47 protein-coding genes (1 of these 47 cut by a window edge) are annotated in these 57,671 nt (G+C 55.6%); 18 read left to right on the top strand and 29 right to left on the bottom strand.

All coding sequences use genetic code 11. From position 1 onward, the window contains the following. The 3 genes in view from mukE to cmoM are tightly spaced (each overlapping or abutting the next) and all read right to left on the bottom strand, a layout consistent with a single transcriptional unit that may run on beyond the window. Positions 1-359: the start of a chromosome partition protein MukE gene (mukE, locus tag SERAS12_RS08530; RefSeq protein WP_013812306.1), read on the bottom strand. 370 nt of this gene lie to the left of the window's left edge; 359 of the gene's 729 nt are visible here — the first part of the coding sequence; the start codon lies at positions 357-359; its stop codon lies beyond the left edge, outside the window. Next, a complete protein-coding gene (mukF, locus tag SERAS12_RS08525; RefSeq protein ID WP_013812305.1) occupies positions 340-1,662 on the bottom strand; it encodes a chromosome partition protein MukF in 1,323 nt (440 codons plus the stop codon). The genes mukE and mukF overlap by 20 nt, the downstream gene beginning before the upstream one ends. Continuing rightward, positions 1,659-2,444, bottom strand: a complete 786-nt coding sequence (cmoM, locus tag SERAS12_RS08520) for a tRNA uridine 5-oxyacetic acid(34) methyltransferase CmoM (RefSeq protein ID WP_013812304.1) — start codon at positions 2,442-2,444, stop codon at positions 1,659-1,661. The genes mukF and cmoM overlap by 4 nt, the downstream gene beginning before the upstream one ends. A gap of 151 nt (positions 2,445-2,595) precedes the next feature. Between cmoM and elyC the strand changes: the two genes are divergently transcribed. Next, entirely contained in the window at positions 2,596-3,369 is a 774-nt protein-coding gene (gene elyC, locus SERAS12_RS08515; RefSeq protein ID WP_013812303.1) for an envelope biogenesis factor ElyC, read from the top strand. Here the strand turns inward: elyC and SERAS12_RS08510 are convergent. From SERAS12_RS08510 to SERAS12_RS08485, 6 genes are all read right to left on the bottom strand, one after another. Next, the gene (locus SERAS12_RS08510) at positions 3,366-4,262 is read right to left on the bottom strand and encodes a YcbJ family phosphotransferase (protein WP_013812302.1); all 897 of its coding nucleotides are present in this window, start codon (positions 4,260-4,262) and stop codon (positions 3,366-3,368) included. The genes elyC and SERAS12_RS08510 overlap by 4 nt on opposite strands. 149 nt (positions 4,263-4,411) lie before the next feature. Continuing rightward, positions 4,412-5,161 (bottom strand): 3-deoxy-manno-octulosonate cytidylyltransferase, encoded by a 750-nt coding sequence (kdsB, locus tag SERAS12_RS08505; protein WP_013812301.1) that lies wholly within the window; start codon positions 5,159-5,161, stop codon positions 4,412-4,414. Then, complete coding sequence (locus SERAS12_RS08500) at positions 5,158-5,340, bottom strand: Trm112 family protein (protein ID WP_006320791.1); 183 nt, start codon at positions 5,338-5,340, stop codon at positions 5,158-5,160. Before SERAS12_RS08500 ends, kdsB begins: the two co-directional genes overlap by 4 nt. A gap of 286 nt (positions 5,341-5,626) precedes the next feature. Then, positions 5,627-6,853: a winged helix-turn-helix domain-containing protein gene (locus SERAS12_RS08495; protein WP_013812300.1), complete on the bottom strand. Its 1,227-nt coding sequence runs from the start codon at positions 6,851-6,853 to the stop codon at positions 5,627-5,629. 110 nt (positions 6,854-6,963) lie between these two features. Continuing rightward, complete coding sequence (locus SERAS12_RS08490; RefSeq protein WP_006320799.1) at positions 6,964-7,185, bottom strand: cold-shock protein; 222 nt, start codon at positions 7,183-7,185, stop codon at positions 6,964-6,966. Between the two features lie 220 nt (positions 7,186-7,405). Then, positions 7,406-7,615 (bottom strand): cold-shock protein, encoded by a 210-nt coding sequence (locus SERAS12_RS08485; protein ID WP_004942663.1) that lies wholly within the window; start codon positions 7,613-7,615, stop codon positions 7,406-7,408. A 527-nt stretch (positions 7,616-8,142) separates the two neighbouring features. Between SERAS12_RS08485 and SERAS12_RS08480 the strand changes: the two genes are divergently transcribed. Next, the gene (locus SERAS12_RS08480) at positions 8,143-9,549 is read left to right on the top strand and encodes a VOC family protein (RefSeq protein WP_013812299.1); all 1,407 of its coding nucleotides are present in this window, start codon (positions 8,143-8,145) and stop codon (positions 9,547-9,549) included. 1 nt (position 9,550) lies between these two features. On the opposite strand, the gene lpxK is transcribed toward SERAS12_RS08480, so the two are convergent. The 9 genes from lpxK to ansB all read right to left on the bottom strand — a co-directional run bounded on the left by lpxK (position 9,551) and on the right by ansB (position 22,039). Beyond that, on the bottom strand, positions 9,551-10,531 hold the full coding sequence (gene lpxK / locus SERAS12_RS08475; protein WP_013812298.1) for a tetraacyldisaccharide 4'-kinase: 981 nt from the start codon (positions 10,529-10,531) through the stop codon (positions 9,551-9,553). After that, positions 10,531-12,279 (bottom strand): lipid A ABC transporter ATP-binding protein/permease MsbA, encoded by a 1,749-nt coding sequence (msbA, locus tag SERAS12_RS08470; RefSeq protein ID WP_013812297.1) that lies wholly within the window; start codon positions 12,277-12,279, stop codon positions 10,531-10,533. The genes lpxK and msbA overlap by 1 nt, the downstream gene beginning before the upstream one ends. A 35-nt stretch (positions 12,280-12,314) precedes the next feature. After that, positions 12,315-14,636, bottom strand: coding sequence for a ComEC family protein (locus SERAS12_RS08465; protein ID WP_013812296.1), 2,322 nt, complete (start codon positions 14,634-14,636; stop codon positions 12,315-12,317). A gap of 253 nt (positions 14,637-14,889) precedes the next feature. Next, positions 14,890-15,174 carry an integration host factor subunit beta gene (gene ihfB / locus SERAS12_RS08460; RefSeq protein WP_004942652.1) on the bottom strand — a complete coding sequence of 95 codons (285 nt, stop codon included), beginning with the start codon at positions 15,172-15,174 and terminating at the stop codon, positions 14,890-14,892. Between the two features lie 62 nt (positions 15,175-15,236). Beyond that, the gene (rpsA, locus tag SERAS12_RS08455; protein ID WP_004942650.1) at positions 15,237-16,910 is read right to left on the bottom strand and encodes a 30S ribosomal protein S1; all 1,674 of its coding nucleotides are present in this window, start codon (positions 16,908-16,910) and stop codon (positions 15,237-15,239) included. A gap of 181 nt (positions 16,911-17,091) precedes the next feature. Continuing rightward, the gene (gene cmk / locus SERAS12_RS08450; protein WP_013812295.1) at positions 17,092-17,781 is read right to left on the bottom strand and encodes a (d)CMP kinase; all 690 of its coding nucleotides are present in this window, start codon (positions 17,779-17,781) and stop codon (positions 17,092-17,094) included. Between the two features lie 275 nt (positions 17,782-18,056). Next, positions 18,057-19,343: a 3-phosphoshikimate 1-carboxyvinyltransferase gene (aroA, locus tag SERAS12_RS08445; protein ID WP_013812294.1), complete on the bottom strand. Its 1,287-nt coding sequence runs from the start codon at positions 19,341-19,343 to the stop codon at positions 18,057-18,059. Positions 19,344-19,457: 114 nt separating this feature from the next. After that, the gene (gene serC, locus SERAS12_RS08440; protein ID WP_013812293.1) at positions 19,458-20,543 is read right to left on the bottom strand and encodes a 3-phosphoserine/phosphohydroxythreonine transaminase; all 1,086 of its coding nucleotides are present in this window, start codon (positions 20,541-20,543) and stop codon (positions 19,458-19,460) included. Positions 20,544-20,992: 449 nt separating this feature from the next. Continuing rightward, entirely contained in the window at positions 20,993-22,039 is a 1,047-nt protein-coding gene (ansB, locus tag SERAS12_RS08435) for an L-asparaginase 2 (protein ID WP_013812292.1), read from the bottom strand. Between the two features lie 148 nt (positions 22,040-22,187). Between ansB and ycaO the strand changes: the two genes are divergently transcribed. The 4 genes from ycaO (at position 22,188) to pflA (ending at position 28,686) form a co-directional block, all read left to right on the top strand. Beyond that, complete coding sequence (ycaO, locus tag SERAS12_RS08430; RefSeq protein ID WP_013812291.1) at positions 22,188-23,951, top strand: 30S ribosomal protein S12 methylthiotransferase accessory factor YcaO; 1,764 nt, start codon at positions 22,188-22,190, stop codon at positions 23,949-23,951. A 492-nt stretch (positions 23,952-24,443) separates the two neighbouring features. Further along, positions 24,444-25,304, top strand: a complete 861-nt coding sequence (gene focA / locus SERAS12_RS08425; protein WP_004942626.1) for a formate transporter FocA — start codon at positions 24,444-24,446, stop codon at positions 25,302-25,304. A 54-nt stretch (positions 25,305-25,358) separates the two neighbouring features. Continuing rightward, positions 25,359-27,641 (top strand): formate C-acetyltransferase, encoded by a 2,283-nt coding sequence (gene pflB / locus SERAS12_RS08420; protein ID WP_013812290.1) that lies wholly within the window; start codon positions 25,359-25,361, stop codon positions 27,639-27,641. A 304-nt stretch (positions 27,642-27,945) separates the two neighbouring features. Next, a complete protein-coding gene (gene pflA, locus SERAS12_RS08415) occupies positions 27,946-28,686 on the top strand; it encodes a pyruvate formate lyase 1-activating protein (protein ID WP_013812289.1) in 741 nt (246 codons plus the stop codon). 48 nt (positions 28,687-28,734) lie between these two features. On the opposite strand, the gene SERAS12_RS08410 is transcribed toward pflA, so the two are convergent. Then, positions 28,735-29,880 carry an MFS transporter gene (locus SERAS12_RS08410; RefSeq protein WP_013812288.1) on the bottom strand — a complete coding sequence of 382 codons (1,146 nt, stop codon included), beginning with the start codon at positions 29,878-29,880 and terminating at the stop codon, positions 28,735-28,737. A gap of 177 nt (positions 29,881-30,057) precedes the next feature. On the opposite strand from SERAS12_RS08410, the gene SERAS12_RS08405 reads away from it, so the two are divergent. From SERAS12_RS08405 to SERAS12_RS08395, 3 genes are all read left to right on the top strand, one after another. Continuing rightward, positions 30,058-30,426: a DUF1801 domain-containing protein gene (locus SERAS12_RS08405; RefSeq protein ID WP_013812287.1), complete on the top strand. Its 369-nt coding sequence runs from the start codon at positions 30,058-30,060 to the stop codon at positions 30,424-30,426. Positions 30,427-30,465: 39 nt separating this feature from the next. Then, positions 30,466-31,257, top strand: coding sequence for an AraC family transcriptional regulator (locus SERAS12_RS08400; RefSeq protein WP_013812286.1), 792 nt, complete (start codon positions 30,466-30,468; stop codon positions 31,255-31,257). 98 nt (positions 31,258-31,355) lie between these two features. Continuing rightward, positions 31,356-31,967, top strand: coding sequence for a LysE family translocator (locus SERAS12_RS08395; RefSeq protein WP_013812285.1), 612 nt, complete (start codon positions 31,356-31,358; stop codon positions 31,965-31,967). Positions 31,968-32,026: 59 nt separating this feature from the next. Here the strand turns inward: SERAS12_RS08395 and serS are convergent, their stop codons facing one another. The 5 genes from serS to lrp all read right to left on the bottom strand — a co-directional run bounded on the left by serS (position 32,027) and on the right by lrp (position 39,778). After that, on the bottom strand, positions 32,027-33,319 hold the full coding sequence (gene serS, locus SERAS12_RS08390; RefSeq protein ID WP_013812284.1) for a serine--tRNA ligase: 1,293 nt from the start codon (positions 33,317-33,319) through the stop codon (positions 32,027-32,029). 109 nt (positions 33,320-33,428) lie between these two features. Beyond that, the gene (locus SERAS12_RS08385; protein WP_013812283.1) at positions 33,429-34,772 is read right to left on the bottom strand and encodes a replication-associated recombination protein A; all 1,344 of its coding nucleotides are present in this window, start codon (positions 34,770-34,772) and stop codon (positions 33,429-33,431) included. Between the two features lie 7 nt (positions 34,773-34,779). After that, complete coding sequence (gene lolA / locus SERAS12_RS08380; RefSeq protein WP_013812282.1) at positions 34,780-35,391, bottom strand: outer membrane lipoprotein chaperone LolA; 612 nt, start codon at positions 35,389-35,391, stop codon at positions 34,780-34,782. Positions 35,392-35,590: 199 nt separating this feature from the next. After that, positions 35,591-39,163 carry a DNA translocase FtsK gene (locus tag SERAS12_RS08375; protein ID WP_013812281.1) on the bottom strand — a complete coding sequence of 1,191 codons (3,573 nt, stop codon included), beginning with the start codon at positions 39,161-39,163 and terminating at the stop codon, positions 35,591-35,593. Positions 39,164-39,283: 120 nt separating this feature from the next. Further along, positions 39,284-39,778, bottom strand: coding sequence for a leucine-responsive transcriptional regulator Lrp (gene lrp, locus SERAS12_RS08370; RefSeq protein WP_004928318.1), 495 nt, complete (start codon positions 39,776-39,778; stop codon positions 39,284-39,286). A gap of 670 nt (positions 39,779-40,448) precedes the next feature. On the opposite strand from lrp, the gene trxB reads away from it, so the two are divergent. The 7 genes from trxB (at position 40,449) to infA (ending at position 47,864) form a co-directional block, all read left to right on the top strand. After that, complete coding sequence (trxB, locus tag SERAS12_RS08365) at positions 40,449-41,420, top strand: thioredoxin-disulfide reductase (RefSeq protein WP_006324539.1); 972 nt, start codon at positions 40,449-40,451, stop codon at positions 41,418-41,420. A gap of 78 nt (positions 41,421-41,498) precedes the next feature. Further along, on the top strand, positions 41,499-42,386 hold the full coding sequence (locus SERAS12_RS08360; protein WP_013812280.1) for a LysR family transcriptional regulator: 888 nt from the start codon (positions 41,499-41,501) through the stop codon (positions 42,384-42,386). Between the two features lie 96 nt (positions 42,387-42,482). Then, positions 42,483-43,100, top strand: coding sequence for a glutathione transferase GstA (gene gstA, locus SERAS12_RS08355; protein WP_013812279.1), 618 nt, complete (start codon positions 42,483-42,485; stop codon positions 43,098-43,100). A 177-nt stretch (positions 43,101-43,277) separates the two neighbouring features. Beyond that, positions 43,278-45,044 carry a cysteine/glutathione ABC transporter permease/ATP-binding protein CydD gene (gene cydD / locus SERAS12_RS08350; RefSeq protein WP_013812278.1) on the top strand — a complete coding sequence of 589 codons (1,767 nt, stop codon included), beginning with the start codon at positions 43,278-43,280 and terminating at the stop codon, positions 45,042-45,044. A 2-nt stretch (positions 45,045-45,046) separates the two neighbouring features. Further along, positions 45,047-46,795, top strand: coding sequence for a cysteine/glutathione ABC transporter ATP-binding protein/permease CydC (gene cydC, locus SERAS12_RS08345; protein ID WP_013812277.1), 1,749 nt, complete (start codon positions 45,047-45,049; stop codon positions 46,793-46,795). An 18-nt stretch (positions 46,796-46,813) separates the two neighbouring features. Further along, positions 46,814-47,539 (top strand): leucyl/phenylalanyl-tRNA--protein transferase, encoded by a 726-nt coding sequence (gene aat / locus SERAS12_RS08340; protein WP_013812276.1) that lies wholly within the window; start codon positions 46,814-46,816, stop codon positions 47,537-47,539. Between the two features lie 106 nt (positions 47,540-47,645). Then, a complete protein-coding gene (gene infA, locus SERAS12_RS08335; RefSeq protein WP_002211347.1) occupies positions 47,646-47,864 on the top strand; it encodes a translation initiation factor IF-1 in 219 nt (72 codons plus the stop codon). Positions 47,865-48,079: 215 nt separating this feature from the next. On the opposite strand, the gene clpA is transcribed toward infA, so the two are convergent. Both clpA and clpS read right to left on the bottom strand, forming a co-directional pair. After that, complete coding sequence (clpA, locus tag SERAS12_RS08330; protein WP_013812275.1) at positions 48,080-50,359, bottom strand: ATP-dependent Clp protease ATP-binding subunit ClpA; 2,280 nt, start codon at positions 50,357-50,359, stop codon at positions 48,080-48,082. A gap of 27 nt (positions 50,360-50,386) precedes the next feature. Continuing rightward, positions 50,387-50,707: an ATP-dependent Clp protease adapter ClpS gene (clpS, locus tag SERAS12_RS08325; protein WP_004928347.1), complete on the bottom strand. Its 321-nt coding sequence runs from the start codon at positions 50,705-50,707 to the stop codon at positions 50,387-50,389. Between the two features lie 357 nt (positions 50,708-51,064). Between clpS and cspD the strand changes: the two genes are divergently transcribed. Then, entirely contained in the window at positions 51,065-51,286 is a 222-nt protein-coding gene (gene cspD / locus SERAS12_RS08320) for a cold shock-like protein CspD (RefSeq protein ID WP_004942590.1), read from the top strand. Positions 51,287-51,422: 136 nt separating this feature from the next. Here the strand turns inward: cspD and macB are convergent, their stop codons facing one another. Both macB and macA read right to left on the bottom strand, forming a co-directional pair. Beyond that, positions 51,423-53,369 (bottom strand): macrolide ABC transporter ATP-binding protein/permease MacB, encoded by a 1,947-nt coding sequence (macB, locus tag SERAS12_RS08315; RefSeq protein WP_013812274.1) that lies wholly within the window; start codon positions 53,367-53,369, stop codon positions 51,423-51,425. Then, complete coding sequence (gene macA / locus SERAS12_RS08310; protein WP_013812273.1) at positions 53,369-54,481, bottom strand: macrolide transporter subunit MacA; 1,113 nt, start codon at positions 54,479-54,481, stop codon at positions 53,369-53,371. The genes macB and macA overlap by 1 nt, the downstream gene beginning before the upstream one ends. A gap of 485 nt (positions 54,482-54,966) precedes the next feature. On the opposite strand from macA, the gene SERAS12_RS08305 reads away from it, so the two are divergent. Continuing rightward, the gene (locus tag SERAS12_RS08305; protein ID WP_013812272.1) at positions 54,967-55,917 is read left to right on the top strand and encodes a VirK/YbjX family protein; all 951 of its coding nucleotides are present in this window, start codon (positions 54,967-54,969) and stop codon (positions 55,915-55,917) included. Between the two features lie 13 nt (positions 55,918-55,930). Here SERAS12_RS08305 and SERAS12_RS08300 read toward each other — a convergent pair whose 3' ends face one another. Then, on the bottom strand, positions 55,931-57,595 hold the full coding sequence (locus SERAS12_RS08300) for an ATP-dependent endonuclease (RefSeq protein WP_013812271.1): 1,665 nt from the start codon (positions 57,593-57,595) through the stop codon (positions 55,931-55,933). Between the last annotated feature and the right edge of the window lie 76 nt (positions 57,596-57,671).

Genomic DNA, 57,671 nt, shown 5'->3' with positions numbered 1-57,671 from the left:
AGTTCCTGATGGCTGAAAATCCCCTCATGCGCCAGACGCTCGGGGCTGAGATAGAGATAACACAGGATTTTCCCTACCATCATGTCCAGCTCGGACAATACCGAACGCGGGATCAGGGTAGTGGAGCGCGGGCGCAGGTAGAAAAACCCTTCCGGCGCACGGATCAGTTCCACGCTGTAGCGGGTGTAAAACTCTTCCAGTTCATCCTGGAAATCCATTAAGAAGGCATGGTTGTCCAGCTCATCGATACCGATGTGACGACCCGCACGCAGTTGGCTGTCGAGCGCCGGGAACAGCGCGTTAGACAATGCCTTGGCCAGCTTGACTGGCATTATTTGTTCAATATTTGTCGATGACATGGGCCTGGACCTTGGCTCCGTAATCATTGATTGCCTGCCATTGCGCCGGCAACCCTGAAAAATCTGCTTCAGCCACACCAAGGCGCACAGCCTGGTCGACCACTAAACGTGCTACGTCGAAATGACGCGCACGCGGATATTGCGCCAGATAATCGCGCATTACCGCCCCTAAATTGAGCGGCATCTGTTGTTCCTGATAAATCTTCAGCGCCTGTTCGATCATTGCCGCCAGTTGTTCGCGGATCTCGCTGAACTCTTCGAACTCCAGATCCGGCGGCAGTTCCCCAGTCACTTCCTCGCTGCGCAGCGCCAGTTCTTCGTCGCGCATATCCAGCAGACGGTCGGCGTTGGCGTGGGTCAGCGTCCATGGGTTGTCGAAATAGTTTTGCACCGATTGGCGCAAACGCTGGGCGAACACGCGGTTCTTATCCATGTCGATCGCGGTACGGATAAATTTATGCACGTGGCGGTCGTAACCGATCCACAGGTCAATCGCCTGCTGGCCCCAACTGATAATGCGGTCAAGCTTGCTTTGCAGATCGAACACCAGTTTATCGACGAAACCCAGTTCCATCCCACCCAGCGTCGCATCCTGAATGCGCAACAGGTTGGCCTGCAACTTGTCACCCGCCGCCTCCAGCGTATCTTGCAGCTCGCGCAGCGTGCCGGAAGTCTCGGACAACAGCATCTCACAGCTCGAGATCGCCGCGCGCCAATCCTGATTCAGCAGCGCGGCGATATCTTCCTTCACGCCCTGCTGTTGCTCATCCATCAGCCGTTGGGTCATGTCGATACTGTCGAAGATTTCCGCCACCGAATATTTCAGCGGTGCAAACACGTTGCGGTGCCAATGGAAATCATCTCCGCCCTCTTCGGCGGCATCGGCGGCGCGCTTTAGCTCCTCCGCCACGATCGACAGCTGCATAGACAGGCGCAGCGTAGAGAATTCGCGCTGACGGATATAGTAATCGGTGATACCGATGCCCAACGGGGTCAGGCGGTAAATCGCATTGCCGTCTGCCAGCTCGCTGGTAAAGCGGTTTAACAGGCGCTGGCGCACCATGTCGTTAATCGCATTGTTGGCGCGGACCGCCACCGTTTCATGCGTCTGTTCGAAACCCTTGCTGACATGGCGAAATGCATCAACCAGCTCACCTTCGCTCATCTCGCCGTCCAGTCGTTCGCCGTTAAGGGTGGCGATAGCGAGCAAAAACGCGAGACGCTCCGTAGGGAGCGAAATAGAGAAATCATTTTTCCGTGCCCAGGCGACCAGTTCGGGTACTGTCTGGGAAAATTCACTCATAGTTCGTCCTTCAGGTTTGGTTTATGCGCCATGACGTGAATATAGCGCCCCAAACTCACGTACGGCTCCTGCCGGCAATAGTGCTGTTCAAGCGCCAGTAACTCTTCAAATTTTTGCGTCTGTAGCTGCCTGCTCTGCAGATAATCGTGAAACACCCGCACGCCGGTTTTCCCGCTGATGCGCATGCCCATTTGCTCCAGCCAGCCATAAACCTGCGGCGGGTTGTGCGGATATTGCGGCGACAAAGAGCGCTTTCTGCGCCTTCTGACCTCTGGATTCACCAGTTGGAAATTACCCAACACCACGTTGCGCATCAAGAGGCCGTTGGCATTAAAGAACATCAATGACAGCGCGCCACCGGGTAGCAGGCAGTTGAACAACGCCTGCAACGCCACCTCAGGTTCAGCAATCCATTCAAGCACCGCATGGAACAATATCAGATCAACCGGCTGTTCCAAGTGTTGACCAATATCCTGCGCTGAACTTTGTATGAATTGCATGTTCTGGCTCACACCTTTTTGTTCAGCCAACTGCGCAGCGCGTTGGATCATCTCACCAGAGAGATCGCACAACAACACCTGATGTCCTAATTCTGCCAGTTGGCAGGCCATGTGGCCTTCGCCGCCGCCGGCATCCAGAATGCGCAGCGGCCGCTGAGGCAACTGGGCCAGCAGCGTGGTCAGGTCCTGCCAGACTACCGCCTGACGGATCTTCCCTTTGGTGGTGCCGTAAATATTACGCGCAAACTTTTCAGCAATATCGTCAAAATTGCGATCCTGCATGGACAACGGCTCCGCTGATCTTATCCTGATGGGGGCAAAGCGCCAGCCCATTCAAACCTGCTATTTTGGCACAGACTGGCTTAGAATGAATCTTCTTGCGGCCTGATTGTGCCCGGATGTCGTTTTTTCGCCCAAAAGGACCTGATTTTTGATGCTGTTCAACCTGAAAAAGTTCATTGGCGCCATTTTAATGCCATTACCTGCGCTGCTGCTGTTGATGGGGCTGGCGCTGTTGCTGCTGTGGTTCACCCGCTGGCAAAAAAGCGGCAGAGTCATTTTATCACTGAGCTGGCTGTTTTTACTGCTTTTCAGCCTGCAGCCGGTGGCCGACCGGCTGTTGCGACCGATAGAATCTGAATATGTAACCTATCGTGGCAATGACCAGGTGAATTATATCGTGGTACTGGGTGGCGGTTATACCTTTAACCCGGATTGGGCTCCCAGCTCCAACCTGATAGGTAACAGCCTGCCACGAGTGACGGAGGGCGTGCGTTTATATCTCGCGCATCCGGGGACCAAGATGGTGTTCACCGGTGCCGGCGGCGCCAATACCTTGAGCAACGCGGCAACTGCGGCGCGAGTAGCGGAAAGCCTGGGGGTGCCTCGTAGCGATATGGTGCTGTTGGATCGCCCGATGGATACCGAGCAAGAGGCGTTACAGGTGTCGAAGCTGGTCGGCCGGCAACCGTTTATTCTGGTGACCTCGGCCAACCATTTGCCGCGAGCGATGCGCTTTTTTGAAGCCAAAGGGTTGCACCCTATCCCGGCGCCGGCCAATCAGTTGGCTATCAGCTCCAGGTTAAATATTTGGGATCGCGTGGTACCTTCGGCCATGTTCCTTGGCCACAGCGAACGTGCCTGGTATGAAACGCTGGGCAGCCTGTGGCAATCGCTCAAAGGGGCAGGTGAAGCCTCTGCCGACTAGCCGGCAAGCCAGGGCAGCAGCTGTTTAGACGCATGGTCAAACAGCTGCCGATCCAGCTTGCCGGTGTGAATTAACCGCCCTGCCGCTTCCCACACGCCATACAGCCAACGCCGAACCAGGAACGACTCCGACACCGGTGCCCGCTGCAAATAATAAAACATCAGTTGGCTGGGCATCCCGGCCTCGCACAACCTGAACAGCTCATATTCACGCGGTGCCCACAGCATCATCCCAGGGTTGAGCATCGCCAGCAGTTGGTCGCTTTTGGCATCTTTCAGCATGCTACGCAATGACAGGTTGCCGTGCACCAGCACACAAGGATCGTCGAAACCGACAAAAAAATGGGTCAGCGCCTCCCGCGTACGGTACAACAAGCGGCGATCGGCCATCGTCAGCTGCGGCGAGTTGAGGTTCCCGAGCGTCGACCACAGCACCTCGACCCGCTGCTGATACCAGCAAAACCAGTCGTTTTCCTGCGTGCTGTCAACCGTGCCGACGCAGCCGTGGCTGTCGATGCGGTGCCAAGCCAATACGCCATCAACGATCTGTTCCATCAGCATATTCCAGCGGTCCGGCGTGCGCGTCGGCGCCTCCACCGACACCCCCCGCAGACGCTCGATCAACAGGATCTCTTTATAGGGTGCCTGATGGGTATAGACCACGCCATACACCGTCGGCAAGCGGATATCCCCTTCACGCGCCAGCATCGACAGCTTATAGGCTTCCTGCTGGGCGATACCCTGACAGACAAAGCTTTTTGCCATCAGCGGGATCGCGTGACCCTGTTGATCATACAACGAGTACATGTGTGCATAAGGCTGTTCGCTGACGCGTTCCAGTCGGCTGATGGATTCGCCCAGCACAATACTCAGTTCGCCGCGTAACTGCTCCATAAGGAAATAACCTCAAGAGAAAAAGAGGAGACGCTGACATCATCGAACGATGAGCAAAAAAAATCCTCAACGCAGATCAACAAAATGGGGATAAAGAATACGGGAAATTGTACCGCCGACACGCCAGGCGACGTGCCGGCTTTTAATGCTTAGCCCTTGATGCTGTCGCGCACGCGCTGCAGATCTTCCGGCGTATCGACACCCACGGTTGGAATGGCTTTAGCGACCCCCACATGGATTTTTTCACCGTACCACAGCACCCGCAGCTGCTCCAGCAGCTCAATTTGCTCCAGTTGGCTTGGCGCCCAGCTGACATAACGGCGTACAAACCCGGCACGATAGGCGTAAATGCCGATGTGGCGCAGCAAGCTGTCGCCGATACTTTCTTTGGATTGAGCAAAACGTTCCCGATCCCAGGGAATCGTCGCGCGTGAAAAATAGAGCGCATAACCCTGTGCATCCATCACTACTTTGACGGCATTGGGGTTAAAGGCTTCTTCCGCGCTGTCGATCGGTACCGCAAGAGTGGCCATGCCGGCCTGACTGGCTGCCAGGTTTTCTGCCACCTGACGTACGATCACCGACGGGATCATCGGTTCGTCACCCTGCACATTGACGATGATTTCGTCATCGGCAAAACCATAGTGCTCGATCACTTCCGCCAGGCGTTCGGTGCCGGAATGGTGATGCGGACTGGTCATGCACACTTCGCCACCGGCGGCTTTGACCGCTTCGGCCACCTCGGGGTGATCGGTCGCTACGATAACGCGGCTGGCGCCGGACTCACGTGCACGTTCCATTACGTGCACCACCATTGGCTTACCGTGAATATCGGCCAAGGGTTTGCCCGGCAAACGGGTTGATGCGTAACGGGCTGGAATAATCGCGATAAAACTCATGCGTGTTTCTCATCCAATGACAGCGCACGCGCTTCGTTTTCCAGCAGTACGGGAATGCCATCACGCAGCGGATAGGCGAGGCCGTCCACTTTGCAGACCAGTTCTTGGTTTTCTTTATTGAAATAGAGCTTACCGTTGCAAACCGGGCAGGCAACGATTTCGAGTAAACGGTGGTCCATGCTTCCTCCTGAGTGGAGATCTAAAGTGCGTGAGAATAGCATAACGCTATGTGCCAGGTTAATCACCGCTGTTTTACCGCTGCTTTTTAATCTGGCGCGGGGGATTGAATTGACTGCGAGGCTGGCGTAGAATTTTGTGATACAAGTCACAGAAAAGACATTTTCCATGATCAAACGTATTCACAAAATCATCGCCCTGTTTGCCAATTTCAGCAACTAAGGCATCAATCTGATTGTAACGGGCGGCGCTGAAAATTCGTTTTACCCACGCTGACGACGCCGTTCGTTATTCCACTTCCCAGCCCTCACCCCATTCTACGGCCAGTTGCGCCGGAATATCCCCCAGCGTCACCTGTTTGGCTCCGTGCCATTTTGCACTGCGGGTAATCGCCTGCCGAAGATCCTGCGCACGCTGCTTACCAAAACGAACTTTGGCCTGCGGATGGAAACTGATAACTTCAAAAATGCCCTGTCGTCGATGCATTTTTGCATCGATTCGGCCAATCAACTCGCCCCGTTGCAACACCGGCAGGGTAAAATAACCGTACTGTCGCTTCTCCTTCGGCGTATAGCACTCCAACCGGTAATCGAAATCGAACAGTTCCAGCGCACGTCGGCGATCCCAAACCACGGGGTCAAACGGAGAAAGCAAGGTGGTCACACTGGATTTTAGCACCCCCTGCTCTGCCAACTGCAGTTCTTGCGCCAGCGAATGATGCACGTAAAAATCACCGTCCAGCCCATCAACGACCACCGGCATTATTTCGCCCTGTTGCTGTAGCGATGCCAGCAGCACTTTCGGCGCAACCCGCTTCAAACGGTAATAATCCGCCAACCATTCAGCCCTGAAAATCCCCAGGTAACGACAAGTTCGGCTGAGCATTTCCTGCTGCGCATGGTCCGCAGGTAAGGCATGACGCTCATCATCCCAGTGTGGCAGTAGCCTTTCAGTCAGATCGTAGACACGATGAAAATTACGCCGTTCAGACACCATCAGTTTACCGGCGGTGAACAAGATTTCGAGATGGCGCTTTTCCGGCTTCCAATCCCACCAACCGCTATTTCCTTTCTTCTCAGCGCTGAAATCCGCCGAGCGCACCGGCCCGCTGGCTTCGATATGCAACAGCAGATCGTCCATTGCCGTTTGATGTTTTTGCACCCACTCTTCAGAATATTTCCAGCCCATACCCTGCGGTTGCAGCATGCGATGGCGCAACAGACCAAAATCTTCAATGGGTAAAAAACAGGCTTCGTGCGCCCAATATTCGAATAGCTGACGGCTGGCCAGCGCCTGTTCCAGCCATTCCGGCTGATAGTCGCCCAGGCGGCTGAACAGCACCAGATAGGGGCTGCGTGCAACAACGCTGATGGTATCGATTTGCAGTAACCCCATACGTTGAATGGCGGTAACCACATCGTCAGGTTTGGCTTTGCGTTTAATCGGGGATAACAGCCCTTGTGCGGCAAGATGAAGCGCGCGGGCGGAGGCAAGAGAAATAACCGGGGTAAGCATCCTGACATCCAAAGTCGTTAAGCGATTGCTCGATAATAGTGGATATCAGAAGATTTTTCTTCGCCAGTGCTTGGGGGTGGCGGCACCGGCACTGGCGAGGAAGGGGTGGGTCAGAACGCGATAACGTCTGCCGCTGACAGCCCGTGGGAGCTGCGATAGATCGAGAACTCAACGTTCTGACCTTCGTTTAACGATTTATTTTTAGTATTGGCGATAGAACGACGGCTAACATAGATTTCGTCGCTACCATCTACCGGTGAAATAAAACCATAGCCTGCAGCTTGATCAAACCATTTCACACGGCCCATTTGTAACACAGTATTTTTAAACATAACTTATATCCTTTTACTTGAGCATCCTTAACAACGTTATTTTTATTATTGTTGGACGCTACCAGCCCATCCTAAAGTTTTTCGTAACAAACCTCTCATGAGCAAAAAATTAAAAACCCGCATGATGCGGGCTTGTTGAACTTAATATCTTCCGCAATGAATCAGCGTTAACGCCTCATCATGGTTGTATTAAGATCTCTTTACGTCATTGCCTGTTTAGTTACAGAGCAACAACGTTGGCGGCAGCCGGCCCGCGCGGGCTGTCCTGGATGCTATACTCAACACGCTGGCCTTCAGCCAGAGTTTTGAAACCGTCGGTCGCGATTGCAGAAAAATGTACGAATACATCTTTACCACCGTCGTTTTGCTCAATGAAACCAAAACCTTTGCTTTCGTTGAACCATTTAACCTGACCCGTTTTCTTAGACATTACACACTTACCTTTTAAATATATATACAAAACCTGCCATAAGGCAATTTAGGCCGTTTTTAGGAACATTACTTATGGGAGGTACTTAGAAGGTTCGTCTTTGAAGCGGAATCAGATGATAACGTTTTTGGAGGAACTGCTTAAATCTAAACTCGAACATAAATAGGTCTGTATCACAGGCCGACGAGCATTTACTCATAAATCTATCCTTTGCACAAGGGGTTTATTGGTCTATTTTTATCATCCCATCGAATTTATTTTTATGTCTATGATTGTGCATAGATTAATTTCTTTATTTTTACCGATCTCACTCAAAATCATTGCCTTCCAGACGGCCGTTACTTCCGCCAGCACCCAGGCAAATGAGAGCTAACGCATAAAAATCCAATATGCTTGTCCAAGCTATAACAAAACCCAACCGAGATAGCTAAACTTGGGGTGAAAACAAGGCGGATGGCCTTTTAGCCAGCACTTTTACCGCAAAAAATACTATTTTTCAGATTATCCTGAATAAAGGAGCTATGCGCATGACCGCCCAGCAGTTCGTCTCACCGAATGAAATCCGCTCCAGGTTCTCTCACGCCATGTCAGATATGTACCAAAAAGAGGTACCTCTATATGGCGATTTACTCGAACTGGTTGCGGAAACCAACCGACAGGTCCTGCGCGAAGATGCCGCATTGGCTCATCAATTACAAATTACCGGTGAAATCGAAAGACTGGCCATGGAACGCCACGGGGCAATCCGGGTAGGTACGGCAGATGAACTGGCTACTTTGCGACGGCTGTTTAACGTCATGGGCATGTCACCGGTCGGGTATTACGACCTGGCCGTGGCCGGTGTTCCGGTTCATTCCACTGCGTTTCGCGCAGTGCATGAAGAAGCGCTGCAGATCAGCCCATTCCGGGTTTTCACCTCATTATTACGGTTAGAGCTGATTGAAAGCCCGGTGTTACGTCAGTTGGCCCAGCAACTGCTGGCCCGCCGCCGCATCTTTACTGAACGCGTGCTGGAGTTGATCGTCTTGCAGGAAGTTCAGGGCGGGTTGGATGACAGCCAGGCCAGTGAATTTATCGAACAGGCGCTGGAAACTTTTCGTTGGCACAACCGGGCGACCGTCAGTGCCGCCGAATATCAACAATTGCACGATCAGCATCGTTTGATTGCCGACGTAGTGGCGTTCAAAGGCCCGCATATCAACCACTTGACGCCACGCACGCTGAATATCGACCTCGTCCAGCAAGCGATGCCTGGCCGGGGAATCACGCCTAAAGCCGTTATCGAAGGCCCGCCGCCTCGCCGTCGGCCAATTTTGCTACGCCAAACCAGCTTTAAAGCGCTGGAAGAAAGCGTGGCCTTTGTCGAACATGACGGCAGCACCGTGGGCGGACACCATACCGCGCGTTTTGGCGAAATCGAGCAACGTGGCGTAGCGCTGACCCCGAAAGGCCGGGCTTTGTATGACCGCCTATTGCAAGCCACCAACGATGCGCTGCAGGCACCGCCAAGTGAAAAGAACGCCGAGCGGTACAATCAGTTACTGGCGGAAAACTTCCAGGCGTTTCCAGATGATTATGCAACCTTGCGTGAGCAGCAACTGGCATGGTTCCGCTATTTCCCTACCGAATGCGGCCTGGCGGCCAAAGACTCGCTGGATAAACACACTACGCTGGAGCAACTGATAGCTCAGGAACATATTCGCTTTCAGCCTTTGGTGTATGAAGACTTCTTACCGGTCAGCGCAGCGGGCATTTTCCAGTCTAATCTGGGTGACAACCGGCATGCTCAGTACAATGCAGCATCGAGCCGTGCCGCTTTCGAGCAGGCTCTGGGGGCAGAGGTGATAGATGAATTGGCGCTGTACCAACAAACGCAACAGCGTTCGATAAACGCCTGCGCGCAAGCTCTGGGGCTTAACGCGCTGGCCGTTTGAGTTATTTAGTCAGCAGCGCCTCGATACTTTGCAGCAACGACTCAGCCTGATCGGGGGGAAGAACCGCATCTACCGGTAAATACCACCAGTTGGGCTGGGCAAAAATGCGGCATTTGACCGCATCTTTTTCAGTCATCAACAGCGTTTGCTCAGATGACGCCAACGCCGCCAGTTGAGCATGCTGGTACTCCTGATGATCGGCGAACGCGACTTCTTTCTCGACATCCACGCCAAGCTTTTCCAGCGTGGCGAAAAAGCGTGGCGGATGGCCAATCCCGGCCATTGCCACCACGTGCGGTAACTCAGCCGCCGGCCGACGCGCACCGCTGGCGATATTGACCGCCTCACGCGCTTGCAACCGCATGGCAATTTCACCCGCCTGAGCCACGCCGCCGTTGGCAATCCGCGCATTCACGCTGTTCAGGCGCGACGCGCGTTCACGCATCGGTCCCGCCGGTAACCACCAGCCATTGCCAAAACGGCGCACGCCGTCGATCACCACCAGTTCAAAATCACGTTGCAACGCGTAATGCTGCAAACCGTCATCGGTGATGACAATATCGAGTTTCTGCTGTTGCAGCAGTGCCTGCACCGCTTCCGCACGCTTTGGCGAAATGGCTACAGGCGCACCGGTGCGTTGATAAATCAATACCGGCTCATCGCCCGCCTGCTGGGTCGTAGTGTGTTCATCCAATACCAACGGATAAGATGCCGCTTTGCCACCATAACCGCGTGATACCACACCCACCCGGTATCCGCGCTGTTGCAATTGCTCCACCAGCCAGATCACGGTTGGCGTTTTACCGTTGCCGCCGGCGGTAAGGTTTCCCACTACCACCACCGGCACCGGTGCACGCCAGCTTTTACGCAGGCCACAGCGATAACTCAGCCGAATCAAACCGCTGACCAGACCGTACAGCCAGGACAACGGCAACAACAGCAGGTATAGCAATGAACTACCCGACCAAATGCGCTCGATCATTATTGGCCGAACTGCATGCGGTGAAGCTGTGCGTAGACCCCACGCTGTTCGATTAACGCAGCATGCTCACCGCGTTCAACGATGCGTCCATCTTCCACCACCAGGATTTCATCAGCCTTTTCAATGGTCGACAAACGGTGCGCGATCACCAGCGAGGTACGGTTTTTCTGCAGTTCGTCCAACGCGGCCTGAATGGCGCGTTCTGATTCCGTATCCAGCGCCGAAGTTGCTTCATCAAGGATCAGAATCGGGCAATCGCGCAACAGTGCGCGCGCGATAGCGATACGCTGACGCTGGCCACCGGACAACATCACGCCGTTCTCGCCAATCACCGTATCCAGGCCATTCTCCATTTTCTCAATAAAATCCATGGCATAAGCCATGCGTGCGGCCTTCTCGATTTCTTCCCGGCTATAACGATCTTCACGAGCGTAAGCGATATTGTTAGCGATGGTGTCGTTAAACAAATGTACGTTTTGCGATACCAGAGCGACCTGATCGCGCAATGACGCCAAGGTATACTCGCGCAGGTCATGCCCGTCCATCAGGATTTCGCCTTCCTGAACGTCATAGAAACGGGTCAACAGGTTGGCAATAGTCGATTTGCCCGATCCCGAGCGGCCCACCAATGCTACGGTTCTGCCCTCTGAAATGCTCAGATTGATCTCACGCAGTGCCGGCGTTTCTTTCCCTGGATAATAGAAAGTCACGTTACGGAATTCGATATCGCCTTTAGCACGCGCCACTTCGCGAGTGCCGGTATCTTTTTCCTGCTCCATATCCAAAATCGAGAACAACGTTTGGCAAGCAGCCATCCCACGCTGGAACTGGGCATTGACGTTGGTCAGCGATTTCAGTGGCCGCATTAAGGCGATCATCGACGAGAACACCACGGTGATGGTACCGGCGGTCAGGGTTGCCATAACACTCGGGAAGCTCGCCGCGTATAGTACAAATGCCAGCGCTAACGAAGCAATCAACTGAATAATCGGGTCAGAGATTGAGGATGCTGAAACCAGCTTCATGCCCTGTTGGCGCATACGGTTGCTGACCGAGTTGAAGCGCTCGGTTTCCACCTGCTGGCCGCCAAAAATCAGCACTTCCTTGTGGCCTTTCAGCATCTGCTCGGCACTGGTGGTTACCTGCCCCATGGTGTTCTGCATGCTTTTACTGATACTACGGAAGCGTTTGGAAACAATGCGGATTGCGATAGACACGATCGGTGCCAACACAATCAGGATCACCGATAACTGCCAGCTGTAGTAGAACATCATGCTGAACAACGCAATTATCGACGCGCCTTCACGCACCACGGTGACCAAAGCGCTGGAAGAGGATGAGGCCACTTGCTCAGAGTCATAGGTGATACGCGACAACAGCGTACCGGTTGACTGCTGATCGAAGAAGGATACCGGCATTCTCATCATATGGCCAAACAGCCGGCGGCGCATATGCATTACCACCATGCCGGACACCCATGAAATGCAATAGCTGGAAACGAAGCCCGTCAGGCCGCGGACCACCATCAAGCCAATGACGGCCAACGGCATCCAAAGCAAAATGCTGCTCTCTGTTTTCCCAAAACCATCATCCAATAAAGGTTTAAGCAAGGACAACATAAAGGCATCGCTGGCCGCGTTAAGCACTAACGCAATGGCGGCCACAATCAACCCGGTCTTAAAAGGAGTGATCATCGGCCAGAGGCGACGGAAAGTCTGCCAAGTGGAGAGATCTTTATCATTCATCATGCAAATACCAGCATCGGAAGAAATAGCGGCCTATTTTACTCATTATCACCCTCTACGCCAAACCGCTGATGGTACCAACGGGGCATTAATTGTTCACGAAAGCCTTTAATTTGCCAATCGTTGTCGAAAAAAAGCACGGATATCTGACCTGACCGCGAAGTATCGCGCCATATGATGCCATTTGCCAGATATCTGGCGATAACTTTAACGGCGGGTAATCGCCATTTGTTGTAACGAGATGCGGACGCCAAAGCCGCCTCCGGCGCTACCGCACGCAGAAACGGCGGCGTTGAGGACGTCCTGCTGCCGTGATGGGGAACCTGAAGCACTGTAGATGCCAGCCGATCGCGTTGTAATCTGAGCAACTGCGCTTCCGCTTGCTTTTCCACGTCGCCGGTCAGTAGCAGGCTATATCGGCCATCATCGACGCGGATCACGCAAGAATCATCATTGACCGGTCGCTTTAGCGCTTTCGGCGGCCATAACACCTGAAATTGCAGCGATTGCCACTGCCAGCTTTCGCCGGCCACGCAGGGTAAATGAAGCGGATCAAGTATCGGGCTGCGCACTGTGGCCTGTGGAAATGCTTGCCTTACCTCTTCCAGCCCACCGGTATGATCAAGGTGATCGTGGCTGATGATAATTTGCTCCAGGTCGATACCCCGCCAATTTAGCATGGGCAAAATATGACGTTCCGCAGCGCTGCCCGTCTCCCAGCGATCACCGGTATCGAACAGTATCCCCTTTCCGTTTCTTTCGATCACTACCGCCAGGCCATGGCCGACGTCCAACATGTCGACCCGCCAACGATATGGAGGTTCTTTTTCCCGCCACAGCACGCAGCATATCGCCACAGCGGTCAAGCCTGCCGTATAGCATAACCACCAGTGAAAACGCCAGCAGATAACCAGCAGCCAACCCGCTGCGCTGACCAGCAGCGAGGCGGCGCCCAGATCGATCCAGCCACGCTGCAAATAATGTAGCGGCGTAAACACCCATAGCAGTGTCAAATCGGCCAGCCACCAGAATCCGCCGCTCAATAGCGGTAAGGCACCACAAATTACCGCGATCAAAATCAAAGGAACCGTCACCAGTGAAACCACAGGTACCGCCCACAGATTCGCCGGCATAGAGGTCAACGTCAGGCCGAGAAACAAAGCGGCCTGCATCGGTACCAGCAACAACGTGATACCAAACTGAATGTGCAGCCAACGCACCGGTGCCCAATACCAGGCAGAGCGGAAACGAGCACTTAACGGCACCCATTCGAACCAAAAGACCAGGCAGGCTACCGCCAGTACCGATAACCAGAAACTGTCTGACAGTACCGCCAGCGGATCGCAGACCAGAATTAACCCCACGCACCACAGCCATACCTGCCAGGAAGTGCAGTGAATACCGCGCAGGCGCAGCAACATCCACAGAGTCAACGCCAAGGCAGTACGCACCGCCGGGGGTTGTGCGCCAGCCAACCAGACATAGGCTAAGGTACCAAACCAACTGGCTAACAAGGGGAAGCGGTAGCCGATCAGGTGAGCAGGCAACAAGAACTGAAGCGCCCGCAGCGCCAGCCAAATTAATATGGCCGCCATAGCCACGTGCAGGCCTGAAATCGCCATCAGATGCGCAATGCCGGTTTTCAGCATCAGAGTGCGTAACGCCGGATCCAACGCGGTTCTTTCGCCAAACGCTAAAGCCAGCAATACCGATTTATAACGCAGGTCACCCATGTTGCTCTCGGCATGGCTGATAATACGCTGCCGCCAGTTGCAACTCCCCTCCAGCAGCCTGGCGCGCTTCACCTGTGCAGTCAATGGTTGACGCTGCGCCATCGCCCAACGCTGGCTATCGAAGCCCCCTTCGTTCAGTTTTCCGTGCACCGCTCTAAGACGCAGTCGGAGTTCCCAACGTTGCCCAGCACAGAGTTGCGGCTCCTCCGGCTGCCAAACGGTGGTAAAGGCAATTGATGGCGTTAGCCAGCGCCCGTTAACCTGTTCGATGCGCATCAGCGTTTGTTTGCTCGCAGCGGGCACCAAAGTAACACCGACAACCTGCACCACGGCGGTCACCTCCGGCCCACGGCTCAGTTGTTCGACTTGCGCCACCAGATTACCGGCATTGAAGGTGGCCCACAGAAATCCCAGTGCTCCCCAACCAATAAATTGACAGCCTCCCCAACGGAAACGCAGCATCAAGCTAGCGGGTAAAACAACCAGCAAAGTTGTTAATGCATCGGGTAATTGCGGTAGCACCAGTAACGGCAGAATGCCGCAGACAACGGCGATAACCGCCAGATCCAGCGAAGTTTTGATCGACCTTTCTCCCGTCCGACAGAAGGACGTGCAACTATTGCACATCGCACCCCATGGACAGGATTGTTCCCCCGTACTCAGGCAGCCGCCAGCTGCAATGCAACGGCTCGCGGCACAGGCTGCAGGTTAACGATAAAGGTTTCATTTATTGATACTAAACTGCGGCGTAGCGCGCAAAACAAAGTCAGAACGGAGGGCTGAGAAATCAGAAAACAGCTGAGCGGCAGGCAAAAAAAACGGCGCCCTGAGGCACCGTTTTATATTCTTTACAAGCAACAACTCTATGGGCAGTCAGTGACTAACCATAGATATTGGCGCGGTCACGCAGCTCTTTACCTGGCTTGAAGTGAGGAACGTACTTGCCGTCCAACTCAACTTTATCACCAGTTTTCGGGTTGCGACCAACGCGCGGAGCACGGTAGTGAAGAGAAAAACTGCCGAATCCGCGGATCTCGATGCGTTCACCATCGGCTAACGTTGCAGCCATGTGTTCTAACATCTCTTTCACTGCATCCTCAACGGCTTTCGCCGGTACATGAGATTGCTGGCCAGCAAGTCTTTCAATAAGTTCAGACTTGGTCATGAGTCCTCCAAGCTTTGCAGCTAAACTACCGTATCGGGGCGGTCAGAAACCGCCCCCCGTCATTACTCGCCTTTAGCCGCTTTGAAAGCTTCAGCCATTGCGTTAGAGAAGTTGCTTTCTTCCTGCTTGTTGTTAACAGTTGCGATAGCGTCTTTCTCGTCAGCTTCGTCCTTAGCACGTACGGACAGGCTTACTACACGGTTCTTACGGTCAACGCCGGTGAATTTAGCTTCAACGTCGTCGCCTACATTCAGAACCAGAGTTGCATCTTCAATGCGGTCGCGAGAGGCTTCAGATGCACGCAGGTAACCTTCTACGCCGCCTGCTAATTCAACTGTAGCACCTTTGGCGTCAACTGCAGTGACTTTACCAGTAACAATAGTACCTTTCTTGTTCATAGACAGGTAGTTATTGAACGGGTCTTCAGCCAGTTGCTTCACGCCCAGGGAGATACGCTCGCGCTCTGCGTCAACTTGCAGAACAACCGCTGCGATTTCGTCGCCTTTCTTGTATTCACGTACTGCTTCTTCGCCTGCAACGTTCCAGGAGATGTCAGACAGGTGAACCAGGCCGTCGATGCCGCCGTCCAGGCCGATGAAGATACCGAAGTCAGTGATAGACTTGATTTTACCTTCAACGCGGTCGCCCTTGTTGTGGGTTTCTGCAAACAGCTGCCATGGGTTAGATTTGCACTGCTTCAGGCCCAGGGAAATACGACGACGCTCTTCATCGATGTCCAGAACCATAACTTCCACTACGTCGCCCACGTTAACAACTTTGGACGGGTGGATGTTTTTGTTGGTCCAATCCATTTCAGAAACGTGTACCAGACCTTCAACGCCTTCTTCGATTTCTACGAAGCAGCCGTAATCAGTCAGGTTGGTTACACGACCAGTCAGCTTGGTGCCTTCTGGGTAACGTTTCGCGATAGCAACCCATGGATCTTCGCCCAGTTGTTTCAGGCCCAGGGAAACACGAGTACGCTCGCGGTCGAACTTCAGCACTTTAACAGTGATTTCGTCGCCAACGTTGACGATTTCGCTTGGATGCTTAACGCGTTTCCAAGCCATATCAGTGATGTGCAGCAGGCCGTCTACGCCGCCCAGATCAACGAATGCACCGTAGTCAGTGAGGTTCTTAACGATACCTTTAACTTCCATGCCTTCCTGCAGGTTTTCCAGCAGTTGATCGCGTTCTGCGCTGTTTTCGGATTCGATAACCGCACGGCGAGAAACTACAACGTTGTTGCGTTTCTGGTCCAGCTTGATGACTTTGAACTCAAGCTCTTTGCCTTCCAGGTGCAGAGTGTCGCGTACTGGACGCACGTCAACCAGGGAACCTGGCAGGAACGCACGAATACCATTCAGCTCTACAGTGAAGCCACCCTTAACTTTGCCGTTGATAACACCGACGACAGTTTCAGCTTCTTCGTAAGCTTTTTCCAGCGTGATCCAAGCTTCGTGACGCTTAGCTTTCTCACGGGACAGCAGAGTTTCACCGAAGCCATCTTCAACAGCGTCCAGCGCAACGTCAACTTCGTCGCCTACCTGGATTTCCAGCTCGCCCTGTGCGTTTTTGAATTGCTCAGCCGGGATGGCAGACTCAGATTTCAGACCGGCGTCAACCAGTACTACGTCTTTGTCGATAGCAACTACAACGCCACGAACGATGGAACCCGGACGGGTTTCGATTGTTTTCAGGGATTCTTCAAAGAGTTGAGCGAAAGATTCAGTCATGTTTAATCTTCAGGGTTCTATAGTTTAACGTCCATTTAGCATCCCGCCGAATGGGGTTGTTTCACATACCCCGCCATTGGCTCCATGCCGACAGGGTTTAGGTTACAGGGGTAAAATTTTACCCGATATAGTTCGATACTGCTATGACAAATATGACAAAAAGCAATAACGTCGCTGCAGTTTATTGCTGCGGCAACGCTAACACTTCATGTGCATAAGTCAGCGCACGCTGGATGACTTCGTCGATCGACATGCTGGTCGAATCCAGCACGAGGGCGTCGGAAGCCGGCACCAGTGGCGCGATAGGCCGATTGCGGTCACGGTCATCCCGTTCCTTTATCTCGGCTAAAAGACGTTCAAAGTTAACATTAAAGCCCTTTTCCTGCAACTGTAGCATGCGGCGGTGCGCACGCTCCTCCGAACTGGCATCCAGGAAAATTTTTACCGGTGCATCGGAGAACACCACCGTACCCATATCACGGCCATCGGCAATCAAACCAGGAGCTTCGCGGAACGCGCGCTGACGGCGCAGCAAAGCTTCGCGCACACGCGGAAAAGCCGCTGCCTGAGAGGCGGTATTACCGACGGTTTCAGTGCGGATCTCATTACTGACGTCCTCACCTTCCAAAATGACCTGCAGTTTGCCTTCTTGGGCAACAAAGCGGACGTCGAGATGTGCGGCCAGCGGAACCAGCGCCTCCTCAGAGGTGATATCGACCTGATGATGCAGTGCCGCCAACGCCAGCACGCGGTAAATCGCGCCGGAATCCAGCAAATGCCAACCAAGGGATTCGGCCAACGCTTTACACAGAGTGCCTTTGCCTGCGCCACTTGGTCCATCAACGGTTATCACCGGGGCTGTAGCCGTCATTTCTCTCTCCTTCGGGTAAAAAACCTCACAGGGACGTAACCTGCCGTCAGCACAACGCGAAAGCATAATTACAAACGCCCCTGCAGCCTGCCCAATCGAGGCAGATACGGTGGCGTATTATACGCTGCCCAGAGGCGAACTGTTACCCTGGAACTGTCTGGTTGTTGAAAATAAGCGCATAACCGCAGAAAAGTATAGAAGAAGGCTCGGCGGCCAGGCATTAAAAACGACAAAGGCCCGGTTAGGGGCCTTAAAAGACATCATCTGACTACCGGTTACGCCAATTGGCTGATGCGCGCCAACTGCTCAAAATAGTCCGGGAAAGTTTTGGCGGTGCATTTCGGATCGAGGATGGTCACCGGGGTATCGGACAGCGCCACCAGCGAGAAGCACATCGCCATACGGTGATCGTTGTAGGTACCGATATCGGCAAACTTCAGCTTCGCCGGCGGCACCACGTGAATATAGTCCTCACCTTCATCCACTTCAGCGCCTACTTTGCGCAATTCAGTCGCCATGGCGGCCAAACGATCGGTCTCTTTCACCCGCCAATTATAGATATTGCGGATGGTGGTCGGCCCTTCGGCAAACAGGGCTGCAGTGGCAATGGTCATCGCCGCGTCCGGAATATGGTTCATATCCATATCGATGCCGCGCAACTCACCGCGGCTGCATTCGATAAAATCATCGCCCCAGGTAATGCGCGCGCCCATTTTCTCCAACACGTCGGCAAACTTGGTGTCGCCCTGAACGCTTTTCTTGCCGATGCCGGTCACGCGTACGGTGCCACCTTTAATCGCCGCCGCCGCCAGAAAATAAGAAGCGGAGGATGCATCGCCTTCTACCAGGTAATCCCCTGGTGAGCGATAGGTTTGGCGACCTTGAATATGGAACACGCGGTAGTTGTCGTGGCTGACCTCTACGCCGAAGGTATGCATCAGATGCAACGTGATATCAATGTACGGTTTAGAAACCAGTTCACCCTTGATATGGATATTCGTGTCCTGCTCAGCCAGTGGCGCAGTCATCAGCAACGCGGTCAGGAACTGGCTGGAAACGCTGCCGTCGACGGTCACGTCACCGCCGTGAAAACCGCCGCGCAGGCGCAATGGCGGATAATCGGTCTGTTCCAGGTAATCAATTTGCGCGCCGCCCTGGCGCAGAGCATCCACCAGATGGCCGATAGGCCGCTCTTTCATGCGTGGTTCACCGGTCAACACCACATCGCCGCTACCCAGACACAACGCCGCCGCCAATGGGCGCATCGCGGTACCGGCATTGCCGAGGAACAGCTCAAGCGGCTCGCGGGTCAGCAGCGGGCCGGCAACGCCCTCGACGATACAAGTGGTGCGATCGTCGGACAGCTGATAACTCACGCCCAACGCCTGCAGCGCATTCAGCATATGGCGCACGTCGTCGCTGTCCAGCAGGTTGGTCAACGTGGTCGTTCCCTCCGCCAGCGCAGCCAGCAGCAGAGCACGATTGGATACGCTCTTGGAGCCGGGTAAGTTGACGGTGCCATTGACCAGGGCGACCGGTTGTAACGTCAGGGAATCCACCATGTGAACAAAACTCTCCAAAATCTGATAAACGAAACGGCCCCGGGAAAATGCCGGAGCCGCTTTAATGCAAAAGGACAACAGCGAAAGCTGCCCGCGCAAAGCAGGCAGCGAGGCTTAACCGTGACGACGTTCGAAGTCGATCATAAAGTCGGTTAATGTCCGCACGCCGGCCAGCGGCATGGCATTGTAAATAGAAGCACGCATGCCGCCAACCACCCGGTGACCTTTCAGCGCCTGCAGGCCGATGGCTTCCGCTTCGCTGAGGAACACTTTGTCCAGCGCCGAGTCAGCCAATTGGAAGGGTACGTTCATCCAGGAGCGATTGGCGTGCGCTACGCGGCTGCGGTAGAAATCAGAATTATCGATGGTTGCGTACAGCAACTCGGCCTTGGCCTGATTGCGCTTGTGCATTTCCACCAGACCGCCCTGTTCTTTCAGCCACTTGAACACCAGACCGGACAGATACCAAGCGAAGGTCGGCGGCGTATTGAACATGGAATCGTTCTCGGCCAGCACGGTGTAATCGAGAATCGACGGCACTTCGCGGCGAGCTTTACCCAACAGATCGTCACGTACGATCACCAGCGTCAGGCCTGCCGGCCCAATGTTTTTCTGCGCGCCGGCGTAAATCACGCCAAAGCGGCTGACGTCCAGCGGGCCGGACAGAATGGTGGAGGAGTAATCGCCGATCACCACTTTGTCGCCAAAGTCAGGCGTCTCATTGATAGCAATACCGTCGATGGTTTCATTCGGGCAGTAGTGCACATAAGCCGCATCATCGTTCAACTGCCACTCTTTCATCGGTTTGATACCGAGCAGGCCGTCAACGGTGGTTTTCACATCAATGGTATTTGGCGTGCAGTATTTCTCGGCTTCCTTGATGGCGCTGTGCGCCCAGTAGCCGCCATCGATATAGTCCGCAGTGGTTTTGTCACCCAGCAGGTTCAGCGGCAATGCGGCAAACTGTGCACGGGCGCCGCCATGGCAGAACAGCACTTTGTAGTTGGAGGGGATCTTCAGCAGATCGCGCAGATCCTGTTCGGACTGCTGGGCAACTTCGATAAACTCTTTACTGCGATGGCTGATTTCCATCACCGAGGTGCCGAGGCCATGCCAGTTGCACAGTTCCTGTTCCGCACGACGCAATACTTCAACCGGCAGCATTGCCGGGCCAGAGCTAAAATTATAAACCTGAGTCATTTCCCCTCACCACATTCACTATTCGCCAATGAGACTGGCCAACCGAAATACGCCCAAAGTTAACTGTCGAGTTAACCAACGCATCGGTTTTATCACTCACGTAACGCTGCTGCAATGCTTATTCGCCCACAGGCAGCAAACTACCGCAGCACGGAATAACAGGCTCTGCCGCCACTGCGTTTTTTTGTGCGATAAAACGCTGCGTCATTGGGGAATTCAGTGGGTTAACGCGGTGTTTTATGCTGTATTCAGCTAACCCGGCTCTTCGACAAGGCTGCAATCCACCAGCCATTGCCGCAACGCGGGCAAATATGTTGCTGTGAATCCGCCAAAGGCGCAATCAGGCTACAGGCGCGGCTGGCATAATCCCCCGCCGCTTCGGCCTGCGATTGCCTACAGCATAGCCCGGCAACAAAAAACGGGGAGCGGCGCCCCCCGTCGATCGCGACTCAATACTGATTAAACATCTGCTGGATTTGTTTGGTGTCTTTGGTCTGAGTCAGCGCCAACTGCAGCAGGATCCGTGCTTTTTGCGGGTTCAGCGTACCGGCGGCGACAAAACCGAATTTGGCGTCATCCACTTCCGCGTCTTCCGTGGTGGAACCGGTCGGCACTCTGGAAGAGCGCACTACGGCTACACCGTGATGTGCGGCCGTCGCCAGCGTATCAAACACCGTTTTATACAGGTTGCCGTTACCGACCCCAGCGCTGACGATACCCTGATAACCTTCGGCGATCAGCGCCTTGGCAGGTGCATCGGAAGCATTGGCGTAGTTATAGACAATGCCGACTTTGGGCAACTCGGTCAGGCTGGATACGTCAAACGGGGTGTCGGTAGTATGCTTGCGCTGCGGTGAGCGCTGATAGTCTACCTTGCCGTTATGGATATAACCGAGCGGACCGAAATTGGGCGACTGGAAGGTCTGCACCGAGGTGGTATTGGTTTTGGTCACGTCACGTGCATCCAGCACGCTGTCGTTCATCGCCACCAGCACACCGCGTTTGGCCGATTGCGGATCCGCCGCCGTCACCACGGCGTTATACAGATTGAACGGGCCGTCGGCGCTCATCGCCGTCGCCGGGCGCATCGCTCCGACAATCACCACCGGCTTGTCGCATTTGACAGTCAGATCGAGAAAATAAGCGGTTTCTTCCAGCGTGTCGGTACCGTGAGTGATCACAAAACCGTCCGTTTTTCCGCAGTCAGCGTTGATTTTCTTCACCAGCTTCAGCCACACCTCATCGTTCATGTCCTGCGAACCGATGTTCACTATCTGCTCACCTTGCACATTGGCGACGTTTTTCAGTTCCGGCACCGCATTCACCAGCGCATCGACGCCCAGTTTGCCCGCCGTATAGTTGGATTTTGTCGCCGATTCGCCGCCGCCGGCAATGGTGCCGCCGGTCGCCAACAGAGTGATGGAGGGCAATGCCAGCGCAGAACCGCTTGCGCCCGCCAGGAGTAGTGCCACAACGCTGAGTTTCACTGATTTCATTAGGTTTCTCCTTGATAGATAACCCGCTGAATTATGGCCCTTATCCTTAAAAAAACTGTGACTTTGCCACCGCTTTAGGAATACATGGAGCTTGGGCGTAAAACCCCGTATCATTGCGCGTTTTTAGTACGCTCAAAAAGTGAAGACAATGACGCAAACTTTTATCCCTGGCAAAGACGCCGCGTTGGAAGACTCCATCGCCCGTTTCCAACAGAAATTAAGCGATCTGGGTTTTAATATCGAAGAAGCCTCCTGGCTGAACCCGGTGCCGCACGTATGGTCGGTTCACATCCGCGATCGCGATTGCCCGCTGTGCTTCACCAACGGTAAAGGCGCCAGCCAAAAAGCCGCGCTGGCTTCCGCTTTGGGCGAATACTTCGAGCGCCTTTCCACCAACTATTTCTTTGCCGATTTCTATTTGGGTAAGCAAATTGCCGAAGGCGATTTCGTGCATTATCCGAATGAGAAATGGTTCCCGATCCCGGCCGACGATTCACTGCCGGAAGGCATCCTCGACGAACGCCTGCATGCGTTCTACGATCCTGAGCAGGAACTGACCGCCGGCGATCTGATCGATCTGCAATCCGGCAATGGCGATCGCGGCATCTGCGCCCTGCCGTTCTCCCGTCAGTCAGACCAGCAGACGGTCTATATCCCGATGAACATCATCGGCAACCTGTACGTGTCCAACGGCATGTCCGCCGGTAACACCGCGAACGAAGCCCGCGTACAAGGCCTTTCCGAAGTCTTCGAGCGTTATGTGAAAAACCGCATTATCGCCGAATCCATCAGCCTGCCGGAGATACCGGCCGACGTATTGAACCGCTATCCGGGCGTGGTGGAAGCTATTGCCCGCCTGGAACAGGAAGGCTTCCCGATCCTGTCCTATGACGCCTCATTGGGCGGCAACTACCCGGTAATCTGCGTAGTGCTGTTCAATCCGGCCAACGGCACCTGTTTCGCCTCGTTCGGCGCTCATCCTGACTTCGGCGTGGCGCTTGAGCGTACCGTGACTGAACTGCTGCAGGGCCGTAGTCTGAAGGATCTGGACGTGTTCACCGCACCAACCTTCGATGACGAAGAAGTGGCCGAACACACCAATCTGGAAACCCACTTTATCGATTCCAGCGGTTTGATCTCCTGGGACATGTTCAAGCAGGATGCGGATTATCCGTTTGTCGACTGGAGCTTCAGCGGCAGCACGCAGGAAGAATTCGCCACGCTGATGAGCATTTTCGACAAAGAAGGTGCCGAAGTGTACATCGCCGACTACGAGCACCTGGACGTTTACGCCTGCCGTATCATCGTACCCGGCATGTCCGACATCTACCCGGCGGAAGACCTGTTGCTGGCCAATAACAGCATGGGCGCGCACCTGCGTGATACCCTGCTGGCACTGCCGGGCAGCGAATGGGAGCCACAAGAATATCTGGCGCTGATTGAGCGACTGGATGACGAAGGGCTGGACGATTTTACCCGCGTGCGTGAGTTGCTGGGCATTGCCTCCGGTAAAGACAACGCCTGGCATACCCTGCGCGTGGGCGAGCTGAAATCCATGCTGGCACTCGCGGGCGGCGATATGGAACAGGCTCTGATCTGGGCGGAATGGACCCAGGACTTTAACGGATCGGTATTGAGCCCTGCGCGCAGTAATTACTACCGCTGCCTGCAAACCCTGCTGCTGCTGACGCAGGAGCCTGAGCGCGATCCGGCGCAGTACTACGGCGCCTTCGTGAAAATGTACGGTCAGGAAGCGGTCGACGCCGCCTCTGCGGCCATCAGCGGCGAAGAGCGCTTTAACGGCTTGTTCGCTGTCGACAGCGATCTGAAAGCGTTACCGGCGCATCAGGCGCTGCTGGCGGCCTACGAAAAACTGCAAAACGCCAAGCGCCGCCACTGGGCACAGGCATAACCGCAGTCTTAATGCGTCGGCAGCTTGCCTGCCGGCGCCACTCCTAAAGGGGTAGTTCGCTGTACATGGCATTCGTAAACGCAGCAAAGAAAATAGCCAGATCTTATTTTGACGGTTAAATCATCGTTTTCTTCTTTTATTTTTTCCGGCTAATTACGTACTTATCAACCAGCAAGACAAACGAAACGTTAATTGTTGCAGGTTGGTGAAATAATAATTAACCGATAAGTCAACTTTAGCCGTCAAAAATAGACAATACGCATAAATATTTAACCTTTATTAGGGGTATTCGCCTCACCTATTCAAAATTATTTGCAAACATTAAAAAATAGTTTTTACTTAAAAATCAAATAATTAATCTAATTAACCTTGCAATTTATCTGGTTTTTACCCCCTCTAGTTCCTCGCCTTATGATCCAAATCAATTTTTACCCTATACTGCTTTGCTAGTATCTCATTGCGTTGTTTTAACCCTTAAGAGAGAGAGTTAGTGTGAAAGCTGACAACCCCTTCGATCTGATATTACCTGCGGCAACGGCGAAAATCGCTGAAGATGCAGGTGTGTATAAAGCCACCAAGCATCCGCTGAAAACTTTTTATTTGGCGATCACTGCCGGCGTCTTTATTTCCATCGCGTTCGTATTTTATATCACTGCGACTACCGGCACTGCCGGTGTGCCCTTCGGCCTGGCAAAACTGGTCGGCGGCATCTGTTTCTCTCTGGGGTTAATGCTGGTCGTGGTCTCAGGTGCAGACCTGTTCACCTCAACCGTGCTGATTGTGATTGCCAAGGCCAGCGGCCGTATCAGTTGGTCCCAACTGGCAGCCAACTGGTTGAATGTCTATATCGGCAACCTGATTGGCGCCCTGTTATTTGTGGCACTCATCTGGTTTTCCGGCGAACACATGGTGGCCAACGGCCAATGGGGCCTGAACGTCCTGCAAACCGCTGACCACAAGCTGCACCACACTTTTATTGAGGCGGTCTGCCTCGGTATTCTGGCTAACCTGATGGTTTGCCTGGCAGTGTGGATGAGTTATTCCGGCCGCAGCCTGATGGACAAAATGTTCGCCATGATCCTGCCGGTCGGCATGTTCGTCGCCAGCGGTTTCGAACACAGCATCGCCAATATGTTTATGATCCCTATGGGTATCGTGGTTAAACACTTCGCCACGCCGGAGTTCTGGCAAGCCGTAGGGGCAACACCCGAGCAGTTTGCTCATCTGACCGTAAGCAACTTCATCATCGACAATCTGATCCCAGTCACCATTGGCAATATCATTGGCGGCGGCCTGCTGGTTGGGTTGACTTACTGGGTAATTTATCTGCGTGGTGGTGAACAACAGCATTAAGCTGTTAATGACCGTGCGCCGAGTTAGAAATCCACAATTAAAGGTAGGTGTATAATGACCGAACTTAACGAGAAGTTAGCCAAAGCTTGGGAAGGTTTCAGCAAAGGTGACTGGCAGAATGAAGTCAACGTTCGTGACTTCATCCAGAAAAACTACACTCCTTACGAGGGTGATGAATCCTTCCTGGCTGGCGCAACTCAGGCCACCTCCACCCTGTGGGACAAGGTTATGGAAGGGATCAAACTGGAGAACCGCACCCATGCGCCAGTTGATTTCGACACCAACGTCGTCGCTACCATCACTTCCCATGACGCAGGCTACATTGCCAAAGAGCTGGAAACCATCGTTGGCTTGCAGACCGACGAGCCACTGAAACGCGCGCTGATCCCATTCGGCGGCATCAAAATGGTTGAAGGTTCTTGCAAGGTTTATGGCCGCGAACTGGATCCACAGCTGAAAAAAGTCTTCACCGACTACCGTAAGACCCACAACCAGGGTGTATTCGACGTTTACACCAAAGACATCCTGAACTGCCGCAAATCCGGCGTGCTGACCGGTCTGCCGGATGCCTACGGCCGTGGTCGTATCATCGGTGATTACCGCCGCGTTGCACTGTACGGTATCGACTTCCTGATGGCCGACAAGCTGAATCAGTTCAAGTCATTGCAGAGCAAGCTGGAAAACGGCGAAGATCTGGAAATGACCATTCAGCTGCGTGAAGAAATCGCTGAACAACACCGCGCTCTGGCCCAGATTAAAGAAATGGCCGCCAAATACGGCTGCGACATCTCCAGCCCAGCGACTACCGCGCAAGAAGCCGTGCAGTGGACCTACTTCGGCTACCTGGCCGCGGTGAAATCCCAGAACGGTGCAGCAATGTCCTTCGGCCGCGTGTCCACCTTCCTTGACGTGTTCATCGAACGCGATATCAAAGCGGGCAAGTTGAACGAAGAGCAAGCGCAGGAATTGATTGACCACCTGGTAATGAAACTGCGTATGGTGCGCTTCCTGCGTACCCCTGAGTATGATGAGCTGTTCTCCGGCGACCCAATTTGGGCGACTGAATCCCTGGCGGGTATGGGCGTTGACGGCCGTACGCTGGTCACCAAAAACAGCTTCCGTTTCCTGAACACCCTGTACACCATGGGGCCGTCTCCGGAACCGAACATGACCATCCTGTGGTCTGAAAAGCTGCCGTTGAACTTCAAGAAATACGCGGCGAAAGTGTCTATCGATACCTCCTCCGTACAGTACGAAAACGACGACCTGATGCGCCCTGACTTCAACAACGATGACTATGCCATCGCCTGTTGCGTCAGCCCGATGATCGTCGGCAAACAAATGCAGTTCTTCGGTGCCCGCGCCAACCTGGCGAAAACCATGTTGTACGCCATCAACGGCGGCGTTGATGAAAAACTGAAAATCCAGGTAGGCCCGAAAGAAGCGCCAATGATGGACGACGTGCTGGACTATGACAAAGTCATGGAACGCATGGACCACTTTATGGACTGGCTGGCCAAACAGTACGTGACCGCGCTGAACATCATTCACTACATGCACGACAAGTACAGCTATGAAGCTGCGCTGATGGCCCTGCATGACCGTGACGTTTACCGCACCATGGCCTGCGGCATCGCCGGTCTGTCGGTAGCGGCCGACTCCCTGTCTGCCATCAAGTACGCCAAAGTCTCCACCATCCGTGATGAAGACGGCCTGGCGACCGACTTCAAAATCGAAGGTGAATACCCGCAGTTCGGTAACAACGATGCCCGCGTTGATGACATCGCCTGTGACCTGGTAGAACGTTTCATGAAGAAAATTCAGAAACTGCGTACCTACCGTAATGCGGTACCGACCCAGTCCGTACTGACCATCACCTCTAACGTGGTGTACGGCAAGAAAACCGGTAACACTCCAGATGGTCGTCGCGCAGGCGCTCCATTCGGTCCTGGTGCCAACCCAATGCACGGCCGCGACCAGAAAGGCGCAGTAGCATCCCTGACCTCGGTAGCCAAACTGCCGTTTGCTTACGCGAAGGACGGGATCTCCTACACCTTCTCCATCGTGCCAAACGCTCTGGGTAAAGATGACGACGTGCGTAAAGCCAACCTGGCGGGCCTGATGGACGGTTACTTCCATCACGAAGCCTCCATCGAAGGCGGCCAGCACCTGAACGTCAACGTGATGAACCGTGAAATGCTGCTGGAAGCGATGGAAAACCCTGAGAAATACCCTCAGCTGACTATCCGCGTATCCGGTTATGCCGTACGTTTCAACTCGCTGACCAAAGAACAACAGCAAGACGTGATTACTCGTACTTTCACCCAGTCGATGTAATTGCCCCATCCGGGCGGTTTTTCCCGCCCGGTGGTTAAGCTGAATACCGGGGCCGGATCTTTCCGGCCTTTTTAACAAACGCAGTTTCCCTGACTCATCACGAGTCTGTTTTGCCAGATAGCTATACTGAATGAAAGTGATGGATATCCGGCAAAACAGTTATCCGGCGTAACAACCGGCCAGCAGGAATCGTTCCACCCCAGCCGCCGGGCCCACCCGGTTGCTGCATCGCTGATCCCTGGCCGGCGGTTATGAGCCTATTTTTAGACTGCGTTTGACAGTCAATATTGGAGAACCCCCTGCAATGTCAGTGAACGGCCGTATCCACTCCTTCGAATCCTGTGGCACCGTCGACGGTCCCGGGATCCGCTTTATCGTTTTCTTCCAGGGTTGCCTGATGCGCTGCCTGTATTGCCATAACCGCGACACCTGGGACACTCATGGCGGCAAAGAAGTCACCGTAGAAGAGCTGATGAAAGACACCGTCGCTTATCGGCACTTTATGAACGCTTCCGGCGGCGGTGTGACGGCCTCCGGTGGCGAAGCCATTTTGCAGGCCGAGTTTGTCCGTGACTGGTTCCGTGCCTGCCAGCAGGAAGGTATCAATACCTGCCTGGATACCAACGGTTTTGTGCGTCGTTACGATCCGGTGATCGACGAGTTGCTGGACGCCACCGATCTGGTGATGCTGGATCTGAAACAGATGAACGACGACATTCATCAGAACCTGGTCGGCGTCTCCAACCACCGCACGCTCGACTTCGCCCGCTATCTGGCGAAGCGCAATCAGCGCACCTGGATCCGTTATGTGGTGGTTCCCGGTTGGTCCGACGATGACAAATCAACGCACATGCTGGGTGAGTTCACCAAGGACATGACCAACATCGAGAAAATCGAGCTGCTGCCCTATCACGAACTCGGTAAGCACAAATGGGTAGCGATGGGGGAAGAGTACAAGCTGGACGGCGTCCATCCACCAAAAGCGGACACGATGGATCGCGTCAAAGGCATTCTGGAAAGCTACGGCCATAAAGTGATTTATTGATCTTTTTGCCGAGATCAAAAAACCGGCGCAATGGCCGGTTTTTTGATCTCAGGCAGCAGCCAGCGGAGTCTGGTGATGGTTTGGCTTTTTCAGCAACATCATCAGATACACCAGCGCAACGGCAGCAATCATCACAAACAACAGGCGGTCGGAATAATTCTGCATCAACAATGCCGTCATTGACGGGCCAAGCAGGCTGCCGATAGTGTAGCTCATCAGCAACGCCTGATTCATCGCCACCAACTCATGCGGCAGCGCTTTCTCGCAGGCCCAGGACATCGCCACCGGGTACAACGTGAAACCGGCACAGCCGAGAATAAACAGCGCCGGCGCCATGGCATAGTTGCCGAGCATCGCCACACTGGCGAGGATTACCACAAACACCTGAATGCGCAGCACCAACAGGCGACCATAGCGATCGGCCAGGCGCCCTACCGGCCACTGCCCGACAATACCGGAGCTGACCAGCAGCGCCATCCAGTAACCGACGTTGGCGTCGCTCATACCCTGGTGGGATAAATACAGCGGCATCAGGCCATACAGTGAGCCGAGTACAATACCGGAGATAATGCAACCATTGATGCCCAGCCGCGCGCTGCGGCGTTTCAGCATTGGCCATACCGCCGCCTGCTGCGGTTCGTCATGCTGGCTGTTAACCCGTGCAAACAGCATGGGCAGCATGGCGCAGATGATGATGGTAGCCACCCACGGCACCACGTTCAGCAATTCGGTCGATACCAGGCTCAACAGCAGTTGACCAATCACGGTGCCAAGATAGTAAACCATCATATAGGCCGCCAACAGTTGCCCGCGGTTGGACAGGTTACCACTGCGCAGTAAGGCGCTTTCAACGATCACCCAAATCCAGGCGCAGCCAATGCCGGCAAAGAAACGCCAACCCATCCAGCTCCAAAAATCGAGCGACAGCGCCATACCGGCCGTCGCGACGGCAAACACCACGCAGGCAAGATGATAGCTGCGGGTAAAGCCGATGCGTTTGATCAGTTTGCCCGCTATCAGCGTGCCTACCAGGTTGCCGGTAAAGTAAGAAGAACTCACCATCCCCACCTGGCCGGTTGACAACTGAGCGTGAGTCAACCAAAGAGGGACTAACGTATTCAATACGGCAATAGAAACCGTGAGCAATAACAGGCCGCAGAGCAGCAGGAGCACTGGGCGGGAATATGCGGACATAATGAAATTGAAACCGAACGCGCGATGAGAGTGCGCGCATCATGCCACTGGCGATAAAAAAGTCAATCCGCTCTTATCTATGCACCGCACAATTTGTTTCACTCCCGGCAGCAGGGGCAACGCGGAGCAAAAAGGGCTATGCTGACGGCAGAAGAAATTCACTCCCGCAGAGGCATAATGAAACAGACTATCGATAATGCCGTCGGCACATTGCTGGCGGATATAGGCAGCACCCATGGTGAACTTCTGGACGTAGTGCAACGTGTTCGCCAGGTGGTTGCGGCAACCGGTGGCGACGTCAGTGAATCGGTAAAATATGGCGGCATCATGTTTGCCCATACGGCGTTTTTCTGCGGCGTGTTCGCCTACAGCGGCCATGTGACGGTTGAGTTTGGCCGGGGCTATCTGCTCGAAGACCGCCATCGGATGCTGGAGGGCGGGGGTAAGTATCGCCGGCATATCAAGCTTTATTCGGTTGCCGATGTAGAGGCAAAACATCTGGCAAATTACGCCAGACTGGCCTATGAGCTTGAGCCTCCACGCTAAAACCGGCGTGCATCTGCGGCGCACCATAAGGATAAGATGATGAAAAAACGTGCCATTCAGATCGTCCCCAGCCGCCTCCGTGGTATGGAAATGGTAACGGCGGACACAGATTTTTCCTTTGGTCGCCATACTCACGACCAGTTTGGCATTGGCCTGATGGATCGTGGCGCCCAGAAATCGCTAAGCGGCAGAGGCCGCGTTGAATCATCCGCAGGGGACATCATCACCGTGAACCCCGGAGAAGTGCATGACGGCTCTCCCCTCGCCGGTACCAGAGCCTGGCGCATGATCTACTGCCACCCGGAACGGCTCAATCAATGCTTCGCGGATATCAGCGAGGGGAGATTTACCTCTGGGGAATTCAGCCGCCCGGTTTTCAGCAATCATCAACTGGCCGCCTGCTTTAACCGGCTGTTCTGCGCCGTAACGCAAAGTGATGCGCTGGCCGCCCAAGAAACTTTGCTGGTCATGACCGCAGCCCTGGCTGAAATCCCGCATCCCCCTTTAGCCTTCCCTCAAGATGGCATTGTCCGCGCAAGGGAAATGATTGACGACGGACCAGGCAGCCCACTGACGTTGGCCGAGTTGGCCGCCGAAGCCGGCCTGAGCCAATACCAACTCTTACGCGGGTTCAAACGCCGCACCGGTCTGACGCCACATGCTTATCTGCTGCAACGCCGTCTGTTGCTGGCGCGCCGACTTATTCTCGCCGGTGACGGGCTGGCGGAGGTGGCCGATGCCTGCGGCTTCGCCGATCAAAGCCACATGACACGCCTGTTCGTCAGGAGTTTTGGGTACACTCCCGGCTCTTTCTCCCGGCAATCAGCCTGAACTTTGCCGCTGCAAAGGCGGGCTGCAATTTCGTTCAAGACTGTATGGCTCCTTCACCTGAAACTGGGTGCCAATTATCGCCAAAAGGAGCTTTACCCGTGAATGCAGATTTCCTGTTCACCTCATTGCTGATCGTCATTTCGCCGGGGACCGGCGCGCTGATTACCCTGTCCACCGGGCTGCAGCAAGGTACGCGCAGCGCCCTGGTAGCGGCTGCGGGCTGCACCCTGGGCGTATTGCCCCATATGCTGGCTGCAGTGACCGGATTGGCCGCACTGTTGCAAACCAGTGCCCTGGCCTTTGGCTTGGTGAAGTACCTTGGCGTGGTTTATTTGTTGTTTATGGGGTGGGAAACGCTGCGTGAAAAAGGGCCGCTGGCCCTGTCTCAGACCAATTCGCCTTCCACAGACGGCGCTCTGGTGCGGTATGCCGTCGTAGCCAACGCACTCAACCCCAAACTGTCCATTTTCTTTCTGGCGTTTCTTCCACAGTTTATCACCGTGGGAGATGCACATCCTGCCCGCACCATGCTGATACTTTCCGCGGTATTCGCCGTAATGACGTTCGTGATTTTCTCTCTTTATGGCGCCTTTGCCGCTCGCGTCCGGCATCGCATTCTGGGGAATGCTCGCGTGATGCACTGGATACGCTGGTCGGTTTCCCTGGCATTTATCGGTCTCGCCATCAAATTGGCGTTGACCAGCCACTGACCCGCTGATTTTCAGACATAAAAAAAGCGCCCGCAGGCGCTTTCTTATTGGTTTGCTTATCAGCCGATATATTCCAGACCATTCATGTAAGGGCGCAGAACTTCCGGCACCTGAATGCGGCCGTCGGCCTGCTGGTAGTTTTCCAGCACGGCTACCAGCGTACGCCCCACAGCCAGACCAGAACCGTTCAGCGTGTGCACCAAACGCGGTTTCTTCTCGGTTTTGCTGCGGCAACGTGCCTGCATGCGGCGCGCCTGGAAATCCCACATGTTTGAACAGGAAGAGATTTCACGGTAGGTGTCTTGCGCCGGCAGCCACACTTCCAGATCGTAGGTCTTGCAAGCGCCGAAGCCCATGTCACCGGTACACAGCAAGACTTTACGGTACGGCAGGTTCAGCAGTTGCAGCACTTTCTCGGCATGGCCGGTCAGTTCTTCCAACGCCGCCATGGAATCTTCCGGGCGAACGATCTGTACCATCTCGACCTTGTCGAACTGGTGCATGCGGATCAAACCACGGGTGTCACGCCCATACGAACCGGCTTCCGCACGGAAACATGGCGTGTGCGCGGTCATCTTCAGCGGCAAGGATTCCTCTTCCAGGATCTCGTCGCGCACCAGATTGGTCAACGGCACTTCCGCCGTTGGGATCAGCGCATAGTTGCTGCTGTCGGACTCTTCTTCCAACGGTTTGGTATGGAACAGATCATCGCCAAACTTCGGTAACTGACCGGTGCCATACAACGTGGCGTGGTTGACCAGGTACGGCACGTAGGCTTCCAGATAGCCGTGTTGTTCCGTATGCAGATCCAGCATGAATTGCGACAGCGCGCGGTGCATGCGGGCGACCTGCCCTTTCATCACCACAAAGCGTGAACCCGTCAATTTTACCGCTGCAGCGAAATCCAGCCCACCGGCCATTTCACCCAGATCGACGTGATCGCGCACCTGGAAATCGTACTGGCGCGGTTCGCCCCAGCGGCACACTTCCTGGTTCTCGCTGTCATCTTTACCGTTCGGCACGGCATCGTCAGGCAGGTTCGGCAACGTCAGGGCGTAATCGCGGATTTCGGTCTGCAAGGTATCCAATGCGGCCTTGGCAACATCCAGCTTATCACCCAGTTCGTTCACTTCACGACGCAGCGGCTCAATGTCTTCCCCGCGTGCTTTAGCCGCGCCGATGGATTTCGATCGGGAGTTACGTTCTGCCTGCAGCGTTTCGGATTCTACCTGCAGAACTTTGCGGCGCTCTTCTTGCGAACGCAGCAGATCCAGATCGAGTTTAAAGCCTCGGCGAGCCAGTTTGACGGCGACTGCGTCTAGCTCATTACGCAGCAGATTGGGATCGAGCATGCTAATCCTGTGCTTATTGTTATTGAAAGAAAATTTGTCGTTTTATACGGCTGAATATAAGCCGTATAAAGAAAGAGTGATGCCCGGTAACCTTACCGCAACGGCAACGCTAGCGGTAGCGTTTTGTCGGGCTATTTTGATCCTGCTCAGCCAGCCATGCCAGCTTTTCACCGATTTTGCCTTCCAGTCCGCGTGCGGTCGGATGATAGTAACGGGTCTTGGCCATTTCAGGTGGGAAATAGTCCTCCCCGGCGGCATAAGCATTGGGTTCGTCGTGCGCGTAGCGATACTCCGCGCCTAACCCCATTTCCTTCATCAGCTTGGTCGGCGCATTGCGCAGGTGCTCCGGTACGTCGTAATCAGCCATCTCTCGGGCGTCGCGCATCGCCGCTTTGAAAGCGGTGTACACGGCGTTGCTTTTCGGCGCGCAGGCCAGATAGACGATGGCCTGGGCAATTGCCCGTTCGCCCTCCGCCGGGCCGACGCGGGTAAAGCAATCCCAGGCCGCAATCGCCACCTGCATGCCGCGCGGATCGGCATTGCCGACATCCTCGGACGCAATCGCCAACAGGCGACGCGCCACATACAGCGGATCGCCACCGGCGGTAATAATGCGCGCATACCAGTACAGCGCGGCATCCGGTGCCGAACCGCGCACCGATTTATGCAGCGCCGAGATCAAATCGTAATAACGATCGCCTTTATTGTCGAAGCGCGCACTGCGTTCACCGGAGACCTCTTTTAACAATGACGGCGTCAAAACGCGGATGCCTTTGGCGTCGATTTCCGCCATATCCGCCATCATCTCCAGGCTGTTCAGCGCCCGGCGCGCATCGCCGCCCACCAGCTCCGACAGCATGCGGCGCGTCTCTTCGGGCAGCTCGATATTCTGGCCACCGAACCCCCGGCTATTGTCCTTCATCGCCTGATCCAGCACCTGGCTGATATCTTCGGCGGTCAGCGCTTTCAACAAATACACCCGGGCGCGTGAAAGCAGCGCCGAATTGAGCTCAAAAGACGGGTTTTCGGTCGTCGCGCCGATAAAGGTGATGGTGCCATCTTCAATATGCGGCAGGAAAGCATCCTGCTGGCTTTTATTGAAGCGGTGCACCTCATCGACAAACAAAATAGTGCGGCGACCGGCGTCACGGTTCTGTCGTGCGCGTTCGATCGCCTCGCGGATCTCTTTGATGCCGGACGTGACGGCGGAAATCCGCTCGACATCCGCCTGGCCGTAACGACCGATCAGCTCTGCCAGCGTCGTTTTCCCGGTGCCCGGCGGCCCCCACAGAATCATCGAATGCAGTTGCCCTGCCTCGATGGCACGCGGCAAAGGCTTGCCGGCAGCCAGCAAGTGTTGCTGGCCGATGTACTGCGCCAGCGTGGTTGGCCGCATTCGCGCGGCCAACGGCTGGAACTCATTCTGGGAAAAATCGAGCGACATATTACTCACGCGGGCCTCACTGGCGCTGGTCGTCCAGCGTCACCCCCTTCGGCGGGGTAAATTTGAATTTGGCAGCGTCAACAGCGGTGTTTTGCTGACTTTTCAGCGCGTAAGAGCTGCGCTGGCCGTCCTGCTCAACTGCGGCAAAACTGCGGATAGTCCCGCTGTTGGTCACAGTAATGGCGAACTGTTTCAGGTTACCGCTGCTGGATTTTGGCGTCAGCTCAAAATCGTCGCCTTTCTGCTTCACATTATACTGTTTCCAGTCATTGGCATCGTTGCGGGTGATCAGCATAAACGGCGTGTTGCCGGTGGCATTTTTCAGCCAGGTGGCAGTGACCTGCTCGACAAACGGGTTATAAAACCACAGGGTTTGGCCATCCGATACCAGCACGCTCTCGTCAGGTGAGGTCATGTGCCAGTTAAACAGATTCGGGCGTTTCACCCACAATTCGCCTTCGCCCTGCTGTACCGCAGCGCCATCGCTGCTGGTCACGGTCTGGGAGAAACTGGCGTGGAAACTGTTCACTTTCGCCAGACGACTTTGCAGATCCTGTGCGGCGTCGGCCAGCACAGAGGTGGAAGCGAATCCCGAAAGCAGACAACAGGCAACCAACAGTTTTTTCATTATTCCAGATACCTTATGAAATGCGTTAACCGCAAGGCGGTGCCGTGCGGGTCAAATTAACCCTTAACCAACGTTACTTTACCCGAAGCCACAAGCCGGCAGATAGGCCAATGTTCCGAGAAGCAGACGGGTTTACGCTTCTTTGCACAAGGGCCGCTAAGCGGCCCTTTATTATTGAATAACAACGATTAAAGCTTCATCAGTCATGCCGTGGCGGTGCCAGCACCTCGCGGTTGCCGTTATGCCCCTGCTCGCTGACAATGCCCTGAGCTTCCATCTGTTCGATGATGCGCGCAGCGCGGTTATAGCCGATGCGGAACTGACGCTGCACGCCGGAGATAGAGGCGCGGCGTTTATCCACCACAAACTCCACCGCCTGATCAAACAGCGGATCCAGCTCTTCGTCACCTTCCAGGCCGCCACCAGCGCCACCCTCACCGTCGTCACCGGCGCTGAGGATACCCTCTTTATATTGAGGCCGCTCACGCGCTTTCCAATCCTTGACCACCGCATGCACTTCCTGATCGCGCACAAATGCACCATGCACACGTACAGGAATGGAGGAGTTAGGCGCCAGATACAGCATGTCACCCATCCCCAGCAGAGATTCGGCACCGCCCTGATCGAGGATAGTGCGTGAGTCAATCTTGCTGGATACGGTAAAGGCGATACGGGTTGGGATGTTGGCCTTGATCAGGCCGGTGATCACATCCACCGACGGACGCTGGGTCGCCAGCACCAGGTGGATCCCCGCAGCACGTGCTTTCTGTGCCAAACGAGCGATCAGTTCCTCAACCTTCTTGCCCACCGTCATGATCAGATCGGCGAATTCGTCCACCATCACCACGATGTAAGGCTCTTTCTCCAACACCGGCGGCGTAATGTCCATGCTATCGCTTGGCTTCCAGAAAGGATCCGGGATCGGGCGCCCCATCGCTTCAGCCTGATCAACGCGTTCGTTATAACCGGCCAGGTTACGCACGCCGAGTGCAGACATCAGCTTGTAGCGACGCTCCATCTCCGCAACACACCAACGCAGGGCGTTAGCGGCGTCTTTCATATCGGTCACAACGTCCGTCAACAGGTGCGGGATGCCTTCATAAACCGACAGTTCCAGCATTTTCGGGTCAATCATGATAAAGCGCACTTCTTTCGGTGTGGCCTTATACAAGATGCTCAGGATCATGGCATTGACCCCAACCGACTTACCGGAGCCCGTGGTACCCGCCACCAGCAGGTGTGGCATTTTAGCCAAATCGGCCACCACCGGCTCACCGGAAATGTCTTTACCCAGAACGATCGCCAGCGGCGACGGATTGTCGCGGAACGCTGGGCAATCCAGCACTTCGCGCAGATAAACCGTCTGACGCTTAACGTTAGGCAACTCCAATCCGACATAAGGCTTGCCGGGAATGACCTCTACCACACGCACGGCGGAAGTTGACAGGGAGCGCGCCAGATCGCGTGACAGGTTGGAAATCCGCGCGGCCTTGACCCCCGGTGCCAAATCCAGCTCAAAGCGGGTAATAACCGGGCCAGGTAAAATATCCACTACGTCGGCTTTCACCCGGTAGTCGGCCAAACTCGCTTCCACCAAACGCGCCTTCTGCTCCAACGCGAAAGAGTCCACCGGCTCCACCTCTTTCGGGGCTTCGGTCAGCAGATCCAGCGTCGGCAACGGCGTGGTCGGTTTTTGCAACGGCATATCGTTGCGCATCAGGAACGGATGAATCAGGCTGTCCATCGCCGGCTGCTGCGGTGTGGCCGGAGCCGGTTGCGCCACAGGTTGCTGATAAGCTGGCGGTTGCTGCGGTACCGGCTGCTGCTGTGGTGCTTGCTGGTAAGCAGGTTGAGCAGGCTGGTATGGCTGCGGCGCCGGAGTCTGAGACGGCGGCGAATAAGCCGGTGCCGCTGGCTCAAACTGGCCAAAGGGGACATCTTCTTCACGTTCGCTTTGCTGCTCGATACGCTCTTCAAGCTGCGGCGACAGAGTGAACAAGGGTTCACTCGGGCTATCATCGACCAAATCATCCATCGGCGAGAAGCTGAACGCGTTGCGGGTATCTACCGGATTGGCGATCGGCGCCGATGGCACAGGCTCCTGCTGGCCATAGCGTGCCTGCTGTTGCTCGGCAAACGCCTGACGCAACGCCGCTTCCTGCAAGGCTTGCTCATCATCTTGATTCTCTTGCGGGTATTCCTCACCGTAGCGCTGGCTTTGCTGTTCGGCAAACGCCTGACGCAGCGCCGCTTCCTGCAAGGCTTCTTCATCTTGCTGATGGCTTTCCGCAGTTTGCAGCGGTTGATCATCGCGGGGACGCTGTTCCTGCTCGGCTACACGCTGCGAAGGCAGTTTGATGCCGTAAGAAGCCAGCTCGCGCCGGGTAGGAATACGCACCGGATTCGGCCGCGGCAACTCGGGGCCGATGCCCTGTTTCACCTGCGAGTTACCGTCGCTGGTGGCCGTAAAGGCCGGCATAAAGGTATTGGCGGCAACGACCGCCGCTGCGGCTTCTGCCTGCGGTTTCATGCTGCCAAACGCCGTAACGTCAGGCTCGCCGGCACTAAAGCCGGTCGAGATGCCAACGTCAACGTTGTCACGCTGAGCCGCAGAGAAATCAAACGGTGAGCGATCACGCGGCTGAGATACGGCCGGTGCGTCCCAATGTCCCAAACGCGGCTCGTCATCGTCCCGGTAAGGATCGGCCGGGCGCGTCATTTTCGGCGCTGGCGTCTCTTCAGGGATTTCAAACGAATACAACGGTGGCGCGGCGTTCTCCACCGCAGCACTCATCGGGTGTTGGTTCACCGAGGCCGGAGCCGTTGGCGCTGCCGTTACTGCGGGTGCCGTCACCGGGGCCGCTATCGGCGCGGGAGCAGGCGTTACCGGCGTGCTGACAGCCGCCGGCGCGACAGGTGCCACATCGGCATCGTCGTTAGCCCGCAAGCCGTTGAGCAGCGGATCTTCAGCCTCTTCTGCTGCGGTGTTGGCGGCATCCGTTACCGAAGGTGCAGAGAACAGTACGTCATCTTCCGCTTCCGCCGCATTGGCCGCAACCGCAGAGGCGGCTACAGCAACGGCTGCACCCTTCCCTGCCGGCTCCGGCTCGTCGTCCACGTAGCGGTCGTCATCGTCGCGATAACGCTCCTCACGGCGTGAACGGTTGGTCATGAAAGTGGCCGTACCCAGCACCACACCGCCGATTCTCTCGGCGATCACCAACCAGGACCAGCCGGTAAACAGCGTGAGCCCTGCGGCCCATACGCACAATAATGCCAGCGTTGCGCCAATGCCGTTGAACCACGGCAGCATGGCGTTGCTCAGCAAACTGCCGATAACGCCGCCGGAAGCGAAGTAATAGAGATCGTCGACATTCAGTGCCGCCAGGCCACACGAGGTGAGCACCAGCGCCAGCGTGCCGATAAGGCGCAGTGAGAGCGCAAAATAGTCGATGTAATCGCCGCTGTCGCGCTGACGGTAAGCCGCCCAGCACAAAACCAGCATGATCGGCGGTATTGCGTAAGCAAGTACCCCGAAGGTGAAGAACAGCGTGTCGGCCATCCAGGCTCCGACGCCACCGCCCAGGTTATGAATCGGCTCATGCCACGCGGTCTGCGACCAACTTGGGTCAGACGGATTGAAACTGACCAAGGCAGCCATGAGGTAAACGGCAAAAATGGCTACCACAATCAACACAGCTTCAAGCAAACGGCGGCCACTGCTGAGTTTTTTCAGGGTAACTTCTTTATCTTCTGTATATTCCTGGCTCAAGAAAGGCTCTCCAGGTTCCTGTTAGCTGACATAGCAACAGCGCCGAGAAGCTTCCCCGGCGCCGAAACTGTATGAATAAACAGGAGTGTAACCAATTTAATCAGGTTTTGCACCTGCACCTTACCGTGTTTTGATAACCAGACGGTTACTCTGTTTGACTTCTTCCATGACCACGTACGTACGGGTATCGTTAACCCCCGGCAGACGCAGCAAGGTTTCACCGAGCAACTTACGGTAAGCCGACATATCCGGCACGCGGGTTTTCAACAGATAGTCGAAATCACCGGACACCAGATGACACTCCTGAATTTCTTCAAGTTTTTGAACTGCTGAGTTAAATTGCTCAAACACATCCGGCGCACCGCGGTTCAGCGTGATTTCCACGAAAACCAGCAAAGACGCATCCAGATAATGCGGGTTGAGCAAGGCGGTATAGCCATGAATAAAACCCTGGCGCTCGAGGCGGCGCACGCGTTCTAAACATGGGGTTGGGGATAGCCCCACGCGCTTCGAAAGCTCAACGTTCGAAATACGCCCATCCTTCTGCAGCTCATTCAGGATATTGCGGTCGATACGGTCGAGATCTTTACCCGGGCGTTTCTTATTGTCTGCCATTATTATTGTCTCTCTTATTTTCTTCCCTGCACTTGCCACACCCTAGCCAACGTCAATGTGTAAGGGCTTGTTCCAAGCGAAGACCCGATGCCTGTCATATGCTTCACTACCATCATTCATCGTTGTGCAACCTGTCTGTCAACCCTGCACAACGGATTCAAATGACGTTCATCTCAAGAAGGAAATTGCCTTCGCTGACGCGATGTTCCCCTCACCTGCCGCTCTCCGCTTCGACAATGGCGCAAAATTCCGCACCGCCGCCGCAAATACGTACGATTTACTGTAGGTAGGGGGATAATTTCTTCTTCCTATGATGTTTTCGCAAATGCGCAGCGGATTGTCAAAGTAAAAGAAGCAAAATCAGAAGAACCTGCCGTCATGAAAAGTCAGCACCCCATTTTTAGTTATGAATCGCTGGCTTAACCCTCGCAGAGCAAAGCGGCTTAAACCCGGTAAATCTGGTGTCTCAGGCAGAACGAACGCATAACGTCGGCAAGTGGCTTCCATAAGTTAAATTGCTGCGTTTTACGCTCGTTTTGGCGGCAAAACAATAATTAATAGGTCACGGCTATCAAACAAATCGTTAACAACATCTGCTGACGCTTTTTTTAATGTCGCATTTTCCCTACAATCGGTTTCATTGTCCGCATTGTGGGAAAAGAGGGTATTCATGGGCACGGCTAAACATAGCAAATTACTGATCCTGGGTTCCGGCCCGGCCGGCTACACCGCCGCGGTTTACGCAGCGCGCGCAAACCTGAGCCCGGTACTGATTACCGGTATGGAACAAGGTGGCCAGCTGACCACCACTACCGAAGTGGAAAACTGGCCTGGTGATGCCGAAGGCTTGACCGGCCCGGCACTGATGGAGCGCATGCGCGAGCACGCTGAAAAATTCCAGACCGAGATCGTGTTCGATCACATCAACAGCGTCGATCTGCAGAACCGTCCGTTCCGCCTGTTCGGCGACAGTGGCGAATACACCTGTGACGCTTTGATCATCGCCACCGGCGCATCTGCCCGTTACCTGGGCATGCCTTCCGAAGACGCCTTCAAGGGCAAAGGCGTTTCCGCCTGCGCGACCTGTGACGGTTTCTTCTACCGCAATCAGAAAGTTGCGGTCGTCGGCGGTGGCAATACCGCCGTGGAAGAAGCGTTGTATTTGTCCAACATCGCCGCTGAAGTTCATCTGATCCACCGCCGCGACAGCTTCCGCTCAGAGAAGATCCTGATCGACCGGCTGATGGAGAAAGTGAAAAACGGCAATATCGTGCTGCATACCGACCATACGCTGGATGAAGTGCTGGGCGATCAGATGGGCGTTACCGGCGTGCGTATTCGCAGTACCAAAGCGGATAATGCAACGCAGGAACTGGCGCTGGCCGGCGTATTTATCGCCATCGGACACAGCCCGAACACCAGCATCTTCGGTGGCCAACTGGAGTTGGAAAACGGCTATATCAAGGTTCAGTCCGGTATTCACGGCAACGCCACCCAGACCACCATTCCTGGCGTATTCGCCGCGGGTGACGTGATGGACCATATCTACCGTCAGGCGATCACTTCCGCCGGCACCGGCTGTATGGCAGCGTTGGACGCTGAGCGTTACCTGGACGGCATCGCTGGCGCAGAAGTGCTGTAACGGCAGGCTCTGTTATCCTGAAAAGCGGCTGCTTCAGCCGCTTTTTTTGTACCTTAAATATGAGCGGACGGGCATTCAATGCAAAACCTTCTTCACTGGCGCTTGCTGGTCGCCGTGGCCGACAGCGGCAAAATTACGCTGGCGGCAAATCAGTGCGGCATGACCCAGTCCGGCGCCAGCCAGGCTATCGCTCAATTGGAAAACGCCCTAAGTACGCAGTTGTTTGTCCGCCTGCCACATGCAGTGACGCTGACACAAAGCGGGGAACGAATTGTCATCCATGCCCGCGCCATGCTCGCCGAACTCGATGCGATCCAAAACTACGCGCTGCAGGCGAAAAGTGCGCACTCGGGCAAAATTCGTCTGGCCAGCTTTCCTTCGGCATTTGCCCTCTTGCTTCCGCCGCTATTGCGTAAATTCCGCCGCCTCTACCCCGCCATTGAGCTGATTCAGTTGGAAGGCACCGATCAAGAAGTGGAAAACTGGCTGGCACTGGAAACCGCCGACGTCGGCGTGGTGTTGAACCCAAAAGAAGAAAGACAAGGCTATCCTCTGGGACAAGATCTGTGGCTTGCGGTTACCGCCAGCGACCACCCGCTGGCCAGGGGTCGACAACCGGTGGATTTTAAGGCACTGGCCGGGTTGCCCTTCGTGCTGGCTACCGGCGGCTGCAGCCTCAACGCGCAACGGTTGGCACAGCAGGCCGGTCTTGCACTGGCTGACATACGTGTGACCGTCAGCGACTGGGGCACCGCGCTGACGCTGGTGCGCGAAGGCGTCGGCGTTTCGTTGATGCCTGCGTCAGTGATACCGGCCGATACCGCCGGCATTTGTGCCTTGCCGTTGAGCATCCCACTGTACCGTTATTTTGGCCTGGTCTGTTCGTTCACTGGCGCAAGCTCTGCGCCGGTACACACTCTGCTGCACTACCTGCGAGATCATCTGCCGTACCCCGTCAGTAGCTGAACTGATGACGGGTTTCTGACATTCTAATTTTTCTGCAGGCAGCACCGGCGGCATGCTGTCGGTTAAGCGATATCGCTTTTTGCCTCAGGAACTCTCATGAAACTCTATTTTGCACCCGACGCCTGTTCGCTATCCCCGCATATTGTTCTGCGAGAACTGGAATTGCCGTTTGAGCTCATCCGGGTCAATAACCGCAGCAAGCGCAGCGCCGACGGGAATGATTTTTATCAGATCAATCCCAAGGGTTACGTCGCCGCCCTGATGCTGGAAGATGGCCGGGTGATTACCGAAGGTGCTGCCATCGTGCAATATCTGGCGGATCTGCGCCCTGACGCCGCGCTGGCTCCTCCCAGCCATACCTTCGAGCGGGTGCGCTTGCAGGAATGGCTGAATTTCATCACCGCCGAGATCCACGCCGGAGCCAGCCCGCTATTCAATGCAACCCTGCAGGAAGAGGTCAAAACACTGTTCCGCGACAAGCTGCGTCGCCGCCTCGATTATGTCGCTCAGGTGTTGGATGGGCAGGATTTCCTGTTGGGGGATCGCTTTAGCGTGGCGGATGCCTATCTGTTTACCGTACTGCGTTGGATGGCCCCATTTTCCATCGAGTTAAAATACTGGCCTTCGTTAACCCGGTATATGGCGCAGATCGGTCAGCGTAAATCGGTGCAAGCCGCCCTGGCGGCGGAAGCGGCCAGCCGGGAGGTGAAATAACCCTCTCGACCAGAGTCTGTCATAGGGATATTTGACCGCTTTATTATTTTCAGTCTGCCGGGTGAAGAGGTAACATTAGCCTTCGCTTGTTCGCTTCAGGTTGAGGCAAACACTTTTTTTAACAGTACGTTAACCTTGCTTGTAACAACAGGCACCGGCGACGCAGACTCATATCTGATGAAAAAAACCAGACAGCAACAGTTAACCCGTTGGCTCAAAACTCAGAGCACGTTGGCGCAGCGTTGGCTGCGCCTTTCCATGCTGCTGGGGCTGATAAGCGGCATTCTGATTGTCGTGCAGGCATGGCTTTTAGCCGCCCTGCTCCACGCCCTGATTATCGAACACGCCCCGCGCGAACAGTTGATCCCCTCGTTTATCTGGTTGGCCGCCACCTTCGCGCTGCGCGCGTTGTTGAGCTGGCTGCGTGAACGCGTTGGTTTTATCTGCGGCCAGGTGGTCCGCCAGCGTATGCGCCAGCAGGTGCTGGATAAACTTCAGCAGCTCGGCCCCGCCTGGATCCAGGGTAAACCGGCGGGCAGTTGGGCCAGCATCATCGTTGAGCAGATCGAAGACATGCAGGATTATTACTCCCGCTATCTGCCGCAGATGTATCTGGCAGTGTTTATCCCGTTGCTGATCCTGATAACCGTATTTCCGATCAACTGGGCCGCCGGCCTGATTCTGTTGACGACTGCCCCGCTGATCCCGCTGTTTATGGCGCTGGTCGGCATGGGCGCCGCCGACGCCAACCGACGCAACTTTGTGGCGTTGGCGCGGCTGAGCGGCAATTTCCTCGATCGCCTGCGCGGGTTGGATACGCTGCGCCTGTTTAACCGGGCTGAAGCGGAAACCGCGCAGATCGCCAAGTCGTCCGAGGATTTCCGCAGCCGCACCATGGAAGTGCTGCGCCTGGCGTTCCTGTCATCGGCGGTGCTGGAGTTCTTTGCCTCTATCTCCATCGCCGTGGTGGCGGTCTATTTTGGCTTCTCCTTCCTTGGCGAGCTGAATTTCGGCAGTTACGGCACCGGCGTTACGCTGTTTGCCGGCTTCCTGGTACTGATTCTGGCACCGGAGTTTTTCCAGCCGCTGCGCGATCTGGGCGCTTTCTATCATGCCAAAGCACAGGCCGTGGGCGCCGCAGAAGCGTTGGAAACCTTCCTCGGCGCCGAAGGCGAGCAAAGGGGCACTGGCACGCTGGAGCTGAACACCGACGCACCGCTGGAGCTAAAAGCGCAGGATCTGGAAATTTTGTCGCCAAACGGCGTGCTGCTGGCCGGCCCTCTGAGTTTCACCCTGCCCGCACACCAGCGCATTGCTCTGGTCGGGTTGAGCGGCGCCGGCAAAAGTTCCCTGCTGAATCTGCTGCTCGGCTTCTTGCCTTACCGCGGTTCACTGACGGTCAACGGCACCGAGCTGTGTGAGCTGTCGGCAGAAGGCTGGCGTCGGCAGCTCGGCTGGGTGGGACAAAACCCGCACCTGCCGGCGCAAACGTTACGGGCAAATATTCTGCTGGGCCACCCACAGGCGAGTGAAGCCCAATTGCAACAGGCGGTGGAGCAGGCTTACGTCAGCGAGATCTTGCCGCATTTGCCGCTGGGTCTGGACACTGAGGTCGGCGATAGCGCCGCACGGCTGTCCGTCGGCCAGGCACAACGCGTGGCGGTCGCCCGGGCGCTCATCAGCCCACGCCGTTTACTGTTGCTGGATGAGCCTGCCGCCAGCCTCGACGCTCACAGCGAGCGACGAGTCATGCAGGCGCTCAACGCAGCCTCGTATCAGCAAACCACCCTGCTGGTCACACACCAGTTGGAAGATACCGAAGATTACGACCAGATCTGGGTCATGGAAGGCGGGCGGATCGTGCAGCAAGGCGATTACGCCACGCTGAGCGCCCAACCGGGGTTGTTCGCCAATCTGATCGCACACCGCAGCGGGGAGCTATAATCATGCGCGTTTTGCTGCCGTTCCTGGCGCTATACCGTCGTCACAGCCTGCTGATCTGCCTGGGCATCCTTCTGGCCATCGTCACGCTGCTGGCCAGTATCGGCCTGCTGGCGCTTTCCGGCTGGTTCCTCGCCGCATCGGCGCTCGCCGGGCTGGCGGGCCTGTTTACCTTCAACTACATGTTGCCGGCTGCCGGCGTACGCGGTGCAGCCATCTTCCGTACCGCCGGGCGTTACGCCGAGCGAGTGGTCAGCCACGACGCCACCTTCCGCGTTCTTTCTCATCTGCGGGTATTTACCTTTAAAAAGATCCTGCCGCTGTCACCGGGCGGCATTGCCCGTTTCCGGCAGGCCGATCTGCTTAACCGGCTGGTGGCGGATGTCGATACACTGGACCATCTGTATCTGCGGGTGATCTCGCCGTTAGTCAGCGCCGCGGTGGTGATCCTGGTGGTCACCTACGGCCTCAGTTGGCTGGACAGCTCGCTGGCCCTGACGCTGGGCGGAATTTTGTTGCTGCTGCTGTTGCTGGTGCCGCCGGTATTCTACCGCGCCGGCAAGCCGATTGGCGGCCAACTGACCGCCCTGCGCAGCCAGTACCGCACCGATCTGACCGCCTGGCTGCAGGGCCAGGCCGAACTGGTGGTGTTCGGCGCAGTCAACGATTTCCGCGCCAGTCTGGATGCCACTGAACGGCACTGGCAGCGCCGCCAATGGCAACAGGCTTCGCTGGGGGGGATCGCGCAGGGGGTAATGATCCTGGCCAGCGGCCTGACGGTGACGCTGTTGCTGTGGCTCACCGCCGGCGGCATCGGTGGCGATACCCAACCCGGCGCGCTGATTGCGTTGTTCGTGTTTGCCGCGCTGGCCTCGTTTGAAGCGCTGATGCCGGTCGCCGGTGCCTTCCAGCATCTCGGCCAGGTCATCGCTTCCGCCACACGGGTGAAACAGGTTATCGATCGGCAGCCGGAGGTCACCTTCCCGGCCAGCGGTCCGGCGGCCGGGAACGGCGCCGCGTTAAGCCTGCAACAGCTCACCTTTACCTATCCCGGCCAACCTCTGCCGGTATTGCAAAACGTCACACTGGAGATTGCCGCCGGCGAACACATTGCGCTGCTCGGGCGCACAGGCTGCGGCAAATCGACCCTGTTGCAGTTGTTAACCCGTGCCTGGAACGCCGATAGCGGCAGCATGCTGCTCAACGGCCAGCCGCTCAGCGCCTATGATGAAACTACGCTGCGCCAGATGACCACCGTCGTCAGCCAGCGGGTGCATATTTTCAGCAACACGCTGCGGGAAAACCTGCGCATCGCCGCCCCGAAGGCGCCCGATGAACAGTTACGCGACGTACTGTGCCAGGTCGGGCTGGAAAAGTTGTTGGAAAACGAAGGGCTAAACGCCTGGCTGGGAGATGGCGGCCGCCAGCTTTCCGGCGGTGAACAACGTCGCCTGGGTATCGCTCGCGCGTTGTTGCACCAGGCGCCGCTGCTGTTGCTCGACGAACCGACCGAGGGTCTGGACGCCGAAACCGAGCAGCAGACCCTGGCGCTGTTGCGCCGGCACTGCCAGGGTAAAACGCTGATCCTGGTGACTCACCGCCTGTATGGGCTCGAGCATCTTGACCGCATCTGCGTAATGGACGGCGGCCGGATTGTCGAACAGGGCGACCACCTTACCCTGATGCGCCGGCAAGGGCGTTATGCCCGTTTCCGCCAGCGCATCAGCGGAATACCGCTTGAAAATGGCCTGTAGAGGACGCTGAGACCTTTTATGCGTATTGTTAAGCTGTCACCGCAGTCACTCGCGTTTCCCTCGCCAGAGGGCGCACTGCGCGATCCTAACGGCCTGCTGGCCATTGGCGGCGACCTGACGGCGCCGCGTTTGCTGGCCGCCTATGAGCGCGGTATCTTCCCCTGGTTCTCGCCGGGGGAAGCCATTCTGTGGTGGTCACCTGACCCACGTGCAGTGTTATTCCCGGCGCAATACCATATCAGCCGCAGCCTGAAACGCTTTCTGAGCGGCAATCCGTTTCGCATTACGCTAAATCACGACTTTGCAGCGGTGATTGCCGCCTGCGCCGATCGGCCGCATGAGGGCACCTGGATAGGCCCGGAGGTGCAACGCGCCTATCTGCATCTGCACCACCTCGGCCTCGCTCATTCAGTCGAGGTATGGCAGGGTAAAGAGCTGGTAGGCGGCATGTACGGCGTGGCGCAGGGCGCGCTGTTCTGCGGCGAATCGATGTTTAGTCGCACCACCAACGCCTCCAAGTGCGCGCTATTGGCTTTTTGTCGGCATTTTGCCGCTTATGGCGGAGAATTGATTGACTGTCAGGTGCTTAACGCTCACACTGCCACGCTGGGAGCGAGAGAAATCCCCCGCCGCCAATTTTTACAGCAGCTCAGTAACCTTCAGCGCAAGCCGTTAGCACCGGAATGCTGGGCAGCGCAAGTCTTACCCCCACAGCAGGCTGAACCACCCTCCCCAACAAACTAATTTTGCGGAAACGGTGCAATGTTCACCGACACGTCTTTACATAATGTGGGTTTTTCGGCATTATCTTGCCGGTTAAAAACTAAGGTAGTTAGACCTAGAGGATTCGATGGCCAAAGAAGACAATATTGAAATGCAGGGCACCGTTCTTGATACGCTGCCGAACACCATGTTCCGCGTTGAATTGGAAAACGGGCACGTGGTAACCGCACATATCTCCGGTAAAATGCGTAAAAACTACATCCGCATCCTGACGGGCGACAAAGTCACTGTAGAGCTGACCCCGTACGACCTGAGCAAAGGCCGCATTGTCTTCCGTAGCCGTTAATCGGCTCACTCGTCGCCAGCCGATGGCGGCACCGAGGATGTAACCCCTCCGGAGCCCTTTCCGTTTACCCCCGTAGCAACGTTCAACATCGAGTTGCAAGAGCGCAGGTAAACCGAGAGGGCTCAGTCATTTTTGTAGTGGTGATGACAGATTTTCACCCATAAAAAAAGCGATGCCGAAGCATCGCTTTTTCATTATCTGCATATGGCCGGCCTTTAGTGCACCGCACCTTCATCCGCTTTGCGTTTCTGAGCGCTGAGGAAGTGGTAAGTCAGTTTCTGGTTGTCTTTGTCCAGCTCAACCTTCACCGAGCCACCGTCCACCAGTGAGCCGAACAGCAGTTCGTTGGCCAGCGGCTTCTTCAGGTTTTCCTGCATCACACGCGCCATTGGGCGAGCGCCCATCGCACGGTCATAGCCTTTCACCGACAACCAGTCACGCGCTTCGTCGCTCACTTCCAGCGACACGCCCTTCGCATCCAGCTGTGCCTGCAGTTCGACAATAAACTTATCGACAACCTGCTGGATCACCGTGGTCGACAGATGATTGAACCAAAGAATGTTGTCCAGACGGTTACGGAACTCCGGCGTGAACACTTTTTTGATCTCTTCCATCGCATCGGTGCTGTTGTCTTGCTGAACCAAACCGATCGATTTGCGTTCTGTTTCACGTACCCCGGCGTTGGTAGTCATCACCAGGATCACGTTGCGGAAGTCCGCCTTACGGCCGTTGTTATCGGTCAGGGTGCCGTTGTCCATGACTTGCAGCAGCAAATTGAACACATCCGGGTGCGCCTTCTCGATTTCATCCAGCAACACCACCGAGTGCGGATGTTTAAGCACCGCATCGGTCAGCAGCCCGCCCTGATCGTAACCGACGTAGCCCGGAGGCGCGCCAATCAGGCGGCTGACGGTATGGCGTTCCATATATTCGGACATATCAAAACGCAGCAGCTTGATATCCATCGCCTTCGCCAACTGCACCGTCACCTCGGTTTTCCCGACGCCGGTTGGCCCGGCAAACAGGAAGGAACCGACAGGTTTGCGATCGTGGCCCAAGCCCGCACGGCTCATTTTGATTGCTTCGGTCAAGGCTTCGATCGCCTGATCCTGACCGAACACCAGCATTTTCAGACGGTCGCCCAGGCTTCTCAGCACATCGCGATCGCTTGCCGACACGGTTTTTTCCGGGATACGCGCAATGCGCGCAACCACGGACTCAATGTCCGCAACGTTGACGGTTTTCTTGCGTTTGCTGATCGGCATCAGCCGGCTGCGAGCGCCCGCCTCGTCGATCACGTCGATAGCCTTGTCCGGCAGGTGACGATCGTTGATGTACTTCACCGACAGTTCAACGGCCGCACGCACCGCCTTGGCGGTATAACGCACGTCATGGTGCGCTTCGTACTTGGTTTTCAGGCCGTTGATAATCTGAATGGTCTCTTCCGGCGTCGGCTCGGTAATGTCGATTTTCTGGAAGCGACGGGCCAACGCACGGTCTTTTTCGAAAATGTTGCTGAATTCCTGATAGGTGGTGGAGCCAATCACCCGGATCTTGCCGCTGGAGAGCAGCGGTTTGATCAGGTTGGCCGCATCCACCTGCCCACCGGAAGCCGCACCGGCACCGATGATGGTGTGGATCTCATCGATAAACAGGATGCTGCTCTTGTCCTGCTCCAGCTGTTTCAGCAACGCCTTGAAACGTTTTTCGAAATCGCCGCGGTATTTGGTACCGGCCAGCAGCGAACCGATGTCCAGGGAATACAGCGTGCAATCCGCCATCACTTCAGGGACGTCGCCTTGCACGATACGCCAGGCCAGCCCTTCGGCAATGGCGGTTTTACCCACGCCGGACTCGCCGACCAACAGCGGGTTGTTTTTACGACGGCGGCACAGCACCTGAATAGCGCGCTCCAGCTCTGGGTCGCGGCCAATCAGGGGATCGATTCCGCCCACACGGGCCAACTGGTTGAGGTTGGTGGTGAAGTTTTCCATACGGTCTTCCCCTCCGGACTGCTCTTCGTTCACCGGGTTTTCCGCATTTGGCGCTTGGCCCGGCTCGTCTTTACGTGTGCCATGTGAAATGAAATTCACTACGTCAAGACGGCTGACGTCGTGTTTGCGCAGCAGATAAGCCGCCTGCGACTCCTGCTCGCTGAAAATCGCCACCAGCACGTTGGCACCGCTGACTTCGCTGCGGCCGGAAGATTGCACATGGAATACGGCACGCTGCAGCACGCGCTGGAAGCTTAGCGTCGGCTGAGTGTCGCGCTCTTCTTCGCTGGCAGGCAACGTCGGCGTGGTTTGTTCGATAAAGGCTTCCAGCTCCTGGCGCAAAGCGGCCAGGTCTACCGTACATGCCTCAAGCGCCTCTCGCGCGGCAGGGTTGCTGAGTAACGCCAGCAACAGGTGCTCCACGGTCATAAACTCGTGTCTGTGCTCACGCGCTCTGGCGAAAGCCATGTTGAGACTGAGTTCCAGTTCTTGATTGAGCATAAGCACCTCCCCAATAGTTGCCAAAATCTAGGCTTTTTCCAGCGTACAGAGCAACGGATGCTCGTTCTCCCTTGCATAACGGTTCACATGTACGACCTTGGTTTCCGCCACCTCGGCGGTAAAAACACCGCAGATCGCCTTGCCTTGATAGTGGACCGTGAGCATCAGTTGCGTTGCACGTTCAATATCATAAGAAAAGAACTTTTGCAGAACGTCAATCACAAATTCCATCGGTGTGTAATCGTCGTTGTTAAGTATAACTTTATACATAGACGGCGGTTTTACCGCATCGATTTGTTTTTCTTCGGCCAAGTGTTCAAAATTTAGCCAATCGTTGTTATTGCCCATTGCTGCTCATCTTCTCTGCTCTGTCCTCTGATATGGGGACAGGTTCCGGTTATTCAAAGTGGGGTATCACTACTATTTTATCATCTTCGTCATCATCTCGCCGTACTGGAACGTGCGCAAAAATCTCTGACAAATTGTTACCAAACAATGTCAATAGCGTTAACTGCTTCAAACTTTGATGAACTGCTTCCTGCGGACAAAAGCCGATCCCTTGACGTGATGATCATTTGCTCTAGAGTGTAAATTCGTGAGCTGGTGGTCTTTTAACCGCCCCGTGCTCATCTGCTACCTGCCTTTGGCGGGTGCGAATTCAGTTATTCATCTCACCTAAAATAGCGTTGCGAGGGATGTAAAAGCATGGAGACGGGTACTGTTAAATGGTTCAACAACGCCAAAGGGTTTGGGTTTATCTGTCCTGAAGGCGGCGGCGAAGACATATTCGCCCATTATTCAACGATTAAAATGGATGGGTACAGGACACTAAAAGCCGGCCAACAGGTCAGTTTTGACGTGCACCAAGGGCCAAAAGGGAACCATGCGAGTCTTATTGTGCCGCTGGAAAGCGAGGCACTGGCCTAAACGCTGTTGCAGAGCCAGCCTAAAGCAACCCGCTAAAAATGCCAGCCGCCGTATGACTGGCATTTTTTATTATACGCTATGAATGTCAAGCTGCCGCTAATCACGCCGCAGCGTCAAATACCACGAAGATAGGTTATTACTCGCGCGCCAGTGCATCGATCGGGTTAAGCCGGGCAGCACTGCGTGCTGGCAGATAACCGAACACCACGCCAATACCGGTAGAGCACAAAAACGCGCTCAACAACGCCGCCGGTGGGAAGTTGATTTGCCAACCTGGCAGCACCAGTTGCACCAGCAACCCGATGGCGAAGGACAGTGTAATCCCCAGGGCACCGCCAACCAGGCACACCAGCACCGCTTCGATCAAGAACTGCTGCAATACGTCGCCGGAACGGGCGCCCACCGCCATACGGATACCAATCTCACGCGTACGCTCCGTTACCGACACCAGCATGATATTCATCACGCCGATCCCGCCGACCACCAATGAAATCACCGCCACCAGCGTCAGGAACAGCTGCAGCGTGCGTGTGGTTTTCTCCGCGGTCTGCACCAGGCTGTCCATGTTATAGGTGAAGAAGTCTTTCTTGCCATGACGCAGCGTCAGCAAACGCGTCAACTGCTGCTCCGCTTCCTGGCTATTGTAATCGTCACGGATACGCACAGTGATCGAATCAAAATAGGCGTTGCCCATCAGCCGGTTGGCCATGGTGCTGTAGGGAACCCAAACGTTCAGCGTCTTGCTGCTACCGAACATCGACTGCTTCTCCTTTGCCACCCCGACCACCGTTGCCGGCATGTTACCCACCAAAATCACCTCACCCACCACGTTCTTCTGATGCGGGAACAGCCGGCGCTGGGTGTTGGCGTCGATAACTACCGTTTGCGACTGCGATTGCACCTGGAACGGATCAATACCGGCCCCTTGGGTGAAGGTCATGCCGTAGACGCGGAAAAACTGCTCGCTGACCCCGGTCACATTGGCCGCCACATCGACGTTGCCCAACCGCAGTCGCATGCTGCTGGCGATGGTCGGTGACAGTGCGCTGATATAAGGCTGCTCACGCAACGCATCAAGATCATCATATTTCAACGACTGACGAAAGGTGGGATCGTCGTCGCCAAAGTCTTTGCCGGGGTAAATATCCACCGTATTGGTGCCGATGGATTTGATATCCGCCAACACCATCTGCTTGGCGGCGTCGCCGATCACCAGGATCGAGACCACCGAAGCGATACCGATAATAATGCCCAACATGGTGAGCGCAGTGCGCATTTTATTCGCCGCCATCGCCCGCCACGCCATCACCAGCGCCTCGCGGAAGCGACCGGCCATCTGCTGCCACGACGGTGCCGGCGCGACCAGTTCCAGCGGTTTGGCATTCGGATTGCCCTGCTGCTCCGGGCGTGAGTCGGCAATGATCTCGCCGTCGCGGATTTCAATGATCCGCTCGGCCTGCCGAGCGACAGCCGGATCGTGAGTCACGATGATCACCGTATGCCCCTGCTCACGCAGTTGCTTGAGGATAGTCATCACCTCTTCACCGGAATGGCTGTCGAGGGCGCCGGTCGGCTCATCCGCCAGGATCACCTGGCCGCCGTTCATCAGCGCGCGGGCGATACTGACGCGCTGCTGCTGACCGCCGGAAAGCTGGCTCGGCCGGTAGCTGACGCGTTCACTCAACCCAAGGCGCTGCAGCAGCGCTACCGCCCGTTCCCGCCGCGCTGCCTTGCCCAGCCCGGCGTAGACCGCCGGCACCTCGACGTTATGCGCCGCGCTCAGATGAGGCAGCAAATGGTATCGCTGGAAGATAAAACCAAAATGCTCGCGCCGTAGCCGGGCCAAGGCATCGCCATCCAGCGTCGCCACATCCTGGCCTGCCACCCGGTACACGCCGGCGCTGGGCTTATCCAGACAGCCGAGAATGTTCATCAGCGTAGACTTGCCAGAACCGGAAGCACCCATGATTGCCACCATTTCACCGGCGTCGATGCTCAGGCTCACGTCTTTCAACACGTCCACCGTCTGATCGCCCGACTGATAACTGCGACGGATACCGCTCAGTTGTAACAACGCCGCCATCAGTTGGCCTCCGAGCCGCCGCGGCTGACAATAACGTCATCTCCGATGCTCAAGCCGTTCGTAATTTGTACGTCAATATTATTACGCAGACCTATGGTCACCTCGCGTTTCTCTTCCTTGCCCTGTTTCAATACCGCAACGTGGTAACGGTTATCAGCGATTTGATCGCCCAGCGCCGCCAGAGGAATGACCTGCGCCTGGCTGACGCCGGCCAGTTGAATATGCACCTGCGCCGTCATCTGCAGACGCAGCAGGCCTTCAGGGTTCGGCACTTCGAAACGCGCATAGTAAAAGATGGCGTTGTTAACCTTTTCCGGCGTCGGCTGAATGTCTTTCAGCACACCGTCAAAACGCCGGTTAGGATCGCCCAATACGGTAAACCAGGCCTTCTGACCCGGTTTGAGGCTGATAACATCCGCTTCCGAGACCTGCGCTTTCACCAGCATGGTGCTGAGATCCGCCAACGTCAGAATGTTCGGTGCCTGCTGCGCGGCGATCACCGTCTGGCCTTGCAGCGTGGTGATCTGCACCACATCGCCGTCCATCGGTGCTTCAATACGGGTAAATGCCAGATTGATTTTAGCGGTGTCCAGGCTGGCCTGATTGCGGGCAATCTGCGCATTGATGGTGCCGACCTGCGCCTTCTTCACCGCCAGTTGCGTCGCCGCCTGATCCAGATCCTGGCGCGATACCGCTTGCAACTTCGCCAGTGCCTGATTGCGCTGCAGCGTCACCGCCGCCAGTTGTTGTTCGGCCTGGGCCTGTTGCAGCTGAGCGTGCAATTCACGCAGCGTCGCCTCACCCTCGCGGATACTGTTTTGTGCCTGCTGTGGATCGATTACACCAAGCAACTGGCCTTTTTTCACCTTGTCGCCAATCTCAACATACAGACTTTCCAACTGCCCGCTGACCTGCGCACCAACGTCAACCTTGCGCACCGCGTCAAGCTGGCCGGTCGCCAACACATTTTGCTGCAGGTCGCGCTTGGCCACCTTCACCGTTTTAAACTGGGTTGGCGCCGGGCGGCTGAAATGCCAGATCGCCAGCGCGGCGATCGCCGCCACGACGATCAGTGCGATGCCCCAGCGTCGCTTATGTCCTTTAAACATCATTAACACCATCATCCTTTTGTTTTTTATCACTTACTTCAAATAACTCAGGCGGTTTACCCGGCATCTCATCCGGTTTAAATCCGTGATTCATCATGCCCATAATAAGTTGAACGGGATTATAACCTTCCAGGTCTTTGTACGCATTAAGTCAGAATTAAGAGCAAACCATGGAGGAAACTGGCCGCAATAGATGAAATTATCCCCGGCATCTCCAACTACTTAAACTCAAAAACATCCGATAAACGTTGCGGCAGAGAATGATTTGGGGAAAGCAACCTGGCCGCTCGTTTTAGCACGAGACAGCTCTTCGCAAGAAGGTAATTTCAGGCGGAAACGGGGCAAAATCGCCGTGTACAGCAATAGGGTGTAACTAAACCTTAGCTCAACACAATGTGGAGACACCCTTGGTTACAGTTAGGCATTGAACTCCCGTTTAGCGAAAGCTTGCTGAAATAGCGCTATTCGACACTGCCAAGGATTTCATCATGTCTCAGCTCAGCTATCCACTCGTATCTGCACGCCCGCTTAACGGTTGGCAACTGATGACGGCGCTGATTAATGGCGATATGGCGCCGAGTAATGCCTGGAAAAAAACCTCATTCCGCCTGAAATTTATCAGCCGCTCGCTGTTTTGCTGGCGCACTACCGGCGCCCTGCTGAACACGCTGGCGTCCAATCCTCTGCGGGATGAAATTCTGAGCGCACAGCCCAATCTGCCCTGCAAGCTGCATCGCCCCTATCTGGCGGCTAACATGAACAAGATCGAGTGCCTGTTCGCTCTGCGCGATCACTACGCTCTCAGCGCGCAGCGCATGCCGCTGAAAATGCGTATCGGTCATCTGAAGAACCCCTTTGTGCTGGCCACCGCCAGCGGCAAAAGCGGCGAATCGGTTTCGCTGGAGCTGTCGGCCATCGATCATTTGAACAAAGAAGGGGAAGCCACCCTGCTGCTGCGTAACGCCAGCGGCATTATGCTGGCGGAAATCACCTTTGTGCTGATGCACTATCAGCAACAGCCAACGCTGTTCATCGGCGGCTTGCAGGGAGCCAACCACCAGGTGCCGCATGCGGAAATCCAGCACGCCACCAAAGAATGTCACGGGCTGTTTCCGAAACGGCTGGCGCTGGAAGGCATCTGCACGCTGGCTCACCATCTGGGCATCCGGCAAATAGTGGCGGTTGGCAATACCACCCATATCTATCAGAATTGGCGTTATCACAGTAAAAAGAAAGATCAACTGCACGCCGATTACGATCAGTTCTGGAGCTCAATGGGCGGCAAGATGCTCGACAGCGGCTACTTCCTGCTGCCGGAGCGCATCACGCGTAAACCGATCGATGAGGTGGTCAGCAAGAAACGGGCGGAATACCGCCGTCGTTACCAATTGCTGGATGAACTGGAGCAGGGAATGGCTGAACATTTCAGTACCCGATAAGACTGCCGGGCGCCTAATCCGCCCGACCGCGCGCCAGCCAGATCACACGCGAGAACATTTTCTTCAGCAGTGGCGGCACGGAATCGGTGCCCCACTCGCCGGCCTGCATCGCCACTTCGATAGCCAAATCGGGTTTCGAAGAGTGATGCACCGCCTTCAGGATCACCTTGCGTATCGGCATCTGAGCATTGATCGGCACAGAGGCTACGCGGTGATAAACCGGGCTGAACCCCTCGCGGAACATAAAGTGTTCCATATCCGGCGCCGGCAGCGCGGTCAGACGGTCACGCTCGCTGTCGCCGTGGTTATCCAGCAAACTGCGCACGGTGTTGGCGTATTTCTTCCCGGCCTCGTCGCCGTCCACCAGCGCATGCCATTCAATGCCCATGCGGCGAGCAAACCTCAGCAACGGCTTCAGGCCGCACTGGGCGAATTCAATCACCCGCACCCCTTCCGCCTCAAAGTGATAGCCGCACTGGCGCGCCAGTTCACTCAGCAGCCAAACCTCTGTCTCGCCTTCCACTAACAGCCAACAGCGGGCAAACAGCGATGACGGCCGGTTAAAGCGAATATGAAAAGCAATCCGCCGCCCATCCTCCGGCCCCAACCCGCGTGGCCCAAGGCGATAGGTGGCAACCCGTCCCGACTCGCGCACCAGCCGGCAAACGTGTTCCACCGGAACCAGCGACACCAGCTCACTGGAATTGGTTGTGGTGATGCGCTGCAGCGGCAGCTGGTTGAGCAGCCCCCAGGCCACCGACAGCATGATCGGGTGCAGCCGGGTTTCCGGGTCTTCCACCAACAGCAACGGCCGGGCGTGCGGATCTAACTTGACGTTGCCCTTGGCCTGCAGCAGCGTAGAAAACATACCCAGCAAAATCAGCCGCATGCTGCGGCTGTTCGGCTCAGCGACCATACGGTTGATGCTGTCCAGCGAACGCCACGCCTGCTGATCCTGATCTTGATCCAACCGGTGCCTGCGCGGGCGCGCCACCTGCGATCCCTGCTCAGCGAAGTAGTGTTCCAGCAGTTGCTGCATCGCCGCCAGCCCCTGACGCAGCTCGGCGTTAGTCAACTTTTGCGGATTGCGCACCAGTTCACGCGTCAGCTGATCCAACTGCTGGGCCAGCGCCTGATTATCCGCAGGGTGCTCGTCATTGAGCGTGCTGGGCCGCAAGCGGCGAATAAAACGCGCATCGCGCAAACGCAATACCGGGTGAATACGGATAATGGCGTGCGCCAGCTGTTCAATGTGATGCAGTTGTATCGCATTGCCCTCGGCGTCCAAAAAACTGCGCCAGGTGCACACCGTATCGTCATCGGCCAGTTCGCCTTCGCAACGGTAATAAATACGGTTCAGATTATCATCGCCCTTGACCCACAGCGGCGACAGGTGGCGATACCGGGGGAGATGAGCGTGCCCGAGGTCTTTCTCGCAAAAGGTAAACACCACCTGCAAATGCCGGTCTTTGGCCGCCTCTTCGCCGGGAGGAAAATGGAAGTCGTGCACTTCAAAACGGTAGAGCTGTTGCTCCGGCGCCAGCAGCAGGGTCAGCGCGTCAAGCAGGCTGGATTTACCCCAGGCGTTTTCGCCGAGCAGCAGCGTGTTGTCGTCCAGCATCAGGGACAGCCGATTAATGCCGCGGAAACCTACAATCTCGATACGCTCTAAGAACATCTGCCGCCTCCCGTGCGTGCCGTCACCGTCCTCAATGAAGGTGACCTTTCCAGAGCATGGTCAAAAAACCCCTTGC

The sequence above is a fragment of the Serratia sp. AS12 genome, from assembly GCF_000214195.1.
Classification (GTDB): domain Bacteria; phylum Pseudomonadota; class Gammaproteobacteria; order Enterobacterales; family Enterobacteriaceae; genus Serratia; species Serratia plymuthica.
This window is presented reverse-complemented; position numbering and strand designations above follow the sequence as displayed.

Bases quoted from the DNA above. Each gene is read 5' to 3' on its own strand.
- macA (WP_013812273.1), bottom strand. From the start codon at position 54,481: ATGATGTTTAAAGGACATAAGCGACGCTGGGGCATCGCACTGATCGTC.
- trxB (WP_006324539.1), top strand. From the start codon at position 40,449: ATGGGCACGGCTAAACATAGCAAATTACTGATCCTGGGTTCCGGCCCG.
- ycaO (WP_013812291.1), top strand. From the start codon at position 22,188: ATGACGCAAACTTTTATCCCTGGCAAAGACGCCGCGTTGGAAGACTCC.
- SERAS12_RS08305 (WP_013812272.1), top strand. From the start codon at position 54,967: ATGTCTCAGCTCAGCTATCCACTCGTATCTGCACGCCCGCTTAACGGT.
- lrp (WP_004928318.1), bottom strand. From the start codon at position 39,778: ATGGCAGACAATAAGAAACGCCCGGGTAAAGATCTCGACCGTATCGAC.
- cspD (WP_004942590.1), top strand. From the start codon at position 51,065: ATGGAGACGGGTACTGTTAAATGGTTCAACAACGCCAAAGGGTTTGGG.
- SERAS12_RS08495 (WP_013812300.1), bottom strand. From the start codon at position 6,853: ATGCTTACCCCGGTTATTTCTCTTGCCTCCGCCCGCGCGCTTCATCTT.
- SERAS12_RS08500 (WP_006320791.1), bottom strand. From the start codon at position 5,340: ATGGACCACCGTTTACTCGAAATCGTTGCCTGCCCGGTTTGCAACGGT.
- ansB (WP_013812292.1), bottom strand. From the start codon at position 22,039: ATGAAATCAGTGAAACTCAGCGTTGTGGCACTACTCCTGGCGGGCGCA.
- SERAS12_RS08300 (WP_013812271.1), bottom strand. From the start codon at position 57,595: ATGTTCTTAGAGCGTATCGAGATTGTAGGTTTCCGCGGCATTAATCGG.
- rpsA (WP_004942650.1), bottom strand. From the start codon at position 16,910: ATGACTGAATCTTTCGCTCAACTCTTTGAAGAATCCCTGAAAACAATC.
- clpS (WP_004928347.1), bottom strand. From the start codon at position 50,707: ATGGGCAATAACAACGATTGGCTAAATTTTGAACACTTGGCCGAAGAA.
- macB (WP_013812274.1), bottom strand. From the start codon at position 53,369: ATGGCGGCGTTGTTACAACTGAGCGGTATCCGTCGCAGTTATCAGTCG.
- aat (WP_013812276.1), top strand. From the start codon at position 46,814: ATGCGTATTGTTAAGCTGTCACCGCAGTCACTCGCGTTTCCCTCGCCA.
- serS (WP_013812284.1), bottom strand. From the start codon at position 33,319: ATGCTCGATCCCAATCTGCTGCGTAATGAGCTAGACGCAGTCGCCGTC.
- cmoM (WP_013812304.1), bottom strand. From the start codon at position 2,444: ATGCAGGATCGCAATTTTGACGATATTGCTGAAAAGTTTGCGCGTAAT.
- kdsB (WP_013812301.1), bottom strand. From the start codon at position 5,161: ATGAGTTTTATCGCGATTATTCCAGCCCGTTACGCATCAACCCGTTTG.
- lpxK (WP_013812298.1), bottom strand. From the start codon at position 10,531: ATGATCGAGCGCATTTGGTCGGGTAGTTCATTGCTATACCTGCTGTTG.
- cydD (WP_013812278.1), top strand. From the start codon at position 43,278: ATGAAAAAAACCAGACAGCAACAGTTAACCCGTTGGCTCAAAACTCAG.
- aroA (WP_013812294.1), bottom strand. From the start codon at position 19,343: ATGGTGGATTCCCTGACGTTACAACCGGTCGCCCTGGTCAATGGCACC.
- SERAS12_RS08400 (WP_013812286.1), top strand. From the start codon at position 30,466: ATGAAAAAACGTGCCATTCAGATCGTCCCCAGCCGCCTCCGTGGTATG.
- mukF (WP_013812305.1), bottom strand. From the start codon at position 1,662: ATGAGTGAATTTTCCCAGACAGTACCCGAACTGGTCGCCTGGGCACGG.
- SERAS12_RS08510 (WP_013812302.1), bottom strand. From the start codon at position 4,262: ATGGAGCAGTTACGCGGCGAACTGAGTATTGTGCTGGGCGAATCCATC.
- cydC (WP_013812277.1), top strand. From the start codon at position 45,047: ATGCGCGTTTTGCTGCCGTTCCTGGCGCTATACCGTCGTCACAGCCTG.
- SERAS12_RS08465 (WP_013812296.1), bottom strand. From the start codon at position 14,636: ATGTGCAATAGTTGCACGTCCTTCTGTCGGACGGGAGAAAGGTCGATC.
- ihfB (WP_004942652.1), bottom strand. From the start codon at position 15,174: ATGACCAAGTCTGAACTTATTGAAAGACTTGCTGGCCAGCAATCTCAT.
- infA (WP_002211347.1), top strand. From the start codon at position 47,646: ATGGCCAAAGAAGACAATATTGAAATGCAGGGCACCGTTCTTGATACG.
- SERAS12_RS08490 (WP_006320799.1), bottom strand. From the start codon at position 7,185: ATGTTTAAAAATACTGTGTTACAAATGGGCCGTGTGAAATGGTTTGAT.
- SERAS12_RS08360 (WP_013812280.1), top strand. From the start codon at position 41,499: ATGCAAAACCTTCTTCACTGGCGCTTGCTGGTCGCCGTGGCCGACAGC.
- SERAS12_RS08405 (WP_013812287.1), top strand. From the start codon at position 30,058: ATGAAACAGACTATCGATAATGCCGTCGGCACATTGCTGGCGGATATA.
- SERAS12_RS08410 (WP_013812288.1), bottom strand. From the start codon at position 29,880: ATGTCCGCATATTCCCGCCCAGTGCTCCTGCTGCTCTGCGGCCTGTTA.
- SERAS12_RS08485 (WP_004942663.1), bottom strand. From the start codon at position 7,615: ATGTCTAAGAAAACGGGTCAGGTTAAATGGTTCAACGAAAGCAAAGGT.
- pflA (WP_013812289.1), top strand. From the start codon at position 27,946: ATGTCAGTGAACGGCCGTATCCACTCCTTCGAATCCTGTGGCACCGTC.
- cmk (WP_013812295.1), bottom strand. From the start codon at position 17,781: ATGACGGCTACAGCCCCGGTGATAACCGTTGATGGACCAAGTGGCGCA.
- serC (WP_013812293.1), bottom strand. From the start codon at position 20,543: ATGACTCAGGTTTATAATTTTAGCTCTGGCCCGGCAATGCTGCCGGTT.
- SERAS12_RS08480 (WP_013812299.1), top strand. From the start codon at position 8,143: ATGACCGCCCAGCAGTTCGTCTCACCGAATGAAATCCGCTCCAGGTTC.
- msbA (WP_013812297.1), bottom strand. From the start codon at position 12,279: ATGATGAATGATAAAGATCTCTCCACTTGGCAGACTTTCCGTCGCCTC.
- pflB (WP_013812290.1), top strand. From the start codon at position 25,359: ATGACCGAACTTAACGAGAAGTTAGCCAAAGCTTGGGAAGGTTTCAGC.
- clpA (WP_013812275.1), bottom strand. From the start codon at position 50,359: ATGCTCAATCAAGAACTGGAACTCAGTCTCAACATGGCTTTCGCCAGA.
- elyC (WP_013812303.1), top strand. From the start codon at position 2,596: ATGCTGTTCAACCTGAAAAAGTTCATTGGCGCCATTTTAATGCCATTA.
- lolA (WP_013812282.1), bottom strand. From the start codon at position 35,391: ATGAAAAAACTGTTGGTTGCCTGTTGTCTGCTTTCGGGATTCGCTTCC.
- gstA (WP_013812279.1), top strand. From the start codon at position 42,483: ATGAAACTCTATTTTGCACCCGACGCCTGTTCGCTATCCCCGCATATT.